This is a genomic window from Phycisphaerales bacterium (assembly GCA_035627955.1).
Classification (GTDB): Bacteria; Planctomycetota; Phycisphaerae; order Phycisphaerales; family UBA1924; genus JAEYTB01.
In genome coordinates, this window is sequence record DASPKU010000007.1 from 168,522 (window position 1) to 226,192 (window position 57,671).

The window sequence follows — 57,671 nt, forward strand, 5'->3', positions numbered from 1 at the left end:
TTCAGCGTCGGGTGCGTGCGTAACGAGAAGGGCGGCATCCACCGCGACAGCCGCCAGCGCACGCAGGTCAGGGACGTCTACCTCGCCGGCGACGCGTCGCGCGATGTGCAGTTCGTGATCGTCGCCGCCGCCGAGGGCGCCAAGGCCGGCGTGGCGATCAACGCGGACTTTCAGAAGGAAGAGCGCGACGTTCGTTCGTAACAGACGTTCGGAACGAGCCCCGAACGAAGTGAGCGGGCCGGGTATTCAGCGTCGCCGTGCGCGCAAGCACCCCTCACTTCGTTCGGGGCTCGTTACGAACGCAACCGTCCTCTCTCACCGCACCATCTTCTCGAAACTCGCCGTCGCCGCCTCCGCGCACCGCGCGGTCGCCGTCGCGTTCCCCGTCACCACGCCGGGCTGGAAGGCATCCAGCCGCACCGTCGCCTCCTTGCTCTCTCCTGGCAGCAGCGAGCCGAAGTCCCACGTCAGGCGCTCCATGTCCAGCGCCCGCGCGTTGGGTGACAGCGTCGCGTTCACCGTCGTGTTCAGCGCCTCCACGTTCCCGGTGTTCGACACCCGCAGGTTCACGATCACCATGTTCGAATCAGCCGACGGCTCCGTCGCTTCCAGCACCAGGTTCAGCACCGGCTGCCCCACCACCATCGCCGTCTCCACGGCCGTGGTCCGCACATCGGGGTCCGTGCTCACGCTCGTCAGAGACAGAAAGCTCCCCGGCCGCTCCGCCCGCACCGGCACCGTGATCTCGCGCGTCCCGCCCGCGGGCACCAGCCCCACGTTCATCGACACCCGCGTGTCGCCGTTGGCCACCCGCAGCCCCGGGGGCAGCGTCGCCTGCACGTACGCGTCGGGGGCATCCATCCCCGAGGTGTTCGTCACCAGGAACCGCACCGGGATGTCCTCGCAGATCAGCCCCGACGCAGGCGTGATCACCTCCACCCGCAGCGGGCTGGCCGCGCCGCGGTCGACGACCACCACGCTCGGCTCCCGCCGCACCACGCTGGTCTCCTCCGTCACCACGGTGGTGTCGCGCACCGGCGCCACGGTCGTCGTCCTCACCCTCGCCGCCTCATCCGCGGCGCTGGTGCGGTACACCGCCATCGTGTCCCCCACCCCAGTCGGCGTGATCACCCGCTCATCGTCGTAGCGCTCCTCGTAGTACCCCCGGTTGGGCTGGCAGCCTCCCACCAGCGCCACGAGAATCCCCGCCCCAACCCCCATCGCCACCGGAACGACGATCCTGCTGGCCTTCATCGGTGCACTCCTTGCGTTTCAGGGCATCCCAAAGGGACACCCGTGCCCACCCCAGGTCGGGAGGGCCAACCGCACCGTGCCCCGTCAAAAGTTCGGCCCGGTGAATCCATCCTGAACCGGGCCTCGCAGCAGGGACCGTCGTGACCATCCTCCACGTCTGAGAACCTCTTCAGCCCGCAAACCCTTGCGGTCCCGCGGGAAGCCCCCGAATCCACGCGGAATCGAAAAGCCGAACCGATACATGGCAGCGTCGGGTATGCTGCCCGTTGCCCGGACTTGCCCCGATGGACGAGCACGACCACCAACACCTCGATTCCCACTGCCAGCACCAGTTCCTGGCCCAGCTCCTCCGGGGCATCGCACCGGACCTCAGCCTCTCCGCCGCCCGCCGCTTCTGCCAGATCGACCCCACCATCAAGGACCGCTACGACGAGGTCACCTGCCACCAGTGGCGTGACCTCTTTTCGTTGTGGGTCAACGACCTCGCCGCGGCCCTGGCGGTGTGCCGCCCCGCGATCCTGCACCGCCAGGTGGCGTGGAGCAAGTCGCTGTTCGGCGCCCGCAACGTCGCTCACGCCGACGTCGTCAACGCCCTCACCGCCCTCCGCGACGCCGTGCACCGCGAGATCCCCGATGACGACCGGCCCCTGGTGGCCGACTACATCTCCAGCACCATCGCCCACCTCAGCCAATGCCCCGGCTGCCCGCCGTGCGAGCTGGACCCCGACTGCCCCAAGGGCACCCTCGCCCTGCAGTACGTCGTCACCGTCCTGGAGGGCGACCGCCGGAAGGCGAGCGACCTCATCCTGGGCGCCCTTCACCGCGGCCTGCCCATCCGCGACATCTACCTCACCGTCCTGCTCCCCGCGATGCAGGAACTGGGCCGCATGTGGGAGCGCAACGAGATCGACGTGGCCGAGGAGCACTTCTGCACAGCGACCACCGAGATGGTGCTCAGCCAGCTCTACACCCACCTGCCCCGCGCCCCGCACAATGGCCGCACCGTGGTGCTGGCCGCCACCGAAGGCAACCATCACCAGATCGGCGTGCGCATGGTGGCCGACTTCTTTGAGATGGCAGGCTGGCGCTCGGTCTTCCTGGGCGCCAATGTTCCGGGCCACGACCTCGCGCTCGCCGTCGCCGACTTCAACGCCGACGTGCTCGCCATCGCCGCGTGCCTGCACGCCCACCTGCAGAGCGTGCAGGACGCCATCGCCATGGTCCGCAGCTGCCCGGAGGCACGCAACGCCCGCATCATCGTGGGCGGCCGCGGCTTCGAGGGCACGGACGGCCTCTGGGCCGACATGGGCGCCGATGCACTGGCCATGAGCCCCGACGACGCGGTCGCCCGCGCCGGCGAGCTCGTCACGGCCCGCGCCTGATCAGTTCAGCCGCAAATGCCGAATGTCGGATGTCGAACGTCGGTGCGTCAGAAACGCCAAACCGACATCGCACATCCGACATCCGACATCGATCCGAAGGGCGGTCCTCCGTGACCTGCCCATCGATTGGCTGCCGCCAGGCGCTCCCAACTCGGGAGCAACGATCACACGCCCGGCGGACGCGTCCCGCGACCCACGGCCAGGCCCCACACCAGGCTGACCAGGAAGATCACCAGGAACACGAAGAACAGGATGCGGGCGATATCCGTCGCCGCGCCCGCGATCCCGCCGAAGCCGAAGATCGCGGCAATGACCGCAACGATAAAGAACACAATGGCCCAGCGGAGCATCAGACACCTCCGAAAAATGTTCTCCCCACGGCCTCGAACATACACCCCGCCCGGCGCAAGTGCCGCCGTGTGGACCACTTCTCACCGTTTGCTTCATGCAGCACGGGCTGAACCACGCTCGCGTCGTTTTCATCCACCCACCTGAGCCGGGTGATCCCTCAGCGCACCTCAGCGGAGTTGCGTTCGTACGAGCCCCGACGCGTCTTCGCGCGGCGTCCGCCCACGAAGTGAGAGGGCACTCCGAGTTGCCCTGCGCGTAAAGGTGCCCCGATGGACCCGCCACTTCGTTCCGGGCTCGTTGCGAACGTTGGCCGTGGCATTCGGATGCCTTTCCCGCAATCGCGCCTCACTCACCAGACATCTGCTCCCGTACCGCCGCGCTCCCGCGTTTGAAGCGTCCCACACGATGGGAAGGGGTCCGCAGGGCCGCGTGGCGGATGGAGCCTCACATGATGCGTTCCCTCCACAGCGTCGCGGCGGCCGGTATCGGCCTGGCCGCGGTCCCCTTCTCCACGCACGCCGAGCTGGACTGGACGCCCACGCCCGGCCCCGCCGGCGGCAGCGTCCGCGCCCTGGACCTCGCGGGCAGTGCCGGCGTCGCCTCCACCATCGCCGGGCTGCACACCTCGGCCGATGGCGGGCGCACCTGGCGCGGGGCGTTCCGCTCGCCAGGGGCGCCGCAGGCGACCTTCGGTTTCGTGGCCGCTGTGCCCGGCGCGCTGTTCGCGCAGAACACCGCCCTGGAGTTCTTCGCGTCGACCGACGGCCTGCACTGGTCGCACGCCAACCCGCCCGTGCCCGGGGTCGCGCTGCACGCCATTGAGCACGCCAACGGCCGCACCTACGCGCAGCTGGACCCCGCCGCCGGGCAGCCGCTGTACTTCTCTGACGACCTGGGCGAAACGTGGTCACCCCTGATGAACTCGCCCACGCCCGCCGACGGCCTTTCCGCCAGCGGCAACGACGTGTTTACCTCGACCCTTGAGCTGCGCGACGGCGGCTTCACCCGCATCGTGACCGCCTACCGCTCCGGCGACCGCGGCCAGACCTTCGCCGTCATCGGCGGCTCCGACGCGTCGGTGAATGGCATCGCCCCCTCGCAGGCCGCAACGCCGCGCCGGGTGGGCACGCGCCTCCTGTGCGGGCAGTTCGTCTCGGAGAACGACGGGCAGAGCTGGCGGTTCTTCGACGCCTTCGAGACCCTGCGGCAGCAGTTCTGCGGGGCCGACTTCTGCGAGTTCCGCGTCGCCAGCTCCGCGGTCGTCAACGGCGCGATGTACGTGCACACGTACCTGGACTTCATGGACCAGGACGAGCCCGCGGACAACTTCAAGCTGTGGAAGACCACCGACTTCGCGACCTTCACCGAGGTCCCAGCCTCGCCCGCGCTGCCCGACCTGCTGGTCTCGCAGAGTTTCTGGCGCGAGGGGGCCAGCGGGGCGCTCGTGATCGCGGGCGCGCTGGGAATCTTCCGCTCCGACGATGGCGGCGTGAACTGGACCGCGTCCAACGCGGGCATCAACGCCTCGGTGGTGTGGCGGATGGAGGCGACCGCCAGCGTACTCATCGCCAACCTCGTTGACACCAACTACGTCGCCCGTCTCACCTCGCCCCTTGGCCCATGGTCGCAGAACACCATCTTCGACAACGGCGCCTTCTTCGGCACCGTCATGAGCCTCTACTCCCCCGACGGCCAGACCCTGCTCGCGGGGCACCTGATCGACGGCCTCACGCGCTCGGACGACGGCGGCCACACCTGGGACTGGTCCCGCGCCGGCGTTCCGCAGTACAACGGCACCGCCGGCGAGCAGTACTGCGAGATCGAGGCGTTCACGAAGACCCCCACGGCCCTCTTCGCCGGCACCGGCGAGGGCCTGGAGTTCCGCAGCGACGGCGGCCAGGGCTTCGTGCACGTGGGCCGCGGCGTGCTCCGCTCGGCCGACAACGGCCGCACCTGGGCCCGCGTGAACAATGGCCTCCGCATCATCGGCCGCAACTCCTTCTTTGAGCCCCAGTACGACCCCATCCTCTCCATGACCACGGCGCCCACGGCCACCAGCCCCGCCGTGCTCGCCGGCGGCATGTTCCTGGGCGTCGCCCGCAGCACCAACAACGGCGCCTCGTGGAGCTACACCAACAGCGGCCTGCCCATGTTCAACGCCGACGTGGCCGCGTCGGAGGTGACCGCCCTCACCACCGTGGGCGGGGCCGTGTACCTTGGCTTCAACGGCATCGACCAGGACGTCTTCCCCGGCGTGGGCTCGGTGTACAAGTCCACCGACGGCGGCCTCACGTGGACGCCCGCCAACAGCGGCCTGCCCACCGGCTTCCCCGTCGCCGCCATCACCGCCCACAACGGCACGCTCTACGCCGGTCTCGCCTCACGTCACTTCCCCGCCACGCCCTTCATGTTCGGCGGCCTGGGCGTGTACCAGAGCACCGACGGCGGGGCATCGTGGCAGCCCGCGGGCACGTCGCTCAGTGGCGTCGGCGTCCGCTGCCTCAAGGTGTTCAACGGGACGCTCTACGCCGGCACCGACCACCTGGGCGTCTGGGCCCTCACTTCGCCCATCACCGGCTGCGGCTCCGCCGACTTCAACGGCGACGGCGACACCGGCACCGACCAGGACATCGAGGCCTTCTTCGCCTGCATCGGAGGCCACTGCTGCCCCACCTGCGACCCCCGCGGCAGCGACTTCAACAACGACGGCGACGCCGCCACCGACCAGGACATCGAGGCCTTCTTCCGCGTCCTGGGCGGCAACCCCTGCTGAGGGACCTCGCCCTCCCATCCTGCCGGGTTATCACCCCCCAGATTCCCTTCCCCTCCCCCCCTTCTTCCATTAGACTCCCAGCTGCCCTTGTGGAGGTCCCCCATGCGCCTGCTCGCCTTCCTCGCCGCCATCCTCATCCCCGCCCTCGCGGCCAACGCCCAGCTCTCCATCACCTGGTCCACCATCGACTGCGGCGGCGGCATGAGCAGCGGCGGCGGCTTCACCCTCCACGCCACCATCGGCCAGCACGACGCCTCCGCGCCCATGAGCGGCGGCAGCTTCACCCTGACCGGCGGCTTCTGGGCCGCGTCCCCCGGCGGCGGCTGCCCCGGCAACGAGTGCGGCCCGCAGGACTACAACGGCGACGGCGACTCGGGCACCGACGCCGACATCGAGGCCTTCTTCGCCTGCCTGGGCGGCACCTGCTGCGAAACCTGCTTCTGCCAGGGCTCCGACTTCAACGGCGACGGCGACTTCGGCACCGACGCCGACATCGAGTCCTTCTTCAGGGTCCTGGGCGGCAACCCCTGCTGAGGTCAGGCCCTCACCGGCACCCCATACCGCAGCACCACCATCGACCCCAGCGGCGGGTACTTCATCTCCACGCGGATGCCCCGCAGCTGCCGCGGGTCCACCTTCAGGCACTCGTGCATCGTGCGGAAGAACTCCGAGTACCGCGGGACCCGCGCCGTCGCCACCGCGGGCGGCGAGCCCACAAGCGGCAGCGGCGTCTGGGTGATGGGCAGCAGCGAGATGTCGTCGGACCTGCGGTCCGCCTCGCCGTGCCCGTAGATCGTCGAGAACACCATCACCTTCGCCTCCAGCGCGAAGGCCAGGTCCTGGTGCACGATGAGGTCCAGCACCAGGTGCTCCGCCGGCACGGTGATCGACGCCCCGAAGTCGCCCGTCTCCCCCGCGTGCTGCTGGTACCTGGGCACCGCCGCCCTGAACACCTCGCCCTTGAAGCAGTCGAACGCGGCCGTGTCCCCCACCGCCCCCGGCATCAGCACGTAATCGTGGTCCCCCTTGCTCTGCACCACCTCCACCCGCGGCGGCTGCCCCTTGGCATAAAACCGCGGGCGCGCCCCGCTGCCCACCTCCACCGGCGTGCCGGGGTCAAAGAGGTCCACGATGCTCTCCGGGCGCGACTGCAGCCGCACCTTGAAGATCGGCCAGCGCACATCCGCCCGCAGCCGCCGGAAGCCCACGAACCCGCTCAAGAACGCCACGTCCAGGCGCGACGCGTCCTCGGCGTTGGGCACCACCATCGTGCTCACGAACCGCGTGCGGGCCTGAACGCCATAGAGACCGCTGTTGCCGCGGAACGCCAGCTTGCGGCTGTGCTCGATCGCCTCGCTGGTCGGGGCCATGCTGTCCACCACGATGTCCAGCGACGAGCGGTCCCCCACGTGCAGCGCCGTCATCTCGCGGAAGCTCCGCGCCGCCGTGCGCACCGCCTGCACCGATTCCTCGCCCGCCCCTTGCGCCCCCGCGGCCTCCAGCAGCTTGCCCAGCGCCTGCTCGCCGGGAATGTGCGCCAGCGCTCCAAACTCGTCGGTCGCGCGGATCACCCGCGACACGTTCCAGGTCAGCGTCTTGTTGATGCCCAGGCGGCGGGCGACCTCCTGCGGGGCCGCGGGGTCGACGCCGATCGCGTCAAACAGCTGGATGAGCGCGCCGCGCAGCTCCCCCACCGCCCGCTTGTACTCCTGCTCGAACTGGACTGTTTCCTGGATCATGCTTCCTCACGGCTTCCTGCCCGCCCGCTCACCGCGGCGTGTTCACCCATCCGAACTCCGTCGCGTCCGACAGCGACAGGATGTGCGACCTCCCGCGCGAGTCCCACAGCTTCAGGTGCGTTGACTTGAGGTCCTCGGGCTCCTCGAGACGGTCGTTGCCCCCCACAGGCGGCTTGAACAGCCCCACGCTGCCGTCAAGGTAGGCGAGGTTGCTCCCGCCGCCGGGCCCTCCGTTGGACGACCCGCTGCCGCGCCGCGCGTGGCGCGTCGAGAACTGATCAATGGTCGCGAACGAGCCGTCGTCGCTGGTGCGGTTGTAGAAGATGTCGTGCTCCTCGATCAGCAGGGGCATCGCCTGGAAGTACACCCGCGGGCTCGTGAGCACCGCCGGCAGCTCCGGGTACGTCACCTTCCACGGCAGGTCCACCCGCGCCCCCGCCATCCGGATCACGCCGGTGTAGTCGAACCACTTGTTCGACTCCCGCTTGGCCGAGGGGCATTCAAAGATCTTGTCGGTGTTCGAGAGGTACTCGCGGAGCACCGAGGTCTCGAACGGGTGCTTGTACGCGCTGGGGTTGGCCAGGTACTTGGCGTTGCGCCGCCCCGACCACTCCTGATTGATCGGCCCCTGCCAGTACATGCCGGGGATGACCTTGTAGTCGCCCGCGTACGTCGTGAACGCCAGCGCTACCTGCCGCATGTTGGACGCGCACGCAACGCTCCGCCCTGTCTCCCGTGCCCCCGCCAGCCCCGGCAGCAGCAGCCCGATGAGCAGGGCGATGATGGCGATCACGACGAGCAGCTCGATCAGCGTAAAGCCGGTGCGCACCTGCGTCTGCGTCATGGCGTCCCTCGCAGCGTTCGCAATACGTTCGGAAACAACCGCATCCAGCATACAGGCCGGAGCCTTGGTCTGGAAGTATTTTCCCGATTTCCAAATGGAAAATCTTGCGGCGCACCCGTCCCTCCATTTAGACTCGCGCCCAGAACTCCGACACTCACCGAGAGAGAGGACCACCATGCTTGCACGCCCCGCGTTCTGGATCATCGCCTCCGCCGGTCTGGCCGTCCCCGCCCTCGCCCAGACCAACCACGTCGAGGTCGAGCCCAACGACACCAAGGCCGACGCGCTCTTCAACGGTGCCATCGTCCTCAACCCCGGCGACACCATCACCGGCCTCACCGCCTCCGCCAGCGGCGCCGGCCTGGACTACTTCCTTGTCAAGACCGCGCCCGCCGCCCCCGGCGTTTACAAGCACAAGCTCGTCCTCTCTACTGGCACCGTCGGCCACACCTTCACCATCCGCGGCCTCAACCAGACCGCCGCCACCGCCGCGGCGTGGCCCGGGCCCATCGGCACAGCCGGCGCCACCGATTCGCAGACGCAGGTGGCCCTCACCGTGGGCAACACGCGCGTCATCCAGTGGTACGGCTTCGGCAAGGAGGAGCAGCTCTATGTCCGCGTGGCCGGCACCACCGCCACGCAGGGCGAGTACGTCCTCACGCTCGAGACCCAGGACATGACCCCGTCCATCGTCGACGCCGGCAAGTGGGTCTCGGGCACCATCAACATCACCAACGCCCCCTCGGGCACCGGCAACGACCTGGACCTCTGGGTCTACGACAGCAACTTCAACCCCATCCGCGGCTTCGGCAACGACGGGGCCACCACCCTCGGCGGCCACACCACCGCCACGAACCTCGTCGCCTACCTCCGCCGCCACTACGAGCCGGGCACCTACTACGTCGCCACCGCCAGCGCCGATGCCATCAACAACATGCCCTCACCCAGCGACGACAACCGCCGCACCGGCCTGCTGCTGGACTTCCCCAACGCCATCGTCTCCAACTCAACGCTGGCCACCCACCACCTGCACTTCACCATCCAGGACGCCTTCGGCGCCACCAACTTCACCAATACCAAGACCAACGCCCCCGACGTGCACTGGCACAAGTTCGTCGTGGGCGGCAGCGACTACGGCGCCTGCTGCCTCCCCAGCGGCATGTGCGTGCAGATGGACCAGACCCGCTGCGAGTCTGCCGCGATCGGCGGCACCTTCAGCGGGGCCGGCTCTGATTGCTCGACCTGCCTGCCCGCCACCGGCGTCTGGGCCGCACGCATGCCCGCGCCCTACCCCAGCGTCGGCTCCGCCGGCGCGGTCATCGGCGACACCTTCTATCTGCTCGGCGGCAGCCCCTCCAACGGCCTGCGGGACCCAGGCTGCTGGAAGCTCGACCTCGTGAACAACCTCTGGTCGTCCATCGCCCCGCTGCCGCACGCCGGCAGCGTCGCGCCCCAGCTCGGCGGCGCTTCCAACATCGACGCCGCGGTGATCGGCACCGACATCTACCTCGTCGGCGGCTACATCGGCACGGGCGCGACGGTGATCAACCGCGTGCTCCGCTACGACACGCTCGCCAACACCTGGACCGAGATCACCAGTGATCCATATCCCACCGCCATCTACGGCTCCGCCCTCGTCGCCCACAACGGCAAGCTCTACGTCATGAGCGGCGCGACCGCCGTGGGCTCGCCCACGACCGCCTGCTACCGCTACGACCCCGCCGCCCCCGAGGGCAGCCGCTGGGCTGCGATCGCCTCCATCGGCGCCGGCCGCCCGGGCATGGCCGCGACCGTGATCGGCGACCTCATCTACTGCGTCGGCGGCGAGGCCACCGACCAGAGCCGCACCGACGTCTACAACATCACCCTGGACAGCTGGACGCAGCTGCCCGACACCACGGTCGCACGCGGCGGCACCAGCCTCTTCAACCTCGATGGCAAGCCCTACGCCGCGGCCGGCGGCTGGACGACCTTCACCAACACCGCCGAGGTCTTCGACGCCGGCGCCTGGACCGCCGGACCCCCGGTGATCACCGGCCTGCGCTCCCCGGCCTACGACGGCAGCGACGCCTGGCTGGTCCGCTCCACCGGCTTCAACGGCGCCTACCGCGCCAACACCGAGGTCTTCCTCCGCGCCCCCGCGTGCGCCGGCAACCAGTGCGGCCCGCAGGACTTCAACGGCGACGGCGACGCCGGCACCGACCAGGACATCGAGGCGTTCTTCGCCTGCCTGGGCGGCACCTGCTGTGAGACCTGCTTCTGCCAGGGCGCGGACTTCAACGGCGACGGCGACATCGGCACCGACCAGGACATCGAAGCCTTCTTCCGTGTCCTGGGCGGCAGCTCCTGCTGATCGAGCCCTGACCCAGCCCCCCGAGCCGAGGCTGAACCGAAGGCCCCCCGCGTGAGCCCCTCTGCTCACGCCGGTCGGGCTCAGAGGATCAGCCTCGGTTCTTTTCCATTCGCCCGATAACGGCCGGGCACGTCCATTCGATCTATGGCGGCCCGCTCTCATCCGATGCCGCGGCCATGCTCGCCACCAACGCGGGTGGCCTTGTTTCGGCCCGTCTCTTGGTTATAAACGTGGGATGCGACTCCTCATCGCTCTTGCTCTGCTCCTCCTGACCCTGCCAGCCCACGCCCAGCCCTGCGTGCCCTCCGTTTCAGGGTTCCCCACGGGGCCCATGGACCCCAGCGTCTCCGCCCGCGCCTTCATCTCCCACATGCTCACATGGGACGACGGCGGCGGCGAGTCGCTCTACATCGCCGGGCAGTTTGTCGTCCCGCCCTTCAACCCCGCGCAGCCGGCGCAGAGCTACGTAGCTCAGTTCCGCGGCGGCCGCTGGACCGCGCTGCGGGCCGGGCTCGCGCCCGCGAGCAATGTCAACATGCGTGCCCTCTGCGTGCAGGACTTCTCCACCATCGGCGGGCATGGCCCCTCGCTCTACGCCGCGGGCGACGGCGGCTCGCTCTACCGCTGGGACGGCGCGAGCTGGGTGCTCGCGGCCACGGCCCCCTTCGGCACCTGCAACACGCTGCTCGCCACCTCCGATGCCCAGGGCCCCGTCATCCTCGGCGCCGGCACCTTCGGCCAGGGCGTCCTCGCATGGCGTGGCCAAGGGGCGTGGTCGCCGTACGCCCCGCTCACCGTGAGCAGCGGCAGCGTCAGCCGCCTGCGCCTTGTGGACGACGGCTCCGGCCCCGCCCTCTACATGGTCGGCTCTATCCGCGACACCACCCGGGGCATCAGCGGCATCGCCAAACTCGTCAATGGCCAGTGGACGCCCGTGCCCCATGCGCTGCCGTCACCCAGCGCCATCACCGACATCACCACCTTCGACCTTGGGCAAGGCCCCGAGCTGTACCTCTGCGGCATCGTGTCCCAGGGCGGCACCACGGCCCTCATCCACCGCCTCCGCGCCGGCCAGTGGGGCCCCGTCGGCGCGGGTCTCACCCTCCGCCAAACCACGCTGGGTCCCACGTTCTTCAAGATCACCGAAGGCGGCACCCCGCGCCTCTACCTCGGCGGCCTCATCGAGCAGCCCTCGGCGTACGCAGGCATCATCCGCCTGAGCACCGCGGGCGACGCGTGGGAGCCTCCCGTCTTCGTCTCGTACCAACCGGGCGCCGCCCCGACGTCGTACGGGGCCGTGCACGCCATGGCCCGCTTTGAGGGCAGCACCTTCCTGGGCGGCTCGTTCAGCGCGTTCACCCCTACCACGATGTCGGTTGGACCCACCCTCGCTTACGGGCTGCTCCGCTCCGACGCTTCGGACCCGGTCGGCTTCCGCTCCACCGCCACCGGCCTGGGCGAGTTCCTCAACTCCCAGTCAAACATCGCACGCTACATGCTCACGCCGCTGCAGATCGAAGGCGAGAACCGCCTGTTCATCGCGGCCTCCTTCGCCCGCGCGGGCGGCGAGTTCACCGGCGCCGCGACGCTCTTTGACGGCAGCGACTGGACGCCGATGCCCGTGGCCTCGCAGTACGTTTTCAACAGCACGCTGCAGCAGGCGGTCGTCACCACCGCGCTCAGCGACGAGCCCCGCATCGTCGCCGCGGCCCAAGGCCCCCTCGGCCCCGTGGCCGTGCACGACGGCTCGCAGTGGACCCGCCTGATCCCGCAGCCCCCGGGCGGCCAGGGGCTCAATGTGTTCGTGCTGGAAGGCAAGCTCTACGTCTTTACCGAGCTGGGCCTCTCCCGTTACGACAGCGCCACGAACTTCTGGCAGATGGTGACCTCCTCCTCGGGCAACACCTGCGCCATCCTGGCCGATCTGGGCCAGGGCCCGCGCATCCTGATGGCGATGAACTCCAGCGGCGGCCCCGGCGTGTACGCCTACGACGGCGTGGCGCCGCCCGCCCGCGTAGGGCCCAACTTCGGGCCGCCCATCCAGTGCCTCGCCGTGCACGACGAGGGCAACGGTCCCACCATCTTTGTCGGCAGCAGTTCGATCCCCGGCCAGATCCAGCGGCTCGTCAACGGCCAGTGGCAGACGCCCGGCACCGGCCTCAACTTCACCGGCAACGGCCTGCTCTCCATGTGCTCCTTCGACGACGGGCACGGGCGCGCCCTCTATGTCGCCGGCCCCTTCAGCACCGCCGGCGGCCTCACGCAGTGCAACGGCCTGGCCCGCTGGCGCAACGGCGCATGGTCCCGCGTGATCGAGCCCCTCCCCGGCGCCGTGGGCAGCAACCCGCAGGGCCTCTTCCGTGCGTGCCTCGCGGTGTTCAACAACCAGCTCTACCTCGCCGGCGACTTCCTGAACCTCGCCCACCTCAACGCCGACCGCCTGGCCGTGATCGCCCGCTGCCCCTTCACCTGCACCAGCGACTACAACCAGGACGGCGACAGCGGTACCGACCAGGACATCGAGGCCTTCTTCGCCTGCATCGGCGGCACCTGCTGCCCCACCTGCACCAGCGACTTCAACAACGACGGCGACGCCGCCACCGACCAGGACATCGAGAGCTTCTTCCGCGTCCTGGGCGGCGGCCCCTGCTGATTTATCCCAGCCTGCCGGGCCCACGCTTACGATTGACCATGAACCAGGTGCGTACCCCCCTGCGTGTCACCCAGTGGTCGCTCAATCGTGCCACCGAGATGTCCTCATCTCGGTGCGTTTTCGTGTCCATTGCGGGGTCACTCCTGCTCACCGCCGCAGCCCCCGCTCAGTCCCCCAACTGCGAGCTCCTCTACGTCTCCTTCCACCAGCAGACCAGCCCCACCGCTGCGCCCACGGCCACTCAGCACGAAGGCCGCGCCTTCATCACCGCGACCGACGGGGCCATCTTCATGCCAACCCTTCAGCTCCCCAGCGGCCAGTCCCGCGCTTTCACCAGCCTCGGCGACGGCCGCTACGAGAACCTCGTCACCGTCAGTTCCACCCGCGCTTCGCTCATGAGCAGCATGCCCAGCGGCAACTACACGTTCACGTGGCAGGGCGGCTCCGGCACCTCCTCGCGCGTGCTCACCCAGCCCCACGCCGCGGGCCTGTGGCCCGCGCAGGTCCCCACCTTCACACCCGCCACCTACACCGGCCTGCAGGGCATGGACCCGGCGGAGCCCTTCACCCTCACCGTCAACCAGTTCACCCCCGACGGCCAGGCCAACCAGCGGATCGGCGGCTACTACATCACCGAGAACAACAACGGCAGCGAGGGCACGCTCGTCCGCAACAACCTCCTGCTCGGCCCCAGCTCACAGGTGACCACGCTCGAGCTCCCGCCCAACGCCCTCGCCCCGGGACGCAGCTATCTCATCACCTGGATCTTCGCCCACGACGTCAACTCGCCCGGCAGCCCCGGCGTCACCCGCACGCAGTTCCGCAACGCCACGCGCCTCGCCTTCACCACCGCCAGCAACTGCCCCGGCAACCAGTGCGGCACCAGCGACTACAACGGCGACGGCGACGCCGGCACCGACCAGGACATCGAAGCATTCTTCGCCTGCATCGGCGGCAACTGCTGCGCGGCGTGCTTCTGCCAGGGGAGTGACTTCAACGGGGACGGCGACGCGGGCACCGATCAGGACATCGAGGCGTTCTTCCGCGTCCTGGGCGGCAGCGGCTGCTGAGCCCTCGATCGATCACTCCTGTGCCACCAAGATGCCTTCATCCCGGTGCTTCTCTGAACCGCAACTCACCCCCCGTGTTCCCGTATGATTCCACGGCCACAGGCCACCGGGGGTGCCACCATGTTCGACGGCGAGAACCGCTGGGCAAGCAAGACCATCACCTTCCTCGCCGTGGGCGGGCTCACCGTCTACGTCATCATGTTCATCTACTCCTGCCAGTCCACCTCCTCCACCGGCACTGGCACCGGCGGTGGGTTCTACGGCGGCTACTACGGCGGGCGCGGCTTCTATGGCGGCAGCGGCGGGGCCGCGCCGGGCGGCACCAGCGCCTTCGGCCCGTCCTCCGGCACCAGCCGCGGCGGCTTCGGCACCTCCGGCTTCGGCTCCGGCGCGTAACCCACCCCTCAATCAAACATGCACCGCCGCCCCATCACCCCGCGCCCTGATTGGCGCACCACGATCGAGCAGCAGGGCTTCATCTTCCACGACACCGAAGACGGCACCGGCCGCAGCACGTGGGATGAGTCCGCCTACTACTCGATCACGCTCCGGGAGGCCGAGGTCCTCGAGTCCGCCACGCAGGCCCTGCACGAGATGTGCCTGGAGGCCGTGGACCACCTCGTCACCACCGACCAGCTCGCGCGCGTGGGCATCGCCGAACAGCACCACGCCTTCGTGCAGGACAGCTGGACCAGCGGCCACCCCTCGCTCTACGGCCGCTTCGACCTTGCCTACGACGGCCGCACCGCCCCCAAGCTGCTGGAGTACAACGCCGACACGCCCACCTCGCTGCTAGAGTCCGCCGTGGTCCAGTGGTACTGGTTCCAGGACCGATTCCCGAAAGAGGACCAGTTCAACAGCCTGCACGAGAAGCTAATCGCGCAGTGGCGCGTCGCCTGCGTCTCCGACGCCGCGGCCCCGCGCGTGCACCTCGCCTGCATCGAGGACAACGCCGAGGACTTCATGACCGTCTCCTACCTCCAGGAGACCGCGCTGCAGGCCAGCCTGCTCACCACCTTCCTGCCCATCACGCGCGTGGGCTGGAACGCCGCGCAGGGCAAGTTCCTCGACGAGCAGGAGCGGCCGATCAACACCCTCTTCAAGCTCTACCCCTGGGAGTGGCTCTTCCGCGAGGACTTCTCCAAACACATCGCCCGCGCTCCCACACGCTGGATCGAGCCCGCGTGGAAAGCGGTCCTGAGCAACAAGGCCATCCTCGCCGTCCTGTGGGAGCTCTTCCCCCGCAGCGAGCACCTGCTGCCCGCGAGCTTTGAGCCGCTGCCCGGTGGCGGCGCGTCCGTCCGCAAGCCCATCCACTCGCGCGAGGGCGCCAACATCCAGACCCTGCAGGACGGGCGCGTGCTCTCCGAGACGCCCGGCCCCTATACCGGCCCCTACGTGTACCAGGCCCTGGCCAACCTGCCGCGGGCCGACGGCAAGTCGGCCGTGATCGGCAGCTGGGTCATCGGCGACGAGCCCTGCGGCATCGGCATCCGCGAGGACGCCTCGGGAATCGTCACCAACACCAGCGCCTTCGTCCCCCACATCATCGAGCGCGCCTGATCAATCGCCCGCGTTGCCTGCTTCGTCACTACGTCACTTTGCCACTTTGCCACTTTGCCACCCGGTATGCTGCCGCCCACACCGCAGGAGCCTCCCGCATGGACATGAACGCCTTCATCCGCGCCGTGGTCTACTCCATCACCTTCGGCCTCGTGGGCCTGGTGCTCATCCTCGCCGGCTTCAAGCTCTTCGATCTCATCACGCCGAAGATCGACGTCGAGAAGGAGCTCGCCGAGCGCAACAACCTCGCCGTCGCCATCGTCTGCGCCGCCATGGTCCTGGGCATCAGCTACGTCGTCGCCCACGCCATCGCGTAGCCCACGAAGCCGAGACTGGGCCGCTTTCCCCACCACGCCGGGACTGAGCCGCTCTGGGCGAAGTCCCGGATTGGCCGCGAGCCGGGTTCACGATTTTTCCCGCTCCCAGCAATCCCACCCGCCCCGCGCGACATTCCTTCCACGGAGAGAGCCCCCGCCGCGGCCGCACGCCGCGTCGGTCGTCCGCCGACTCACCGCTCCAAGTAAGGGAGACGCCGATGACTACGACCTTCCCCAAGGCCGCCGCTGCCACTCTGTCCTCACTCGCCGCGCTCGCCCTCGTGGCCGGCACCGCCCGCGCCCAGCACGCCGCGCCTGTCGTCCAGGGCGACATCGGCATCGAGCTGCAGCCCATCGCCACCGGCCTCCGCGCCCCCATCCTCGTGACCCACGCCGGCGACGGCTCGGGCCGCCTCTTCATCGTGGACCAGGCGGGCACCATCCGCATCCACAACGGCACGCAGCTGCTCGCCACTCCCTTCCTCGACCTCACATCAACGATCGTCGCCGTCAACCCCGGCTTCGACGAGCGCGGCCTGCTGGGCCTCGCCTTCCACCCCAACTACGAGAACAACGGCCGCTTCTTCGTCCGCTACTCCGTCCCGCGCACAGGCCAGCAGGGCGTGGACCCCTGCTTCGGCACCGGCCGCGGCTGCCACTCCGAGGTCCTCGCCGAGTTCACGGTTTCTTCCAACCCCAACATCGCCAACCCCACGCCCACTGTGCTGCTCACCATCCCCAAGCCGCAGTTCAACCACAACTCCGGCGACATCGCCTTCGGACCCGACGGCTTCCTCTACATGGGCATGGGCGACGGCGGCGGTGCCAACGACGGCCTGGCCGACAACCCGCCCAGCCACGGCCCCGGCGGCAACGGCCAGAACCTCGCCGTCAAGCTCGGCAAGGTCCTCCGCTTCGACGTCTCCACCCCCGGCACCCTCGCGATTCCCCCCTCCAACCCCTTCGTGAACACGCCCGGCGCCGACCCCGCCATCTTCGCCTACGGCCTGCGCAACCCCTACCGCTTCTCCTTCGACAGCGAGCCCGGCGGCGACAACACCCTCTACCTCGCCGACGTCGGCCAGAACCTGCTCGAAGAGATCAACATCATCCGCCCCGGCCGCAACTACGGCTGGGTGACCACCGAGGGCACGGTCTGCTTCAACCCCTTCGCGCCCAACACGCCCCTTCCCAGCTGCAACACCGCCGGCATCACCTTCCCCATCGCCACCTTCGGGCGCAACGTCGGCATCGCCGTGATCGGCGGCTTCCTCTACCGCGGCAACGCCGTCCCCCAGCTCCGCGGCCAGTACGTCTTCGGCGACTTCTCCACCGCGTTCAACCTCGCCGACGGCCACCTCTTCTACATGCGCCCCATCCCCGGCATCGCCACCTCGCAGATCAAGCGGCTCAAGCTCGGCGTGCACAACCGCACCTTCGGCCAGTTCCTGAAGGGCATGGGGCGCGACGAGCAGGGCGAGCTCTACTTCACCGCCGGCCCAATCCTCGGCCCCACCGGCAACTCGGCATCCGTCTACCGCATGGTCGCCATCCCCTGCGGCACCGCCGACTTCAACGCCGACGGCGACACCGGCACCACCGCCGACATCGAGGCCTTCTTCGACTGCCTCGGAGGCCACTGCTGCCCCACCTGCCTGCCCAACGCCGACTTCAACAACGATGGCGACATCGGCACCGACCAGGACATCGAGAGCTTCTTCCGCGTCCTGGGCGGCGGCACCTGCTGAGCTCAGCCGCTCCAAAGTGCCGCTCAGCAAACGCGGCCGCTAGCGCTTGCGCTCCTTTCGCCGATCCCCCGCGTCGGTCCCCTGCTCCAACGCCTTTTCCAACTCGCATTCCGCCACCGCGGCCCCGGCGATCACCGCCGCGCCACCGACCACGCCGCCAATGGTGGCAAGCTCCTTCTTCGCGGCCCGCACGCCGCGGGGGCTGGCGCGTCCCCCGCCCTGGTACCGCGCCAGCTCGGGGTCCGACGCGCAGCCTGCCAGCAGCACACACAGCACCACCGCACCCGCCCCGCGCAGCTGTCTCATCGCCCCACGCTACCCCGCACGCCATCCCCCGGTCAATATGAACCGCACGCCTTACCGGTCCCGCCTCCCCGCGGAAGCACGCCCATTTTGCTTGGCGCGCCTCGGGTGCTTGGTAAGGTAACCGACCCTCGTGCGGAGTCGCCTCATGCGTACCACCCTGCCCCTGGCACTGGCGATCGCCCTCGCCGTGCCCGCCCTCGCCCAGCCCCTCACCACCGCCTTCACCTACCAGGGCGAGCTCTCGCAATCTGGGACGCCCGCCAACGGCACCTTCGACCTCCGCTTCGCCCTCTACGAGGGCCTTACCGGGGGCGTGCAGGTCGGCTCCACGCTCTGCGTCGATGACATTGTCGTGACCAACGGCCGCTTCGCCGTGCAGCTTGACTTTGGCGCCCAGTTCACCGGCCAGCAGCGCTACCTCGAGGTCCTCGTCCGCCCCGACGCCGGCGCGGGCTGCGGCGACGCCTCCAACTACACCACCCTCCTCCCCCGCACGGAGCTCTCCGCCGCCCCCCACGCCGCCTTCGCCCTCTCTGCCGCCAGCGCCCTCTCCGCCGACACCGCCAACAGCGCCACCAGCGCCCAGAGCGCGCAGACCGCCGCCCAGGCCACCAACGCCGCCCAGCTCAACGGCCAGCCGCCCTCCTTCTACACCAACGCGGGCAACCTCACCGGCACTCTCCCCTCCACCCTCCTCAGCGGCCTCTACTCCAACCCGCTCACCCTCAGCAGCGCCACCAACCAGTTCACCGGCACCTTCACCGGCAGCGGCGCGGCCATCACCGCCCTCAACGCCTCCAACATCACCACCGGCACCCTGGCCAACGCCCGCACGACCGGCACCCCGTCGCCCGTCGCCCACACCCTCGTCCTCCGCGACGGCTCCAACGGCTTCAGCGCCGGCGCCATCAACGCCACCTCCTTCACCGGCAACGGCTCCACCCTCATCGCCCTCAACGCCAGCAACATCTCCACCGGCACCATCGCCAACGCCCGCACCACCGGCACCCCGCTCAACACCGCCAGCACGCTCGTGCTCCGCGACGCCTCGGGCAACTTCACCGCCGGCGCCATCACCGCCACCACGCTCAGCGCCGGCACCGTCTCCGCGAGCACTCTGAGCGGCGGCCACATCGGCGACGGCTCCGCCCTCACGAACCTCAGCGCCGCCAGCCTCACCGGCACGGTCAGCGACGCCCGCCTCTCCACCAACGTCGCCACCCTCTCCGCCCCGCAGACCTTCACCGGCCTCAAGACCTTCTCCGCCGCCCCCAGCTTCTCCGCCGCTAGCGGCGCGCCCTTCACCGTCGCCAGCACCGCGCCGGTCACCAACCTCAACGCCGACCTGCTCGACGGCCTGAGCTCCGCGGCCTTCGCCCGCCTCACCGGCAGCCAGACCTTCACCGGCGACATCACCATCGAGGGCGCCATCACCATCGCCGGGGCCACCGCCAACCTCTTCAGCGCCTTCGGCACCGTCACCCCCGGCACCAACTACGGCTTCGGCAACCTCGCCGCCGGCGGACGTACCTACGCCCTGGTCGCCACCGCCAACTCGCACACCGAGGGCGCCGGCAAGCTCCTCCTCCGCGACGGCGTCACCAGCCGCCTGTCGATCGATTCCACCGGCAACGTCGGCATCAACACCCCCGCCCCCGCCGCACGCCTGGACGTCAACGGCGCCATCCGGGCCCAGGGCGGCGTCACCTTCCCCGACGGCTCCACGCAGCACCGCGCCGCCCCCGGCTCCACCACCCCCTTTGTCACCAGCGGCCTGCCCGCCAACGCCACCTTCACCGTCACCCTGGGCGGCACCAGCGCCACCCTCAGCGGGACCTACACCGTCAACCGCACCATGCAGGTGGGCGGCGGCGGCGTGCAGACCCCCACCGGCGGCTACTCCATCCCCCAGGGCGCCTTTACCGTCCGCCGCGCCCGCACCGCCGACCAGACGTGGGCCAACTGGATCACCGGCAACACCTCGCCCGCCCTCACCATGGTGCTCACCGTGGGCGGCAGCACCGTCACCTGGAGCGGCACCATGACCGTCCGCCAGCTGCGCCTCGTCACTATCGGCGGCACGCTCTACGAAGAAGCCGAGCTCTACCCCCAGGGCAACGTCAACCTCACCCGCACCGTCAGCGGCGCCCCCGCCGTCTCCGCCCCCTCCACCGACTCCCCCGGCATGACCTTCAACGTCAACAACAACCCCGTCCCCAACACCGTCGCCTTCGCCCCCAGCGCCGGCCTCTCGGTCCCCATCGACCCCACCACCGGCATGGCCGCAGGCAACCGCAGCGTCGCCACCTGTACCGTCCGCGCCAATCCCTTCTCCTCCGGCATCTTCCGCACCAACTTCATCAGCAACGTCGCCAACCAGGCCGGCGCCATCGTCACCTCCGGCACCAACTGGCGCACCACCAGCAGCTGCTACCCCACCTCCTACACCCTGCGCCTGGCCGACGACGGCCTCCCCATCGAGGAGTACACGATGCTCATGAACAACTGAGCACGTGCCACCGAGATGTCCTCATCTCGGTGGTCCCTCAACCGACCACGTGCCACCGAGATGTCTTCATCTCGGTGGTCCCTCGACCGACCACGTGCCACCGAGATGTCTTCATCTCGGTGGACCCGCGGGCCGCCGCATCAACCCGGGTGCTCGATGCATCCGGTATCGCACGTGCCAAGGGCTCGCCGCCCTTGGCCGAACCCGCCCGGACGCAAGCGAGGCCACGTGCAACGGGCGATGCCGGCGCTGCTCGTGTCGGTGCGCCGCCAACCGCCGCCCCACTGAGAACGGCCCGGAGAGCCCGAGAGGGGCGGCCTTGAGCCCCTCTCGGATGCGCGGCTCCGGCCGCGCCGTTGCATCATTCCCGGCGAGCGGCGCGTGCCCGCCCGGGCGCGGGGCGCACCCACCAGGCGGCGGGCCGTTCTCCCACGGGAGTGCGCCGTTCTCCCGCGGGAGTAGACGCTCCTCCCCCGGGAGTAGACGCTCCTCCCCCGGGAGTGGACGGTCCCCCCCGTGGAGCGGGCCGCGGCACCCGGGAGCGGGCCTTCCACGGGCGGCCCCGCCATCGTCCATTCCCGGGCACGGCGGCCCGCTCCAGGGTGGCGACGGCCCGCTCCCAGGCGGGCACGGCCCCCGCCCGCGCGAGGATGGCCCGCTCCCCGGCGGCGGCGGGGGACGCCCGGGAGTGGACGGTCCATTCCCGGGCGGAAACCGCGTCGGGGGGCCAAAAACGCGGTTCCCGGCCCCCGCCGCCCCGGGTGCCGCGGCCGGGGTGCTTGACCGGCGCGGTAGCCTGCCCGCCTCACTCTGGAGCCCCCGCATGCGCCCCGCCCTGATCCTCACCGCCGCGATCACCGCCCTCACCGCCGCGCCCGCCTTTTCTCAACCGCTGACCACCGCCTTTACCTACCAGGGCGAGCTGGCCGACAGCGGCAGCCCCGTCACCGGCACCTACGACCTGCAGTTCGCCCTCTTCACCGACGCGAGCGGCACCACGCAGGTGGGCCCCACGCTGTGCGCCGACAACGTCAGTGTCACGGGCGGCCGCTTCGCCGTGGAGCTCGACTTCGGCGCCCTCTTCCAGGGGCAGCAGCGCCACCTCGAGGTCCGCGTCCGCCCCGACACCGGCCTGGACTGCTCCAGCAGCGCCGGCCTCACCACCCTGTCGCCGCGCGCGAGCCTGACCGCCGCCCCCAACGCCGCCTTCGCCCTCACCGCGGCGACCGCCAGTAGCGCCGCCACCGCGACGAACGCCACGCAGCTCAACGGCCAGCCCGCCGCCTTCTACACCAACGCGTCGAACTTCACCAGCGGCGTCCTCCCCAACGCCCGCACCACCGGCACGTCCTTCAACACCCCCGGCACCCTCGTGCTCCGCGACGCCTCCGGCAACATCTCCGCCCAGACCGTCACCGGCAGCAGCTTCGTCGGCTTCGGCGGCAACCTCACCGGCCTCAACGCCGGCAACATCACCGCGGGCACCATCGACAACTCCCGCACCAGCGGCACGCCCATCAACGCGCCCAACACCCTCGTGCTCCGCAACAGCTCCGGCGGCTTCGACGCGGGAGCCATCTCCGCCACCACCATCGCCGGCAGCGGCGCCGCCATCACCAACCTCAACGCCTCCAACATCGCCTCCGGCACCCTCGCCCCCGCCCGCGGCGGCACCGGCCTCTCCAACCAGCTGCCCGCCTCCAGCGGCCAGTACCTCCGCTCCACCGCCGCGGGCGTGTGGGGCATCGGCACCATCGCCGCCACCGACCTCCCCGCCCTCGCCGGCGACGTCACCGGCGCCGTGGGCGCAACCTCCGTCACCCGCCTCCGCGGCACCACCATCTCCTCCACGCCCCCCAGCACCAACCAGGTCCTCACCTTCAACGGCTCGCAGTGGGCCCCGCAGACCCCCGCCGCCCCGCCCGCCTACACCGCCGGCCAGGGCCTCGCCCTCTCGGGCACCACCTTCTCCGTCCCCAACAACGCCATCACCAGCGGCCTGCTCGCCAGCGACCCACTCTCCCTCAGCCGCGTCTCGGGCAGCCTGCTCTCCGTCTCCTCGGGCAATATCGGCTTCAACGAGACCACCCCCGAGGCCCAGCTCCACATCACCAACGCGAGCGGCGCCGCCGGCATCATCCTCGAGGCCGACGCGGGCTCCGCCACCACCGCGGCCCTCACCCTCCGCGAGGACCTCGCCACCCCCGGCGGCGGCCGCCTCGCCTACGACACCATCTCCAACACCCTCCGCCTTGGCACCTTCCTCGGCACGACCGAGACCCCCGCCATCTCCATCCCCCGCGGCAGCACCGACGTGACCTTCGCGGGCGATCTCTACGTCCCCACCACCACCCGCTCGCTCAACATCTCGGCCTCGTCACTGAGCCTCAACCCCGGCGCAGTCCTCACGCTCGCGAACACACCCAACGGGCTGCTCCCGCAGATCATCCCCAACGCACCCGGCGGAACCGGCCTGGCCATCGGCCAGATCACGCTCCCCCACAACGCCGTGATCACGCAGTTCGAGGTGTTCATCCAGGGCGGTGCCGGCCCCAACGTCACCGCCCAGCTGCACCGCGACTCCCTCTCCGGCCCCAGCTCCACCACCATGGCGACGCTCATCTCCGACGGTTCGGGGCCCTACGTCACCACCTCGATCGCGACACCCGTCGTCGACAACAACAACTACGCCTACCTCGTCTGGTTCCAGTTTCCACTCAACGGCACGAGCTACATGAGCATCCTGGGCGCCAAGGTCACCTACACCATCAACACCGTCAGCCCCTGACCGACTCTGAACCCCGGGCGACGTGCCGATTGACGATCGGGCCCGCGCCTAGCTTTGGCCCCGTCTTCTTCCTTCCCGAAGCGGCGGCCCCTTCACCAGGGCCCCGTTCCTTCGCGCGGCCCGCCTCCGCGCGAACATGGGCAACCTGAAGTCCACCTCAGAATCGATTCATCCACAACCCACTGGACGGCTCGCTCCTGCCCGGTACATTCCCTCCGTCTCGTACCAGGATCGATCAGGCCGCGCGCAGAGTGGTGTGTGACCAGCCCTGCGCCCTTCCGGCCGAAAGCGCACCGTCAACACGGGCAGGCAGCACACCCATGCAGGACGAACTCCCCGATCTGGCGCAAGGACACGCGCCGCGCACCTCCGAGCCCGCCCCCCCTGCTGACGACACCGCGCTGGGCGACGATCTCTTCACGACGCTCACCCCCGGGTTCATCATCTCCACCCTCCGCCCCGCCCGCGCCCGCGAGGTCGCTGACCAGTTCCGGGAAGCGCTGCACCAGCTGAGCGACGAGCCGCGCACCCTCGCCCGCTCCTCCAACGACAGCACCGCCGCGACCCGCGCCCTGCTCCGCCTCCTCACCGACGAGGAGCTCCGCCGCATCGCCCTCAAGGTCGGCCTCCCCACCGACGGCCACTACCTCAGCCTCTACCACCGCCTCGCCCTGCTCTGCTGACCAGCCGCGGCGCACGCAATTTCACTCCACATCCCACCCCCCGCGCGGTAGCGTGTCCGCTCCTTTCCGGAGACGCTCCCATGCGCACCATCCTCGCCGCGCTCGTCCTCGCGCCCTTTGCACTGACCGTCGCCGCTGCCCCCGCCCTGGCCCAGACCGCCTTCACCTACCAGGGCCGCCTCGACAACGCCGGCGAGCCCGCCAGCGGCCCGCACGACCTCCGCTTCCGCCTCTTCCATAACAGCACCCCCATCGGCCCCACCCTCTGCGCCGACAACCTCGACGTGCAGAACGGCCTCTTCACCGTCACGCTCGACTTTTCCGAGATCCTCACCCCCGGCTTCAGCTACTTCCTGGAGGTCGAGGTACGGGCCGACACCGGGCTCGCGTGCGCCGACACCACCGGCTACACCGTCCTCTCGCCCCGGCAGCCGATCACCTCCGCACCACGCGCCGTCTCCGCGCTCAGCGCCACCTCCCTGTCAGCCCACGACGGCTCCCCCAACCCCGCTGTATTTGTCGATGCGGGCGGACGCGTGGGCATCGGCACGACCTTCCCCTCCGGCCCGCTCGACGTCCGCTCCGGCAGCGGCTCCGCCCTCGCCGTCGAGCCTGTCAACGGCGATCTCACCTTCAACGGCGGCGCCGACGGCTTCTTCGGCTTCTTCCACACCGGGCCCAGCGCCGGCCGCACCGAGTTCCTCTCCAGCACCGGCGTCCACCTCAGCGTGGGCAACAACGGGAACGTGGGCGTGGGCACCACCACCCCCGCCGCCAAGTTCCATGTGGCCAACGGCGACATCCTCGCCGGCGCCGCCAGCGAGGAATGGCTCTTCCACACCCGCTCCTCCACCGGCGGGGACTTCCTCCAGATCACCGACCGCCAGGGCGGCACGCCGCAGTTCCAGCGCGGCCTGGTCATCCACTCCAACGGCGGCATCGGCATCGGCACCACGGCCCCCGCCTCGGCGCTCCACGTCCTGGGCGAGGTCCGCCTCCACTCCTCCGGCAACTTCTTCGCCGTGAAGTCCCCCCAGCCCGACCGCACCCTCCGCGGCCAGGTCAACGCCAACGCCACCATTGACGCCGCCCGCAGCTCCCCCGGCTTCACCGTCACCAGCTCCGTCACCGGCACCTTCGTGATCAACTTCACCACACCATTCACAAACCCGCCCGTGATCGTCGCCACCCCCATGGGCGCCTGCTGCAAGGCCCACATCACCCAGACCCAGACCACCTTCGCCACCGTCATCGTGCAGAACGTCTCCACCGGCGCCGGCACCGCCTCCCCCTTCCAGTTCATCGTGATGGGCAACTAGCCGTTCCACGGAGATGTGCTCGCGTTCCACCACAGTTGCGTTCGGTACGAGCCGCGAACGAAGTGAGCGGGCCCTCCGAGCCTCTCTATGCGCAGCGCGCCCCATGAACCCGTCACTTCGTTCCAGGCTCGTTGCGGACGTCCTCCGTTGACGGAGATCGTGCGCTATTCGTGCTCAACCCTGACTGCGGAACTCTCTCTTGGCGCACCGCACAGGCGCGGTAGCCTGTCGCCTTTGGAGGAGTTCCCATGAAGTCCATCGCCGCCGCGCTCTGCCTGGTGGTCGCCGCCCCCGCCCTTGCCCAGCCTCTCACCAACGCATTCACCTACCAGGGTGAGCTCGCCAGCGCCGGCGGCCCCGCTGCCGGCCTGCACGACTTCGAGTTCGCCCTTTACAGCGCCCCCACCGGCGGCCTCCAGGTCGGCCCCACGCTCTGCATGGACAACCTCGACGTCGTGAACGGCCGCTTCGCCGTGCAGCTCGACTTCGGCGCTCAGTTCAACGGCCAGACCCGCTACCTCGAGGTCCGTGTGCGTCAGGATTCCGGCCTCGCCTGTGGCAACGCGACCGGCCTGGAGACCCTCGCCCCGCGCACGCAGCTCACGGCCGCGCCCAACGCCGCCTTCGCCCTCACCGCGTCCAACGCCTTCAACGCGTCCACCGCCAGCAACGCCACGCAGCTCAACGGCCAGCCGCCAACCTTCTACACCAACGCCGCCAACCTTGCCTCAGGCACGCTGCCCAACGCCCGCCTGTCCGGCACCTACTCCAATCCCGTCAACCTTCAGAGCAGCAGCAACACCTTCGCCGGCAACGGCACCGGCCTGACCGGCCTCAACGCCTCCAACATCAACGTGGGCATCCTCAGCCCCGGGCACGGCGGCACGGGATCCAGCATCACCTCCGCCAGCAACGGCCAGGTGCTCAAGTGGAACGGCGCCGCCTTCGCACCCGCCGCGGACACCGACACGACATACGTCGCCGGCAACGGCCTCTCACTCAGCGGCACCACTTTATCACTCTCCACCGCGGGCGCCACTGCCGGCGAGGTGCTCAAGTTCAACGGTGTTTCCTGGAGTGCCGAGCCCGATGCGGACACCAACACCACCTACGCTGCGGGCAACGGCCTCGCCCTCACCGGGACCACCTTCGCGCTCTCCACCGCGGGCGCCACCGCCGGCGAGGTCCTCAAGTTCAACGGCGTCTCCTGGAACGCCGAGCCCGACGCCGACACCAACACCACCTACACCGCCGGCGCGGGGCTCTCGCTCACCGGCACCACCTTCGCCCTTGCCAACAACGGCGTGAGCGGCGGCGCCGGCGGGGTTCTCACGGATAACTCCATCACCTCCGCCGACCTCGCCAGCGACCCCAACTCCCTCATCCGCGTCACCGGCGGCAACATGGCCGTGTCCAGCGGCAACATACAGGTGGCCAACGTCATCACCGCCAACGACTTCTCCTACGGCGGCAACGTCACCTCCTTCTACATGCTCGCCCCTTCCGACTTCGTCTCACGCGACGGCACGCCCCTCTCAATCAACAACGGCAGCATCGCGGCCGTGTACCCACAGAGCACCACCACCGAAGGCCTTGTCGCCCCTGTGCACCTTCCCAACGGCGCCACCATCACCGCCGTGCGCTTCTACGTCGTGGACTTCTCCTCCGCCATCAATCTCACCTGCTCTCTCATCGAGCAGGCGCCCACCTCGACCACCGGCAACCTCATCGCCCAGACCACCAGCTCGGGCAACTCGACCACCGTCCTCACGCTCACCGTCTCCGGCCTCTCCGAACTCGTTGAAAACTCCACCAACACCTACTTCGTGACCGCCGTCCCCACCGGCTCCTGGACCAGCACCGCCCTCAGCGTCCGCGGCGTCCGCATCGACTACACCATGCCCCGCCCCGCACGCTGAACAAGCCCATTACCGAGATGCACCACATGCTCCGATCCCTCACGCTCTTCGCCGCTCTGCTCGCCGCCCCCGTCCTCGCGCAGCCCACCAACACTTCTATCACCTTCCAGGGCCGGCTCACCAACGGCGGTGCATCCGCCAACGGCCTGCACGACATCCGCGTCACCCCCTATGACGCCCAAGCCGGCGGCGCGGCCCTTGCCGCCACCACCTGCATCGACAACGTCGAGGTCACCGACGGCCTCTTCACCGTCACCCTTCCCAATGCGCCCTTCGGCAAGACCGCCGGCGCCTACCTCGAGGTGCAGGTCCGCGCCGACCCCACCGGGCTGGTGGGCTGCGCCACCACCTCGGGCTACACGACCCTCACGCCGCGTCAGCCGGTGACCACCGCCCCCACCGCCGCGTACGCCCTCGCCTTCCCCTCGCGCACGCAGAACCTCCCCGGCGCCGTCCGCTACAACGCCGAGAACGGCCGCTTTGAGGGCTACAACGGGGCCTATTGGGCGCCCTTCCAAATGGGCGAGGGGCTGCCCCCACCCAACCAGCAGGACTTCACCACCCCAGGCACGAGCACGTTCGTCGTGCCCGAGGGCGTCTCTTCCATTGGTGCGGACATTTGGGGCGGCGGCGGTGGCGGCGGTGGTGTCCGCACCGACGGTAACCTCGCGACCTCCTGCCAGTTTCCCAACTACCCCTACCGCGGCGGCGGGGGCGGCGGCGGCGGCGGGATGTACGCGCGCATCACCTTCCCCGTCACGCCCGGTGAGACCCTCACGCTTGTTGTCGGGGCCGGCGGTCAGGCCAGCACCACCGCTCCCGGCCAGCACGGGGGCCCATCCACCATCAGCCGAACCGGAAACATCATCTTCATGGCCCCGGGGGGCACCGGCGGCTTCGTCGGGCAGCTCCACAACCAGTCCTACTTCGTGTCACCTCCCGGTCCGGCCTCTGGCGCCGGTGGGCAGGGCGGCAACGGGCCCCTGATGCACCCATCCGTGAGTCTTCTGAGCATTGAAAACGGCGCGACCGGCGGGAACGGCATCGCGCTCCTGTGCAACCAGGTTGGTACCACCATGATGCCCGCCGGCGGCAACTTTGGTGAAGGACGCACCGCCGGAACTCCGCTTGGGACCATGTCCGCGGGCCGTGGCGGCCTCGGCACCACCCCCAGCAACCTTCTCAACAGCGCCGGCACCGCGGGCGCGATCCGCTTGTTCTGGAACTGACGGGGCGCCGCTGCTGCAGGGGCCGAGAACCTTGGTCATCGCACCAGCACGACCCCGCGTACACCCTTGCCAACCGCCCCCATCGTGCTAACTTGGCCCTCCTTTAGAGGTGCCCACGATGCGTACCCGTCTTCACCTGTGGCCGCTCGCCCTCGCCCTGATCCTGCCCGCGGCCCCCGCGCTCGGTCAGCCCCTCACCACCGCCTTCACCTACCAGGGCGAGCTCGGCGCGTCCGGCGGCCCCGCGAGCGGCACGTACGACCTCCGTTTCGCCCTCTTCTCCGCGCCGGCGGGCGGCACTCAGTCGGGCGTCACGCTCTGCGCCGATGATGTCGCGGTTGTGGACGGCCGCTTCACGGTGGAGCTCGACTTCGGCCCTCAGTTCACCGGCGTGCAGCAGCACCTCGAAATCCTGGTCCGGCCCGACACCGGCAGCGGGTGCGGCGACGCCTCCGGCTTCACCACACTGACGCCGCGGACGCCGCTCACCGCCACGCCCAACGCCTCCTTCGCTCTGACCGCCGCGGTCGCGCAGACCGCCCACGCCAGCGCTCCCGCCGGCTTCCGCTTCCCCGACGGCTCCATCCAGCACCGCGCGGCGGCGGGCGCGACAAGCCCATTAGTCACCAGCGGCCTGCCCGCGGGCTCCACCTTCACCGTCACCCTCGGCGGCACCCCCGCCACGCTCGTCGGCGCGTACACCGTCAACCGCGTGATGTCCGCCAGCGGAAACACTCCGACCGGCGGCTACACGTTCCAGCAGGGCACGTTCAAGGTCCGCCGCCCCCTGACCAGCGACACCACCTGGGCCGACTGGATCCTGACCGGGACACGGCCGCCGCTCAACATGACCCTTGCCTGCAACGGCGCCAGCGTGGTCTGGTCAACCAGCAACATCGCCATCCGTCAGCTCCGCCTCACCAGCGTCGACGGCGTCACCTACGAAGAAGCCGAGCTGCACCCTTCCGGCACGCAGCTCAATCTCCTCCGCACCGTCAGCGGCTCTGCGGTCACCGACCCACCCTCAACCGACCTGCCGGGCACGATCTTCGCCATCAACAACGCCGCCGACCCCAGCATCGTGGTCTACGGCCCCACCTCCGGACTCCTCCTGCCAATGGACCCCACGACCGGCCAAAGCACCGGCGGCCGCAGCTTCTTCACCTGTACGGTCCGCACCAACCCCTTCGCGTCCCCCGTCATCCGCGACCACTTCCTCAACACCGCTAACAACGTGCCCGCGGCCGTGGTCGTCAACGGCAACCAGTGGCGGACCGGCCCACGCTATTACCCCACCTCCTGCACGCTCCGCCTCGCCGATGACGGCCTGCCCATCGAGGAGTACGGCATCGTTCTGCACCCGCCGGGCACGTGACGCCCGTCACCGTCGCCCTCGTCCGCCCCGCCCGCACGCTACTTCTTCTCTCTCTTCTTCTTCGGCTTGGGCAGCTCCGGCCCGCAGTCATCATCCGCGATCAACCCATCCGCGGCCACGACCCCGCCAGCGCCGCCGCGATCGCGCCCGCCCGCCGCCCTCGTACCGCGCCAGCTCCGGGTCGGCCGCGCAGCCGCTCGCGCCGGCAACGATCGCCGCGCACACCCCGGGCGCGATGACGCCGCGCCAGTAGCCCATCCCAATCACCTAAGACCCGCCCGGCCCGCGGTCAATAGCAAACGCCACGTCTTGCCAAACACCGACCCCGTGCTACCTTTGCCGCCCTCCGGAGGTCCATCCCATGCGTACCCGTCCCGCCCGGTGGCCGCTCGCGCTGCTCGCAACGCCCTTGCTCGCGCTCCCCGCCCTTGCCCAGCCCCTCACCAGCACCTTCACCTACCAGGGCGAGCTCGCCAACGGCGGCCAGCCCGCCAGCGGCGTCTTCGACCTTGAGTTCCGGCTGTTCGATTCCGCCGCCGGAGCCACGCAAGTCGGCCCAACCCTCTGCTCCGACAACCTTACGATCACCGGCGGCCGCTTCACCGTCCAGCTCGACTTCGGACCCGTGTTCGGCGGCCCGTCCCGGTACCTCCAGGTCCGCGCGCGTCAGGACACCGGCCTCTCCTGCGCCGACCCCGCCGGGCTCGTCACCCTCGAGCCACGCACGAACCTCACCGCGTCGCCCGCGGCCTCCTACGCCCTCTCCGCCCCCGCCGCCGGCCTCACCGGCCTCCTCCCCGACGACCGTCTCACCAGCAACATCCCACGCCTCGACGCGACCAACCAGTTCTGGGGCATCAACCAGTTCAACGGCTTCACCGGCGTCAACCGCGGCTTCCCCCTCACCAGCGCCGAAGTCTTCGGCCTCCAGAACTCCCCCGCCCAGACCGGCTACGTGGGCATGTACATCAGCTCCACCGCCGGCGAGTCGGGCCTGCCCTTCTACGGCTACGCCGTCAACGGCCAGTACGCCTGGAGCATGCTCGACTCGGGCGGCACGTGGCACCTGGTCAACAACGGCCTTCCCCTGAGCGTCACCAGCAACCAGAACGTCGGCATCGGCAACCCATCCCCCGAGCGCCGCCTCGACGTCGCCGGCACCGCCCGCGCGGACGAGTTCGAGTACTCCGCCCCCGTGACCTCGTACATCTCCATCAGCCCCACCGCCTTCGTCGGGACCGACTACATCGCCGTGCACAGCCTCAACGGCCACGTGAGCGCGCCCACCGCGTCGAACATCCACATGTTCGCGCCGCTCAACCTCCCCCACGGCGCCACCATCACGGGTGCCGAGCTCAGGGTGCTGAACCAGTCTGGGAACTTCGTCCGCTTCCGCGTGCTCTACACGCCCTGGTTCGGGTCCGAGGCCACCGCCACCAACATCTACGACGTCTCCACCACCGACGCAGGCGTGCTGACCCTGACCGCCTCGAACCTCAACCACCAAGTCAACAACGAGGGCGGCACCCTCAGCATCTACGTCCGCGGCGGCCTGCAGGTGGCCCGGATCTACGGCGCCCGCATCGAGTACACCATGCCCCGCCCCGCCCGCTGACCACGGCCCCTGCCTCTACCCCTACACTCCCCGCCTATGGCCACCCCCGCCCCCGCTCCTGGCAAAGACCCCAGCATCAACCCCAACCTCTCTGGGCCCATCCTCACCCAGCGCATCCCCTGCTGGCCCTACGCCGACCCGAAGCTCCGCCACATCGTCCACATCGACGAGTACCTCAAAACAGGCGGCTACGAGGGCCTCCGCAAGGCCCTCGCCATGAAGCCCGACGACGTCACCGACGCCGTCAAAAAATCCACCCTCCGCGGCCGCGGCGGCGCCGGCTTCCCCACCGGCCTCAAGTGGACCTTCCTCCCCAAGGTCACCCCCAACCCCGACGGCACCGAACCCGACGCGGGCCAGCGCTACCTCGCCGTCAACGCCGACGAGTCCGAGCCCGGCACCTTCAAGGACCGGCTGCTCATGGACTTCGACCCCCACCTGCTGCTCGAAGGCATCGCCATTGCCTGCTACGCCTGCCGCATCCCCACCGCCTACATCTTCATCCGCGGCGAGTACCACCACCAGGCCCACGTCCTCGAGGAGGCCATTAAGGAGGCCTACGCCGCGGGGGTATTTGGTGGCACCGGTCTCCCGACCGGTGTGCCTTCGTCTTCATCCTCCGCCCGCGACATCCTCGGCAACCTCCGCACCTCCGCCGCCAACGGCCGCCCCTTCCAGGTCGACTGCTACGTCCACCGCGGCGCCGGCGCCTACATCTGCGGCGAAGAGACCGGCCTGCTCGAGGCCCTCGAGGGCAAGCGCGGCTGGCCGCGCATCAAGCCCCCCTTCCCCGCCATCAAGGGCCTCTTCGGCAAGCCGACCATCATCAACAACGTCGAGACCCTCGCCCACCTCCCCAGCATCATCGTCAACGGCCCCGAGTGGTTCACGAAGCAGGGCGTCGCCAGCAGCCTCGGCGGCAACAACCCGCCCTCCTACGGCACCAAGCTCATGGGCGTCTCCGGCCACGTCAACCGCCCCGGCATCTTCGAGCTCGAGCTGGGCATCAAACTCCGCACCCTCGTCGAGCACCCCCAGCTCTGCGGCGGCATGAAGCACGGCAAGAAGTTCAAAGCCGCCATCCCCGGCGGCATCTCCATGGGCATCCTCGGCACCGACCAGTTCGACGCCGAGCTCGACTTCGACATCGGCCGCAAGTACAACGTCCTGGGCCTGGGCACGGCCTGCCCCACCATCTTCGACGAGGACACCGACATGGTGGCCGTCGCCCGCAACATCGCCCGCTTCTTCAAGCACGAAAGCTGCGGCCAGTGCACCCCCTGCCGCGAAGGCTCCGGCTGGCTCTACCAGCTCATGGGCCGCATCGAAGAGGGCAACGCCAAAACCAAGGACCTCGACCTCGCCCTCGAGATCGCAACCAGTATGGGCTCCATGCCCGGCACCACCATCTGCGGCCTCGCCGACGGCAACAACTGGGCCGTCCGCACCATCATGAACAAGTTCTGGGGCGAGTTCGAGAAGAGAGTCAAGCCCACGTTCGTGCCGGTGAAGGTGTCGATCGGCGCCAACGCCAAAACCGCCGTCAGCGCCGGCACCCGCTGATCTCGACATTGCCGAGGACCAACGAGCCCGACGCGCAAGCGAGGGTCTTCACCCCGTAGGGGTGACCGCATGTAGCCGTGGGTTAGCGAGTCCGCGAGCGTAACCCCCGGTCACGCACGCGTCCGTGTCCGCAGCCCGAAGGGGTGCTCGCACCTCACCCTCCACGATGCGGTACGCTCCCACCGCATGCAGCCCCAAAGGATCTTCTTCGGCCAGCCGAGCCAACGCCCCACAAAGCTGCTGAACTCCATCGCCCAGGCGCTCGCCACCGACCCGCATGCCACCGCGGCGTATCTCGGCCAGATGTACACCGTCGGGACCGACCCGGCACCCGTCGTCACCATCGGCCTCGCCGCCGGACCTCACTTCCATGAGGCACGCGCTCGGCTGGAACCAACCCTGCTCGCCTGGACCACCGAAGCTGACGCCCCCGTCGACCTCGTAGACGTCAACGAGCGCGGCACGATGTCCGATTACCTCCGCAGCACGATCCCGTTCTGGGAACGCAACCCGCCCGGACTCTTCCGACGGCTCGTGCGCGCGTTGACAAAGAAACGTTGACCGCGCGATCGCACCGACTGCTATCGTGCCGCGGCATGCCCACTCCGGGACCCACCCCCGACCCCACCCTGAAACCCTTCGTCTACTCCTGGGGCCTGCGCTCGCGCGCCCCGATCTCGCACTACCGCCGCGCGCTCGTTTTCGCGCCCCTCGCCGCCGCCGCCCTCACCTACGCCGCCGTCCGCGCCACCAACGACCCCAATCGCTGGATTTACGCCGCCATCGCCGCCGTGGTGTGGGTCCTCGCCATCACCCTCTTTGTCCACCCCATCATCGCCCGCCGCACCCCCGCCTCCCGCAATATCAAGGTCCACGAGTTCCGCCGCGTGATCGAGTTCCACAACGCGCCGATCACCACCGGCCTCTTCCGCACCCGCACCCTGCCCCACTACGAGTGCCCCATCGCGGACGTCCGCTCCGTCAGGCTCCGCCGTGGCGCCACCGGCCCCCACCTCTTCATTGAAACCCCCGAAGGCCGCGTCCACATCACCACCCGCCACGACACTATTAGAGTCGAAGAGCTCTACCTCATACTCCGCGACCTCACCAACGCGCCTAGGCCTCGTTAGACTTGCTCACGTCCCATGCTCTCGCATGCTTCCCATGGCTCCCATGGGAGTCATGGGAGTGCATGTGAACGCATGCAATCAAGGCGAGTCTTCCGATGCCCGACTCCCCCGAGCACTTCCTGCCCGTCCACCGCGACTACCACCTCCTCCTGTCATTCCAGAAGGCCGAGGTGATCTTCGACATCACCTTCCACTTCTGCGAGCGGTTCTTGTCGAGGGGTGATCGCACCGTCGATCAGATGACCCAGGCCGCACGTTCGGGCAAGCAGAACATCATCGAGGGCAGCAAGGCCGGGCTCACCTCCCGCGAGATGGAGATCAAGCTCACCAACGTCGCCCGCGCCAGCCTCGAGGAACTGCTCAACGACTACCTCGACTACCTGCGCCCCCGAGAGCTACCGATCTGGGACCGCAACTCTAAGGAGGCGCTCTTCGTTCGACAGCTCTCCCGCGAACTCCACCCGAGCTCCACCGGGTCACATGCCTCTCCTGCCTCCCATTGCTCACACCCCTCCCGCACCCCCGCCGAAGCCCGCGCCCTCCTCATCGACTTTGCAAAAACCAAGCCCCCCGAGGTCGTCGCCAACATCGCTCTCTGCCTGATCCACCAGACCAACTACCTTCTCGACCAGCAGGTGCGGCGCCTCGAGCACGACTTCCTCAAGCACGGCGGCATGCGCGAAGCCATGACCAGGGCCCGCCTCCAGCACCGTTCACAGAAGAAACCGCCATCACAGAGCTGACGAGTGTCCCGCATGCGTTCTCATGCACTCGCATGGCTCCCATCGGGAGTGGACCTTCTGGAGGCCGTTGAGCCGCGTCCCTCGTCCCTGAAAACTCCGCTGGTGCAAAAGGGGCTCAGCCGCCCCTCTTGCGACTCCCTGCTGAAGGCACCGCGAGGTGCGGGACCCGTCCGCACCAGCGTGCGAGGCGCCGATTGCTACGCTGCGCGGCATGCAGCCGGAATCCCCCGCCCAGCTCCTCGCCCGCCTGGCCGCGCACTGCCTCCGCCATGATCTCCCCCCGCCCCAGCCCGCCAACCGGCACGAGATCGCGCTCCTCCGCCTCGCGGTTCCCTTCGAACTCCCCCAGGACCTCCTGCACTGGCTCTCCCTCTTCCGCGGCGGGGTTGTCTCCCTCCGCGACATCGACCGCTTCTACGGCACCGACGCGCAGCTCAGCATCGCGGGCGAACTCGAGCTTGACCCGTCGCTTGCGGAGCGCCGCTGGGTCCCCATCGCCAACGACGGCTGCGGCGACCTCTACTGCCTGGTCTGCCCGGCGACCGGCCCGCGCCCGGTCGTCTTCGTTGACCACGAGCTCGGATCGGATTCTGCGTACATGGTGGCCTCGGGCCTTTTCCCGTTCCTTCAAGTGATCCTCTCCGAGCCGGAGAACGACGACGATCCGAACTACGAGCCGGTCTACACCAACCCGGACCGGTTCTTCGAGGCCGATCCCGCGGCCGCCGCCATCCGCGGCTTCCGCTACGCGTGGCAGGAGTGAGCGCGGGTGCATTGGCGCACCCCATGGCGGCGTTGTCCGCCCGTGCGGGTTCACGGCCACCGTCCAATCCACTGAGAACGGCCCGAGAGCTCGAGAGGGGCGGCCCTGACTGAAACCCCTCTCGGTTGCGCGGCGTCCCTCGTCGCTTAAAACTCCGCTGGTGCAAAAGGGGTTTTAGTCGGGCCCCTCTTGCGACTCCCTGCCCGGACCCTCAGCCACCGGCCTCACCCGCCCCACCGTCACGCCTCAGACGCCGCAACTCGGTCACCGCCTCATCCAGCGCCGCCCTCAGCACCCCCACCTCAAACCGCCACGCGCGCTGCCCCACAAGCGGCGCAAATAACTCCACGCGGTAATCCCCGCCCGCACCACTGGGCTCCGACACAATCGCCACGACGCCCTCCGCGCACGTCACTTCCGCCACAAGCCCTTCGTAGTCGGGGTGGGACCAGACCTGTACCTCCAGCGGCATGCATCAACGGTACCAGTCAACCGCAGCACCGCGCACAAAATCTCCGCCCCAATCCCCACAACCACTTGCGCGCGTCACAACCACGTTTGTGCGCAAACTCGTGGACATGCGCGCAGCCCCTCTTCCCGCCGCGTCCCCCGCGCCCTAGATTCCTCTACACGCCCCAGCCCCGCACCCGCCCCAGCCTTCCGCCCACGCCTCCACACCCAGGAGCCCGCCATGCAAGCGAACCCACCCGCCCAGGACGCCGCGTGCGCCGACCGCGCCTCATCCGAAAGCCCCTCCCTGAGGGAGGGGTTGGGGTGGGTTCGTTCGACTTGCAGCGAACTGCCGCCCGGCTCGCGCGCCTTGCCCTCCTCCAACGCAACTCCCCCACATCCGACATCCGACATCGCACATCCCACATTGCCCCCCCTCTCCCTCCACGACCAGTCCACCCTCCTCGCCCTCATCCTCAGCGACTTCGACCTCCTCGAGGCCGCGTCCAGCGCACAGTCCACGCCGCTCGAACTGCTCACCTTCTCCGCCCGTGAAGACATCGCGCCCTACCTCGCCCAGCACCGCACCCTCACCCACGCCCGCATGGAGCACCAGGCCCTCGAAACCCTCTCGCGCCTGCTCACCCAACCCCGCGAAATCAGCAAGCAGGCCCAGCTCGCCAACATCGAGTCCCGCCGCGCGGCCACCACCATCCTCCGCGCCCTCGCCGTCGCCCGCACGCCAACGAGCCCGACGCGCCAGCGAGGGTCTTCCCCTCCCCGTCCCGAACCACGCCAAGGGAAGAGCGCCCCCCACTTCACCACGTCGGCTACCCCGCAAGTCACACACACTGCGTCCACTCAGTTCGCGGTCCCCTCATATGACTCCTATGAGTCCTCTGGCTCCTATCCCCAACCTGCTCCCGCCCACTCACCTCTCCACCCGCCACGCCCCCCCGCACTCCGGGCACACGCGGCAACCGTCGGGTTCGGGCACGAGGTCCCACAGGTTGTAGCCGCAGCTGGCGCAGCACCCGCGCCGGACCAGCTCCGCGCTGAGCGGCTCGGCGCTGGTGCGGCGCCATATCCATTGCCCGGCGGTGGCGAACCACGCCAGCATGACAACCAGCGTGACCGCGAACGCCCAATCAACGCCGATGATCGGCCGCAGCCAGGACGCCGCGAGCGTCGCTACCAGCGGTGCCCCGCCCCCCACGACGATCGCGGCGAGCCAGTTCTTCAGTTTCCGCCGCGACCACGGCTGTCCTATGAGCGAATCCTGAGCGGCCTGCACCACCTCGCGGTTCTTCCTGCCGTACCACGACACACGCATCATCTCGACACGCCGGCCACGGTGATCCCTGATCATCACACGCCCGATCACACCGCCAGCCTACCGCGCCCACCCCCGCTCGAGCGCCGCGACTATGCCGCGGAGTTACACCTCCACCCGCCACGCCCCCCCGCACTCCGGGCACACGCGACAGCCGTCGGGCTCGGCCTCCACGCCTGCGAGGGCGTACCCGCAGCTGGGGCAGCGGCCGATCTTCAGCAGCGCCACCCGCACCCGCGCGGCCTTGCCGCGCCGGTCGATGCCGCGCAGGCAGTACACGGCGGCGAAGAAGGGCACCAGGAAGGCCAGCGCCTCCACCACGCGGCTGGTGATCACGGGCCTGATCCACTGCTGGTACACGATGAACACGCCGATGAACAGCGCGATTGGGAGGAGTGCCCCCGCGACCTCCGAGCGGTTGAGGTGGGCGTTGCTGGGCAGCCGCTGCGCCGCCACGGCCGCGACCACCGCCTCGCGGTCCTCGCGCGTCCGCACGTCCCGCTCGTCAAAGAGCGGGACCGACGCCCCGCGGTCATCCAGGATTGTCACGCGCCCGAACACGCCGCGAGCGTACCGCGCGGCTCAGGCGCCGCCACCAACCCCACCAACCCTCAGCACCACCCTCCACCCAGCACCCGGAAGAACGCCTCGATGTCCTGGTCGGTGCCGATATCGCCGTCGCCGTTGAAGTCCGAGTCCTCGCCCGCGGGACAGGTGCCGCCCAGGCAGGCGAAGAAGGCCTCGATGTCCTGGTCGGTGCCGACGTCGCCGTCGTGGTTGAAGTCAGAGGTGCCGCACCCGCACTGGCTGGCGACGTCGGTACTCACGAGGCGGTACACCCCGCCGTTGCTGCCGCAGATGTACAGCTCGCCGCTGGCGTCCTGGCCGAAGCTGTAGATGGCCGGGCGTGGCTGCCCCGACCACACCTGCGCGGTGATGTCGGTGATCTCGGTCAGCAGCGTCCCGTCGTAGACGCTGGTCCACACCTTGCCCGAGCAGTAGTCGCCGAAGAGGTACTTCCCGTGCAGCCACGGCATCGCGCAGCCCCGGTACACGTACCCGCCCGACACGGCGCACTCGCTGGTGCCGCCGCTGAGGTACGCGTACGCCGGCGGCACCAGCGACGGGTTGTTGCAGGCGCAGCTGGTGCTGGTGGTGCTGCCGTTGCAGAAGAACCCCTCCATGCAGTTCCAGCCATAGTTGCGGCCAGCGGCCGCGGGCGGGGCAGGGGCGACATTGATCTCCTCCCACACGCCCGCGCCCACGTCCCCGATGTACAGCTCACCGGTGAGGCGGTCGAAGGAGCACCGCCACGGGTTGCGCAGGCCGTAGGCCCAGATCTCGTCGTCGCCTTCGACGTTCACGAAGGGGTTGTCGGAGGGGATCGCGTAGTGCTTGTTGGCGTCGGCGGGGAACTGGTCGTCGTCGGCATTGCCAGGGATGTTGTCCAGGCCGTCGACGTCGAGACGGTGGATCTTGCCCAGGGCGTTGTCGGTGATGTCGGGGGCGTTGGTGGAGACGCCGCGCTCGCCCCATGCGATGAACAGGTTGCCGTCGGGGTCGTTGGGGGCGAAGGCGATCCAGCCGCCGTTGTGGTTCCCGGTGCTGGCGGTGTAGGCCCAGATGGTGGCGGCGGAGTCGGGGTCCGCGATGTTGGGGTTGGCGGCGCTCACGCGGTAGCGGACGATCACGCGCTGGTCGGTGGGGCTGGCGACGCGGTTGTAGTAGAGGTAGAAGTAGCCGTTGCTGGCGTACTGGGGGTGGAAGGCCATGCCCAGCAGCCCGCCCTCGCCGCCGTAGCGGACGCTCGGGACGGTGAGGAACGGCGTGGGCTCGACCGCACCGGTCGCGGCGTTCATCACGCGGATCGTGCCGGGCTGCTCCACCACCCACAGCCGATCGTGCACGCCCTCGGGCTGCGTGACGAGGATGGGGCGGTTGAAGCTGGCGCTGCTGACCCGCTGGGCGCGAACCGTCTGCGCCTCAACGGTTCCGGACAGCGCCGCGACGCACACCACACCTGCCACCACGCCCGCCGCGAGCATCCCACGAGCCATCCGCCCCTCCTTGTTGTCACCAGTGGATCAGCAGGTGCCGCCGCCCAGCACTCGGAAGAAGGCCTCGATGTCCTGGTCGGTGCCGGTGTCGCCGTCGCCGTTGAAGTCGGCGCCGTTGTGCCAGCAGGTGTCGCAGCACGTGCCGCCGAGGCAGGCGAAGAACGCCTCGATGTCCTGGTCGGTACCGGAGTCGCCGTCGCCGTTGAAGTCCTGCGGGCCGCAGCTGCTGGCCTCCTGGCCGAAGAGCTTGAAGGGGAAGTCGCGGGGGACGGAGACCCAGTTGCCCTGGAAGAGCTGCGCGGAATCCTGTCCGGCGCGCTGGGCGAGGGGGATCGAGCCCGGGGCGGAGGTCACGCCCGGCTCCCCTTCGACAGAGACGCCGACCCAGTACGTGCCGGGCTGGAGGACAGGGGCCCAAGTCATGTCGATCTCGACCTGAAAGATGGGGCGGGTGTTGCTGGCGGCGCCGCTGGAAGAGAGTCGCCAGCACCGCGTCCACATGCCGCCGCGGAGGCGGTTGGTGGTGAGGTCGCCGGCGATGACCACGCCGCCCAGGCGCGGGTCGGCGTCGAAGATCTGCACGAACGCCGCGGGGAAACGGAAGTCGGTGTGAAGGTTGGACGCGACCTGCGACTGCACCTCGTAGAAGTAGAGCTCGCTGAGCTGCCACGCCGCGGTGGCGGTGAAGCTCTCGGCGATCATGAGGGCGCCGTTGGCTGTGGTCGGGTCGTTGCCCAGGGAGATGGCCGTGCCGGTCTCGGTGACCGAGTTATCGGTTCCGTCGGGGCCTGCCCCCGGGTGGGTGACGAACGTGCCGTTGTCGAACAGCAGGTTCTGGGCCAGGACAGGGGAGGCGGACAGTGCGAGCGCGGCGACAACGAGGTGGGTACGCATGGTTTCTCTCTAGGTAGATACGGACCGGCAGAACCCCCGCCACCCCTCGGGGACCTCCCTGTACGTGCCCGCGGCGGGCAGGTTGCCATTATCGCGGGGGGCGCGGCTGCCTCCAAGCCGATTTCGCCCTCGATTGGTAGAGTGGGGAACCGGACATGCCCCTGCTCAAACGACGATTCGAACCCGAACGACTGCCGCCGATGCTCATCGCCCTCGCGGGGGCGATGGTGCCCGTGCTGGCGCGGGCGCACTCGAAGGAGGTTGGGGCCTGGGTGGGGCGGCACTGGTACCTGTGGGTGCCGGTGTTCCTGGTGCCGTGGGTGTGGGCCGTCAGGCGGTACCTGCGGGCGAAGTCCAGATCGGAGCAGGGGGCAAGGTACACCTGCCACGCGTGCGGGTACGACCTCGTGGCGCACGTCAGGGGCGAGCGGTGCCCGGAGTGCGGGGCGCCGTTCAGGCTTCCTTAGCTCTTGGGGTGACGCGCTCGGCCCAGGCCTGCTGCAGCAGGTCGCGGAACCGGCGGGCGAAGCCGGGGCCGTCGCAGATGGGGCTGGCGAGGACCTCATTACGGAGCTGCTGCCGCAGGGCGGCGCGGCGGGACGCGTCATTCGCGAGCTCTACAGCGACGCGGACGTAGTCGTCCTCGGTCGCCGCGCAGAGCTCGGGGTGGCCCACGGCGGTGAGGATCGACAAGGCCGCGCGGCTGGCGGACGTCCGGCCCGCGAGCGAGACATAGGGCACACCCATGAGCAGGGCCTCGACCACGGTGACCGCGCCGTTGTAGGGGAAGGTGTCGAGGGCGATGTCGAGCTCGCTGTAGGCGGGGAGCACGCCCTCGCGCGTCGGTGCGGGAGGTCGCGGGTCGATGCGGGCGGGGTCGATGCCGAGCGCGGCGAAACGCTGGCGAAGGTCGTCGCGGACTTCTGGTTCTCTGAGGCCGGTGTGCATGAGCACCAGGCGCGAGCTGGGGACCGCGTGGAGCACGCGCGCCCACAAAGCGAGCAGCGGGCCGTTCATCTTGAGGAGGCTGGAGAACGAACCGAACGTAATGACGGTCTGCGGGTCGCTGGGCGCAGGCCGGAGGGGCGGGAGCTCGCGCGGCGCGCGGTAGGACATGTAGCAGGGGTCCAGCCGCAGCAGGCGCTCGGTGTGGAAGGGTTCGACGCCGTGCGGGTCGGTGAGCGAATCGACGATGCGGAAGTCGCAGGCGCGCAGGCCTGTGGTGTTGGGGTAGCCGGTGTAGGTCATCTGCACCGGCGCGGGGCGGAGTGCGAAGAGCGGCAGCGCGTGCCCGGCGGTATGCCCCGCAAGGTCGATGAGCACGTCGACGCCATCGGCGCGCACGGCCTTCGCGGCGTCGCCGAAAGTGCGCCCGCGGAGCGAGGTCCATTGGTCCGCGCGCCGGCGGAGACGCTTCGATGTGTCGTCCTCGGGGCCCAGCGGGTAGCAGGCCACGTGCAGCGTGGAGCGGTCGGCGTACTCGAGGAAGTTCTCGATGAGGTGCGCCACCGCGTGCTCGCGCAGGTCGGGGGACACCAGGCCAACCCGCAGCCGCCCGTCGGGGCGGGGCGGCGCTGGCGGCGGTGCGTCGGGCACGCCCAGCTGCTGCTCGAGCAGCAGGCCGAACGCGCGGTGGGCTTTGAAGATCTCAGCAGGCTCAGCGTCGGGCGCGTAGTTGAGCGTGCAGCAGAGGGCGTCGGCGAGGTTGAGGTCGTGAGGGTTCTGGGCCGCGAGGGCGCGGAGCATCGGCAGGCCTTCGTCGAGGCGGCCGCGGGGCTGGAAGGTGTGGGTCCAGTTGGCGCGGAGGACCGGGTGCGAGGGGTTGCTCGCCAGGGCCCGCGCGAGCACACGCTCGGCCTGCACGTGCCGGTTGGACCGCGAGTAGAGCTCACCCAGGCCGATGCTGATCTGCGGCTCATCGGGGGCCCGTTCGAGGGCGCGGAGGAACAGCGGCTCGGCTTCCTCGGTGCGACCCAGCCGCAGCAGGATGTTGGCGAGGTTGTGCAGGGCCTGCGGGTGGTCGGGCATGCCTGCGAGCAGCCTGCGGGCGAAGTGCTCGGCGCGGGCGTTGTCGTTCACCTTGGCGAGCACGTACGACATCATGGAGACAAGCTCGAGGTCGCGGGGGCTGCGCGCGAGGGCGCGTTCGAGCAGCGGGATGGCCGCGGCGTGCTGACCCTGGTCGATCAGCGTGTTGATCCGCTCGTGCGGGGAGCTCGACATGCGCCCACGTTATACGCCCGCCGGGACTGGGACCCCCGGACGGCCGCGGCACGTGCGTCAGGCGGTAGGTCCCCAGACCCGGGAGGGCTGGCATGGGCGGCACAACCGGAAACTTGGACATCCCCGGGGCGGTTCCCGGACGCGTGGGCGGGTCCACGCGTGAATCTGGGCAGGGTGGGGGTCGATGAAGCCCTGTAGCACGCGGGCGAACTGGGCAGAGTTGCACAGGTGCGCGGCGTGCAGCGTGGTCAGGACCCGAGATATGTCAATGGAACCCGAGAACGAGGACCTGTCGACCAAGCGCGTGTTCACCACGGGCGAGGCGGCGCAGATCTGCAAGGTGAGCCAGCAGACGATCATCCGCTGCTTTGATTCAGGGCGGCTGACGGGCTTCCGCGTGCCGGGGAGCAAGTTCCGGCGGATCCCGCGGGATGAGCTCGTGCGGTTCATGCGGGCGAACAACATCCCGCTGTCGGCGCTGGGGAGCGGGCGCAAGCGCGTGCTGGCGGTGGACGACGACCCGCGGATCGTGGAGCTGTACGTCGATCTGCTGGGGCGGGACGGGCGGTTCGACGTCAAGACGGCGGGGAACGGGTACGACGCGGGGCTGCTGACCGAGGCGTTCCGGCCGCAGCTGATCATCCTGGACTACATGCTGCCGGACATCAACGGCAACATCGTGTGCCAGCGGGTGCGCGAGAACGCGAACCTGGCGGACACCAAGGTGCTGTGCGTGAGCGGCGTGGTGAACCAGGCGGAAATCGACGGGCTGATTTCCGCTGGGGCGAACGCGTTCCTCAAGAAGCCGTTCGATGTGCCGGTGCTGATGGGCAAGATCGAGGAGCTGCTGGAGCTGGAGGCGGAGGCGGGGGAGGAAGGCCAGAGCTCAAAGCTCAAAGCGCAGAGCTCAAATGGGAACGGAGTGCACTAGAACTGGAGGCTCAGGCGAAGGGCTCGCGGACGTGGTTCTGATTTGAGCCTTGAGCTTTTGAGCTTCGAGCTTTCCATATGACGGTCCCGGCGACACCAACCCCAGACCTCGCCCGTGCCCGCCAGGTGGAGATGATCCTGGAGCGGGTGCGGACGCTGCCCACGCTGTCACCGGTGGCCGCGCGGCTGCTGGCGATCGGCACCATTGACGAGGTGCTGATCTCGGATGTGGTCAAGATCATCGAGAGCGACCCGGCGCTGTCGGCGCGGATCCTGGGCTTGTGCCGGCGGGCGGACAAGGGATTAGGCGACCGCATCACGACGGTGAAGCGGGCGGTGCTGATGCTGGGGATTGAGGCCGTGCGGTCGGCGGCGCTGTCGGTGAGCGTGTACGACCTGATGACGCGGGAGGATGAGCAGGCGAGCGAGGCGCTGGACGCGTCGATGGTGTCGGAGCATGCGGAAGCGGAGAGCCGGAATCGGAGAACCGAGAGCGGTGGCGGGGAGCGGGCGTTTGACCGCAAGGGGTTCTGGAAGCACTCAATCGCGGTGGCGTGCGCGGCGGAGTTGATCGCGCAGAACAATCCGAAGCTGCGGGTGATGCCGGAGGAGGCGTTCCTGGCGGGGCTGCTGCACGATGTGGGCAAGCTCGTGCTGGAGCTGGTGCTGCCGCGGAGCTACGAGCGGGTCTTGGCCCTCGCGCACCGGCGGGCGTGCGACAGCGGCGCGGTGGAGCGGACGGTGCTGGGGCTGGACCATCACACGGCCGGGCGGCGCGTGGCGGAGCACTGGGGGCTGCCGGAGCCGATCCAGAACGTGATCTGGCTGCATGGGCAGGCGTGGGCGGCGCTTCCGGAGGGGCCGGACCGGGCGCTGACGGGGATCGTGACGGTCGCGAAGGCGGTGTGCAGGCGGCTGCACCTGGGGTGGTCGGGGGACTTTGGGCCTGTGCCGGATGCGGACCGGCTGTGGTCGGACATGGGGCTCAAGCAGGGCGGGCCCGCGCTGATCGCGGGGCCGCTGCACGTGGCCATCGCTGACCGGTTGAAGATCCTGGGGCTGGACGACACGACGCCGCCGGGGCTGCTGCTGGAGAGCCTCGCGAACGCGAACCGGCAGCTGAGCGACCTCAACAACGCGCTGCAGGAGCGGGCGACGCTGAGCGTCTCGCAGACGAAGGTGCTGGAGGCGATCGAGCAGTTCCATGCGCTGGGGGGCCCAAGGCGCACAGTGGCGGAGACGATGGGCGTGGTGGCGCAGTCGGCGCTGCGGGCGTTCGGGCCGGGCTACTTCGGGGTGCTGGTGCAGGATGAGTTCGCGTGGCGGCTGGTGCGGCTGGATGCGTCGGGCGTGCCCGTGGGGGCGGTGATGCTGGAGGCGCTGCCGGAGCGGCTGGCGTCGGCGCTCACGGCATTGTCGCACGGGGCGGCGCTGAACGCGGGGGTGCTGGGGCTGCTGCCGTGGCTGGGCAAGCATGTGGAGGCGGCGGGCGACAAGCGGAAGCTGCGGGTGATGCCGATCGGCGTGGGCGGTGGCGGGCGCGAGGAGGGGCCGTTCGCGCTGCTGCTGACGGACCGGGACATCGGCGAAGGGCTCGCGCCGGGCATCCTGCGGGCGGTGACGGCGACGTGGAGCGCGGCCCTGGCGAGCGCGGCGGAGCGGGAGCGCTCGCGGCGGCTGCACGATCAGCTGGTGGAGTCCAACCGCGCGGTGGCGGACATGCAGGCGCGGCTGGCCGAGCACGAGGCGATGGCGAAGCTGGGGCAGACGACCGCGGGGGCGGCGCACGAGATGAATAACCCGCTGTGCGTGATGTCGGGGCATGCGCAGCTGCTGATGCGGCGACTGGAGGATGAGAGGGACAAGGCCGCGGCGAAGGCGATCGCGGACGCGGCGAAGGAGCTGTCGAGCCTGATCTCGAGCCTGCACCTGCTGTCGCAGACGCCCGAGTGCCGCCCGAGGCCGGTGGCGGTGCGGGCGGTGGTGGACGCGGCGGTGGCTCATGCTCGCCAGCGTGCGGGGGTGGAGACGGCCGTGAGCGTTGACATCGGTGTGCCCACGCCGACGCTGGACCCGGAGCTCACCGAGGGCGTGCTGACGGAACTTATGGCCAATGCGCTGGAGGCGTGCCCGGCGGGGCCGGTGTCGGTGGAGGTCGTTGAGCGCGATGGGTGCGTGGAGTTTGTGGTGGAGGACGCGGGGCCGGGGCTGAGCGAGGCGGCGCGCCAGCACGCGTTTGACCCGTTCTTCTCCGACAAGCGGGCGGGGCGGGGGAAGGGGCTTGGGTTGACGCGGGCGCAGCGGATGGCGGGGGCGATGGGCGGGGAGGTGCGGCTGGTTGGGTTGGAGCGGGGGACGCGGGCGGTGCTGCGGGTGCCGCAGTAGGGCGACGCCGGGACTGAGGAGTCCTCGACGAAGTCCCGGATTGGCGGGGGCTTGGGATTCGTAAGTGGTTGCGGGGTGGGCGCTTCGCGGTCGCAGGAACGGCGTCGCGCTCAATCCGGGACTTCGCCCAGGGCGGCTCAGTCCCGGCGTCGTGGTGGCGCGGTTTGTGTTCGAAGCTGATTCCGAGAACTGGGCTCAACCGCCTCTTCGTTACAGCCGATGCCATCCGTACGCCCGCATGTGTGCTTTCGCGGGCGGCCTTTACAGGGAAGACTCGCGATGGCACGGCGCAAGACCAACCGCAAGACCGCACAGGGGCTCCTCGGGCGCGTTCGCGTGCTGGTGGTGTCGACGTCGCGCGAGCGGCGCGATGCGCTGGCGTCGCGCCTGGACAGCCTCGGGTCTCACAGCCCCAGCGCGTGCGACGTGGACACGGCGCGGGCGATGCTCAACGAGTCGTTCTATGACGTGGTGATGATCGGGGACCACGCGGGCGATGCGCTGAGCGCGGTGCCGGAGCTGAACGCGGCGGACCGGTGCGTGAGCTGCATCGTGGTGGCGGAGCCGTCGATGGAGATGGCCGTGAAGGTGATGCGGGCGGGGGGGGTGGACCTTGTGGATCTTGGGTGCACCGACGCGGAGCTGTGCGCGGCCATCAAAAGCGCCGGGCAGCGGGCGCGCCGTCTGCGGGCGCGGGCGCGGCTGGAGGAGCGGCGGGCGCGGAAGCTGCGGTCGGCCTGCCGCGAGCTGAACCGGTCGCGGCACAGCCTGATGGACCAGCTGGGGAGTGTGTGCAACGACATGGCCGCGAGCTATCGTGACTTGTCGGAGCAGATGAAGCAGGTGGCGCTGGCGAGCGAGCTGAACACGATCTTCCGGCAGGAGCTCGACCTCGAGTGCCTGCTGCGGACGGTGCTGGAGTACACGCTGAAGAAGATCGGCCCCACGAACGCGGCGATCTTTCTGCCGGCGCAGTCGGGGGACTTCACGCTGGGGGCGTACGTGAACTACGACTGCCCGCGGGACACGGCGGAGACGCTGCTGGACCACCTGGCGGACATCATGGCGCCGGCGTTCGAGGGGCGTGACGACGTGGCGGTGATGCGTGGGTTGAAGGACGTGCGGCCCGAGCCCGGGCCGGCGGGCGCGTGGCTGGAGGACTCGGCCGTCGCGGCGTTCTCCTGCCGCGTGGATGGCGAGTGCCTTGCGGTGGTGGTGCTGTTCCGCGACCGGCGGACGCCGTTCACGGGGAGCGCGCCGGCGACGCTGCGGATCATCAAGGACCTGTTCGCGCAGCAGCTGTCGCGGATCGTGAAGATGAACTACCGGCACCTGCCCAAGCACCAGTGGGGCGGGTTCTTCAAGGATGAGGATGAGCGGGGGATGGCGGCGTGAGCGTGCCACGATCATGGCTCTGCATGATCGTGCCGAGTTGACGTTGCTACGTTGAGCGCGCGGAGGACACGATCATGAGGACATGATCGTGGCACATTATTCGTGCCGCAGGGCGTCGATGGGGTCGAGGCGCGCGGCCTTGATGGCGGGGAACATGCCGAAGACGACGCCGGTGACGGCGGCGACGCCGACGGCGACGAGCATGGCCCAGAGGGGGACGGCGGCGTGGCCCATGAACTTGGGGGCCGCGGTTTTGGCGATGAGGACGAGTGATTGGCTGAAGAGCAGGCCCAGGCCGCTGCCGACCACGCAGAGGGTGACGGCCTCGACGAGGAACTGGGCGAGGATGATCTCGGGGCGGGCGCCGACCGCTTTGCGCAAGCCGATCTCGCGGGTGCGCTCGCTGACGCTCACGAGCATGATGTTCATGATGCCCACGCCGCCGACCAGGAGGGAGATGGCGGCGATGCCGCCGACCAGGGCGGTCATGAAGCCGGCGACCTTGTTGAACTGCTGGCGGGCCTGCTCGATGGCCTCGATGCCGAAGGTGTTGGGGTCCTCGGGCTGGAGCTTGCGGACGCGGCGCATGTAGCTGGTGATCTCGGCCTTGGCGTCCTCGAACTGCTCGGGCTTGTAGGTCTGCGCGATCATCCAGATGCGGGGCTCGGGGCGCATCATCACGGCGGTGGAGAAGGGAATCAGCAGCTCGGTCTGGGCCTCGTTGCCGCCCATCTGGATGATGGGGTCCTTGGTCTCGACGACGCCGACGATGAGGAAGCGGCGGCCGGCGACCAGGATGGTGGTGCCGGAGGGGTCGCTGTCGAGGCCGAGCTCTTCGACGCCCTTGTCGTTGATGAGGCAGACCTGGCGGCGTTCCTCCTCGTCGATGGCCATGAAGGGGCGGCCCTGCTTGACGCTGCGGCCCTCGATATCGTGCCACTCGGGGCGGATGCCCTGGACGTTGACGCCCTTCTTGACGATGTCCTTGTACTGAACCGTCGGGTTCATGCTGGTGACGGGCGTGAGGCGCTCGAGGCTGGGGGCCGCGGTGGCGAGGCCCTCGGCCTGCTGCTGGGTGATGCGGACCTGGCGCCAGGAGAAGCGGTCGCGGACCTGCGGGGGGAAGCGGGGGAAGATCCAGATCTTGTTCGCGCCCACCTTGCTGAACTCGTCGAGGATGGTCTGGCGGGCGCCCACCATGGCTGCGACGGTCAGCACCACCGCGACCACGGCGATGATGATGCCAAGCGTCGTGAGCAGCGAGCGGACCTTGTTGGCCCAGATCTGGCCCAGGGCCAGGACGATGGTCTGGAGGATGACGCGAGGGAGGAGGAGCATTTGGAAACCGGAAACCGGAAAGCGGAAAGCGGAAGCGGGGACGTGCTAGGCGGTGGGGACGAGGGTTGGTTCGGCGGCGCGCTTGGCGGCATCGAGGGCGCGGGCGAGGTAGTCCTGGTGGATGGGGTCGTGGGTGGTGGGGTGGTCGGAGACGATCCGGCCGTCCTTGAGGCGGACGATGCGCTCGGCGTGGCCGGCGATGTCCTCCTCGTGGGTGACGATGACGATGGTCTGGCCGCTGCGGTGGAGCTCTTTGAAGAGGCCGATGATCTCCTCGCTGGTGGTGGAGTCCAGGTTGCCGGTGGGCTCGTCGGCGAGCAGGATGGAGGGCTCGTTCACCAGGGCGCGGGCCACGGCCACGCGCTGGCGCTGGCCGCCGGAGAGCTGGTTGGGCTTGTGCTTGATGCGGTGCTCGAGGCCGACCTTCTCGAGCGCTGCCTTGGCCCGCTTGCGGGCGCTGAGCCAGTGGCGGCGCGAGTAGATGAGCGGGAGCATGACGTTCTTGAGGGCGGTGGCGCGGTTGAGGAGTTCGAAGGACTGGAAGACGAAGCCGATCTCCTCGTTGCGGACGCGGGCGAGGGCGCCGGGGCCCATGGTGTGGGTGAGCTTGCCGTTGAGCTCGTAGCTGCCGCTGGTGGGCTGGTCGAGGCAGCCGAGGATGTTCATGAGCGTGGACTTGCCCGAACCGGAGGAGCCCATGATGGCGACGAACTCGTTGCGGCGGACGGTGAGGTCGACGCCGCGGAGGGCGTGGACCTGCTCGCTGCCGATCTTGTAGACCTTGGTGAGGGCGCGGATCTGGAGGGTGACGGGCTGCTGCCCCGTACCGGATGGAGTCGCTGCGGGCGGGCGGGTTTCAGCCACCATGCGCGCCGTCCTTGGCGGTGGCGGTCTTGGTGTCGCCGCTTTTGGCTGGGTCCGGCTGCGTGCCCTCCTCCATGACGAGGTGGTCGTCCCGGAGGTTCACGAGCTCTTTGAAAGGACCGACGATGATGCGGTCGCCCTCTTTGAGGCCGCGGAGGATCATGGTGTCGGTGAGGTCGCTGGCGCCGGTGGTGACGGGGACGGAGCGGGCCTTGCCCTCGTTCATGACGTAGACGACGCGGACGAACTTCTTGTTCTTGTCGATGAGCGGGTTGTCGGCGGTGATGGCGGCGGGCAGCTCCTCGCGCACGCGATCAAGCACGGCCTGGCTGGGGACCTTGATGACTTCGCGGTAGGTCTCGACCTCGATGTCGGCGTTGGCGGTCATGCCCGAGCGGAGGACCATGTCGGCGGGCGCTTCGAGGACGATGTCGGTGAGGAAGTAGGCGGTCATGTCCTTGTCGACCTCCTTCTTGAGGCCGACGTGCTCGACGGTGCCGATGATGGGCGTGTCGGGGAAGGAGTTGACGTAGACGCGGGCCTTCTGCCCTTCCTTGACGAACGCGATGTTGGCCTCGTCGATCTTGGCCTTGAGGAGCATCACCCCGAGGTCGGCGACCTCCATGATGATGCTGCCGGGGTTGTTGAGGGTGCCGACGACGACGGTCTCGCCCACCTCGGCGTTGAGCTTGGTGACGACGCCGTCGAAAGGGGCGGTGATGGTGGTGTTGTCCAGGTCCTTCTCGGCGCGGAGGATGTTGGCCTTGGCGATTTCGATGGAGTGCTCGGCCACGCGCATGGCGCTCTCGGCACGCCGGTACTCGGTCTCGAACTGGTCGAGCTCGGCCTTGGAGATGTCGCCGGTCTCGGCGAGCTTCTGGCGGCGGGTGCGCTCGGAGAGTGCGTTCTCGAGGGCCGCGCGGGCGCCCTCGTAGCGGGCCTGCTCGGACTTGAGGGAGGCTTTCGCGGATTCGAGGAGGGCCTGGAGGTCGCGGGCGTCGAGGCGGATCAGGACGTCGCCGGCCTTGACGCGGTCGTTCTCGCGGAAGGGCAGGGCGATGATGCGGGCGGAGACCTGGGCGGAGATCTCGACCTTGGTCTTGGGCTCGATCTCGCCGGGGGTGGAGATGGTGCGGACGAGGTCGTCCTTGATGGCCGCGCCGACACGGACGGTTTTGGGCTTGCTCTCGGGGTTCATCCACTGGCGGAGGTCATCCGCGAGGCCGGACTGCTTGAAGAAGTAGGTGCCGGCGCCGGCGAGCGCGGCGACGATAACCACGAAGGCGAGGACCCACTTCCACACGCGCACGCTCCCGAAAAGCCGGCGACCACCCCTGACCGACGGCGACGTGAGTTTATACCGAGGCGGGTAATCCCAGTCTGTGGGAATTGCGGTTCTCGCGTTTTGAGTTTGAGGGGGAAGGGGACCACCGCGGAGTTGGCGGAGGGGGCGGAGTTTCGCGGAGGAGGAGAGGGTGGCGAAGACCAGCCCCTGATTGAGTGTGGTGAGTGGAGGGCGTGGGCGCTGGTCAGGCCTTGAAGGGCTTGCGGTCCTTCACCTTCACCGCCGGGTTGCCGGCGTAGACGGACCAGGGCTCGAGGTCCTTCATGGCGCAGGCGCGGGCGCCGAGCACGGCCCCGGTGCGGACGGTGACGTTGGGGCCGACGAACGCGTCCGCGGCGATCCAGGCGTAGTCCTCGATGACGATCGGGGGCCTGAGCAGGGGCATGTCGGGGCGGCGGAAGTCGTGGGTGCCGGCGCAGAGGTGGGCGCCCTGCGAGACCGAGACGTGGCGGCCGATGGTGACCTTGCCCAGGCAGTAGACGATGCCGCGGTCGCCGACGGAGGAGTTGTCGCCGATGGTGAGGTTCCAGGGCTGCTCGATGAGCACGCTGGGGCGGAGCCGGACGGGGCGGCCGATCTTGGCGCCGAAGAGGCGGAGGAGGGCGTTGCGCGGGCCGTACCAGTTGTGGAAGGTGAAGCGGAAGAGGACCTGGCCAAGGTAGTTCCACAGGACGCGGAGGAGGCGCTCCTTCAGCGTGTAGGGGCTCTGGCTGCGGGCAAGGAGGGCGTCGAGCTCGGCGTCGCTATCGGCCGCGCCGGTTCCGTCAACGGGCGTCGCGGGGCGGCTGGAGTGCTCGAGGCCGGGGGTGGTCACAGGTGGCGGCCTCCGGTCATTGAAGCTTCGCGCCGGGCGCGGTCGGAGTGGAGGGCCTTGCGCTCGCGGTACTTGGCGATGGAGACGAATTCGTACCAGGCGAGGAGGCGACACATGACGAAGCCGGCGTAGCCGTCGCGCCAACCCTTCTGGAAGGCGTAGGCGTAGATGAAGCGGAGGGTGGGGCGGAAGGGCAGGCCGCGAGCCATGCGCTTGAGCCAGCGGCGGCGCTCGATGGGCTCGCCGAAGAGGCGGGCTCGGACCGCGCCCTCGTCGCGGGCCTCCATGGCGTGAGCTTCCCAGCTGGTGTAGCGGTTGTGCTTCTCGATCCAGGCGGTGAGGTCGGGGTAGGCGTAGTGGAGGAACTCGTGCTCCAAGTACCCGGCCTTGCCGGTGGAGAGGACGATGTGCTCGTGCACCTCGTTGTCGCCGCTGCCGGTGTCGCCCAGAGTGCCGATGCGCTCGTAGCGGCCGACCTTGTGCTTGAGGAGGCGGACGTTCCAGGAGGGGTAGTAGCCGCAGCCGCGGAGCCACTGGCCGAAGAACATGAAGCGGCGGTTGACCCAGTAGCCGTCGCCGCAGCCGGCGAGGGCGGGGTCTTTGGGCGTGTACTGGCCGGTGACGACGCGCCGGATCTCGTCGGCGAGCTCGGGGGTCATGTACTCGTCGGCGTCGAGGATCATGACCCACTCGTTCTTCCAAGGGATCTTGTCCAGAGCCCAGTTCTTCTTCTTGGGCCATCCGCTGGCGCGGTCGTAGTGGAACTGGTAGACGTCGGCGCCCATCGCCTGCGAGAGCTCGATGGTGGGGTCGGTGGACTGGCTGTCCACGACGACGAGCTCGGTGGCCCACTGGCAGCGGCGGAGGCACTCGACGATGTTGCGCTGCTCGTTCTTGACGGGCACGAGGATGGAGACGGGGACGCTCTTGACGGCGGGCCAGGCGCCCGGGGGCATGGCGGTGGGGTTGAGCTCGCGCTCGAGGGCGTCGGCGCGATGGCGGCGGGGCTCGGCGAGCGGAGGAGCATCGGGCGTCGCGGGCGCGCCGAGGGGCGCGATCGCGGGTGCGGCGATGGTTGTGGGCGCAGGCGGTGGCGCCGCGGGCGCGTGCGTGGCGACCGTGGGCGTGCTCACCGCGCGCTCGGTGGCCAGAGCGCCCTCCGGGATTGCAAGGCCGCGGGCGGGCAGCACGGCGGCGTTGCTGGCGGCGGCACTGCGGATTTCCGCGAGCTTGAGGCTGATGAAGACGTCGTAGGTGGAGAGCAGCAGGCAGAAGCGGAAGCCGTTGACGCCGTCAAGGAAGCCGGCTCGCACGATGTACATGTAGAGGAAGCGCCACAGGCCAGAAACGGGCAGGCGCGGCAGGACCTTGCGCTTGAGCCAGCGACGCACGGCGATGCCGCGCTCCTTGGCGGCGGGGTCGTCGGGCAGGGGGTTCTGACGTTCGCGGACGAGCTGGCCGGCCTCGAGGGTGGAGTAGCGGTTGTGCTTGGCGATGAAGTGCTCAAGGCCGCGCCGGTCCTCGTGCAGCATGATGTGCTTGAGGGATGCGGTGGGCCCGTCGACGATCATGTGCTCGTGGACGTCGCGGTCCTCGTAGCGGGCGCGTCCGCGCTTGAAGAGGCGGAGGTTGTAGCTGGGGAAGTAGCCGCAGTGGCGGATGGGCTTGCCCAGGAAGTAGGTGAGGCGGTTGACGTAGAAGCCCGACTCGGTGATGTTCGCGGGATCGCGCTGGGCGATGGCGAGCATCTCGTCGCGCAGCTCGGGCGTGACGCTCTCGTCGCTGTCGAGGATGAAGACCCAGTCGGTCTGGATGGGCAGGTTGTCCAGGGCCCAGTTCTTCTGCGCGGCGTAGCCCAGCCAGGAGCGCTCGGTGACGGTGGCGCCGGCCTCGCGGGCGATGTCGCGGGTGCGGTCGGTGGAGCCGGAGTCCACGACGTGCACGGCCTCGGCCCACTGAAGCACGCTGGCGAGGGCGTGGGGGAGGTTGAGCTCCTCGTTGAAGGTGGGGATGACGACGGTGATGTTGCTGCGGAGGGCGGGCGCGGGGCGCGGGCGAGATGTGGGCTGAGCGGCAACGGTCATGGGTGGGCCGCTCCGGTAAGAGCTCGCGCACTGCTGTTTGGCTGCGTGCGGAGGCCGCGCTCGAGGACGTCGCAGAAGCGGCCCTGGAGACTCTTTTTGCTGAGGGTGGTGGCGACAACCTGCCCCGCGCGCTGGCCCATGTCGGCGAGGCGGTCGCCGGTGGTGGTCGCCATCTCGCGGAGCACGCGCTCGGCCCCGTCGACGTCGCCGTGGTTGATGTGCCAGCCGATGCGGTGGTTGACGATGAGGTCGGAGACGTGGCTGGGGTTGGGCCCAAGGAGCAGGATGGGGCGGCTCACGGCCATCGCCCCGTAGACCTTGCACGGGTGCACGATGCCCACAACCTCGTCGCCGATGGAGACCACGTGCACGTCCGCGGCTGAGAGCGAGTACTTGATCTCGCTGAGGGGCTGGTAGGGCAGGCTGCGGATGTTCGTCACGCCCCTGGCGATGCGGTCGTCCACTTCCTTCTTGCCGCCGCCGCCGCCGATGAACATGAAGACAACGTTGGGCAGATCCTGCACGCGCTCCGCGGCGTCGAGGAGCGTCGCGAGCGGGTTGGCGGGGCTGTGGTTGCCCGAGTACATGACCACGAACTTGCCGGCGAGGTTGTGCTTCGCGCGGAAGGGGTTCTGCTCGTGGGGGATGTCGTGGACCTCTTCCTCGTGGGACCAGGGCGGCATGACGGCGGTCTTGTCCTCGACGGGCACGCCCTTCTTCTTCACGCGCTCGAGCATGAAGCGGTCCATCATGACGATGTCGCTGGAGCGGCGCAGGATCATGCGGTTGAAGAAGTCGAACACGCGCACCTGGAGCGAGCCGGGGCGGGCCTTGCCCAGCGCGATCATCTGGTCTGGGTTCAGGTCCATGAGCCAGTACTTCACGGGCACGCCCTTGAGGCGGCTGAGCACCGCGCCGGCGAAGCCGCAGAAGGGCGGGCTGGTGGAGACCATGATGCCGGCGACGTTGCGCAGGAACAGCGACCGCAGCATCGCCTGGAGCACGAACAGCCACTGGGCGAGCAGGCGGATGGCGATGGACTTCTTGCCGAAGCTGGAGAGGGGCAGGCGGCGGACATCGACGCCGTTGAGCATCTCGCGCGAGGGGTATCGCTTGGTGGGGTCGTCGTAGCCGCGGGCGGAGGCGTAGACCACGGCGTGGTAGCCGCGGCGCGACATCTCCGCGGCGGCATCGGCGATGTGCTGGCCGACGGAGGCCGGGTCGGGCACGTACACCTGACTGATGATCAGGAAGACCGGTTTGGGGGGGTTGCTGGGCACGTGGGAACAGTGATAGCCGCGGCGACGGGCCGCGGTTCGGGGGGAGGTGATGGTAGTGGGTTATCGGTTATTCCGGGGTGGGGCTTGGGCGAGGGTCGGGGGATGTGGGCGCGTGAAAAACCCCCGGGGTGCGGGGGTTGGGGGGGTCCCGTGGTGGCGTGACACCGCTATCGGGTAGCACGGTCGGGATCAAAGAGAGTCACATCGTCGCTCGTGTCCCAGGCGCCATCCGGTCCACGCGATTGGGCCCGGTAGCCATCAGCGGTTCTCCATACACGCACTGGTCGATTCCAACCGTCCTTGACACGATTGATTTTATGACCGATGTCAGGCAAGGCCGTTACATCAAGCTCGAGCGGGCCTGAGTTCTCAACCAGCTTCGCACGTTCGAGCACGACCCTCAGAACGGTGATCGTCATGTCGGGAGCACTGATTGTCGGTCTGAGCCCGACCACTAGCGCGGCAATCGCAGCGGCAATGATCACAGCCGCCGCGGCGATGACGCCAGTGCTCTTCACTTCACTCGCCCTTTCCTTGACCCAGTGCAGGACATGCTCACCCAGAGCGGTGAGCATGCCACATGGTCAGCCACTCAGACCTCGATCACCATCGCCACCGAGTTGCCGCCGCCGAGGCAGAGGGCGGCGACGCCGCGCTTGCCGCCGGTGCGGTGGAGCTGGTGGATGAGGGTGGTGAGGACACGGGCGCCCGAGGCGCCGATGGGGTGGCCCAGGGCCACGCCGCCGCCGCAGATGTTGATGCGCTTCTCGTCGAGGGAGAGGGCCTTGACGTTGCAGAGGACCTGCGCGGCGAAGGCCTCGTTGATCTCGAAGAGATCGATGTCCTTGGCGGAGAGGCCGGCCTTCTGGAGCACGCCCTCGATGCCCGCGATGGGGGCCGCGAAGATGTCCTTGGGGGCGACGCCGCTGGTGTGGTAGGCGACCACCCTGGCGATGGGCTTGACGCCCAGCTGCTCGGCCGTGGCCATGGAGGCGACGACCACGGCCGCGCCGCCGTCACTGATCTGGCTGGCGTTGCCGGCGGTGATGAACTCGTGGCCGGGGACGGGGCGGAGCTTGGCGAGCACCTCGGCGGTGGACTCGGCGCGGACGCCCTCGTCGATGCTGACGCCGTTGCCGGCGTTGTACTTCTTGTCGCCGATCTGCTCGGCGGAAAGGGCAACCGTCTCGCTCTTGAAGTGGCCGGCCTTCGCGGCCTCGGCGGCGCGCTGGTGGCTCTGGGCGGAGAAGCGGTCCTGGTCGGCGCGGCTGACCTCGTACTTCTTGGCGATGTGGTCGGCGGCGTTGGTCATGCCCCAGCACTCAAAGGCGCAGCGGAGGCCGTCGTACTGCATGTGGTCTTCGAAGTTCGTGGGGCCGAACTTGACGCCGTCGCGGACGCGGGCGAAGTGCGGGGCCGCGGTCATGTTCTCGAAGCCGCCGGCGATGACGAGCTGGTTGTCGCCGGCGCGGATGGACTGCGCGGCGGTCATCACCGCCTGAAGGCCCGAGCCGCAGACCTTGTTGACGGTCTGGGCGGAGGTGGTGTCGGGGAGGCCGGCCTTGAGGGCGGCCTGGCGGGCGGGGTTCTGGCCCAGGCCGGCCTGGAGCACGCAGCCCATGATGACCTCATCGACCTGGCCGGACTTGAAGGCGTTGGCGAGGGCGGGGCTGTCGGCCGCGATCCCCTGGATGGCGTAGGCGCCGAGGTGGGGACTGTGGACCTTGGAGAGGCCGCCGAAGAACTTGCCGATGGGGGTGCGCTTGGCCGCGAGGATGACGGGGGTGGTGTTGGCTGCCATGGGGTCTCCTTCGGGGGGAGTTTAGCGCGCGGGCGTGCGATAGGACTCATGGGAGTCATAGGACTCGTAGGAAGGTGCGGCGGGTTTCACCTATCCTGCTGCCATGAACGAGCCTGCTCACCGCTTCGGCACCCGCGCTATTCACGCCGGGCAGTCGCCCGACCCCACGACCGGCGCGATCATGACGCCGGTGTACATGACCTCGACCTACGTCCAGGACTCCCCCGGGGTGTTCAAGGACGGGTACGACTACTCGCGCTCCAAGAACCCCACGCGCACGGCCCTGGAGGCCAACCTCGCGTCGCTCGAGGGGGCCAGGCACGGCCTGTGCTTCTCGTCGGGGCTGGGGGCGATGGACTGCGTGCTGCACCTGCTCAAGGCGGGCGACCACATCGTGCTGAGCGATGACGTGTACGGCGGGTCGTTCCGGCTCATCGACAAGGTGTTCAAGCACCACGGCGTGGAATGCACCCGCGTGGACATGACGAA

The 57,671-nt window shown here is 69.2% G+C and carries 48 protein-coding genes (2 of these 48 cut by a window edge); 29 read left to right on the forward strand and 19 right to left on the reverse strand.

The genetic code is table 11. The features are described from left to right. Positions 1–201, forward strand: partial view of an NAD(P)/FAD-dependent oxidoreductase gene (locus VD997_06900; protein HYE61707.1) — the 3' end only. 804 nt of this gene lie to the left of the window's left edge; only the last 201 of its 1,005 coding nucleotides appear in the window; its start codon lies beyond the left edge, outside the window; the stop codon is at positions 199–201. 114 nt (positions 202–315) lie between these two features. On the opposite strand, the gene VD997_06905 is transcribed toward VD997_06900, so the two are convergent. Continuing rightward, positions 316–1,254: a hypothetical protein gene (locus VD997_06905; protein ID HYE61708.1), complete on the reverse strand. Its 939-nt coding sequence runs from the start codon at positions 1,252–1,254 to the stop codon at positions 316–318. A 266-nt stretch (positions 1,255–1,520) separates the two neighbouring features. On the opposite strand from VD997_06905, the gene VD997_06910 reads away from it, so the two are divergent. Beyond that, positions 1,521–2,636: a cobalamin-dependent protein gene (locus tag VD997_06910; GenBank protein HYE61709.1), complete on the forward strand. Its 1,116-nt coding sequence runs from the start codon at positions 1,521–1,523 to the stop codon at positions 2,634–2,636. Between the two features lie 164 nt (positions 2,637–2,800). On the opposite strand, the gene VD997_06915 is transcribed toward VD997_06910, so the two are convergent. After that, a complete protein-coding gene (locus tag VD997_06915) occupies positions 2,801–2,986 on the reverse strand; it encodes a DUF1328 domain-containing protein (GenBank protein HYE61710.1) in 186 nt (61 codons plus the stop codon). A gap of 449 nt (positions 2,987–3,435) precedes the next feature. Between VD997_06915 and VD997_06920 the strand changes: the two genes are divergently transcribed. Further along, positions 3,436–5,760, forward strand: a complete 2,325-nt coding sequence (locus VD997_06920) for a sialidase family protein (protein HYE61711.1) — start codon at positions 3,436–3,438, stop codon at positions 5,758–5,760. A 102-nt stretch (positions 5,761–5,862) separates the two neighbouring features. Next, the gene (locus VD997_06925) at positions 5,863–6,294 is read left to right on the forward strand and encodes a hypothetical protein (GenBank protein ID HYE61712.1); all 432 of its coding nucleotides are present in this window, start codon (positions 5,863–5,865) and stop codon (positions 6,292–6,294) included. A gap of 2 nt (positions 6,295–6,296) precedes the next feature. On the opposite strand, the gene VD997_06930 is transcribed toward VD997_06925, so the two are convergent. Both VD997_06930 and VD997_06935 read right to left on the reverse strand, forming a co-directional pair. Continuing rightward, positions 6,297–7,499, reverse strand: coding sequence for a hypothetical protein (locus VD997_06930; protein HYE61713.1), 1,203 nt, complete (start codon positions 7,497–7,499; stop codon positions 6,297–6,299). A gap of 28 nt (positions 7,500–7,527) precedes the next feature. Further along, on the reverse strand, positions 7,528–8,343 hold the full coding sequence (locus tag VD997_06935) for a DUF1559 domain-containing protein (protein ID HYE61714.1): 816 nt from the start codon (positions 8,341–8,343) through the stop codon (positions 7,528–7,530). Between the two features lie 175 nt (positions 8,344–8,518). On the opposite strand from VD997_06935, the gene VD997_06940 reads away from it, so the two are divergent. The 7 genes from VD997_06940 to VD997_06970 all read left to right on the forward strand — a co-directional run bounded on the left by VD997_06940 (position 8,519) and on the right by VD997_06970 (position 18,047). Next, positions 8,519–10,696, forward strand: coding sequence for a kelch repeat-containing protein (locus VD997_06940; protein HYE61715.1), 2,178 nt, complete (start codon positions 8,519–8,521; stop codon positions 10,694–10,696). Positions 10,697–10,931: 235 nt separating this feature from the next. After that, positions 10,932–13,349: a hypothetical protein gene (locus VD997_06945; protein HYE61716.1), complete on the forward strand. Its 2,418-nt coding sequence runs from the start codon at positions 10,932–10,934 to the stop codon at positions 13,347–13,349. Positions 13,350–13,387: 38 nt separating this feature from the next. After that, positions 13,388–14,419: a hypothetical protein gene (locus VD997_06950; protein HYE61717.1), complete on the forward strand. Its 1,032-nt coding sequence runs from the start codon at positions 13,388–13,390 to the stop codon at positions 14,417–14,419. 120 nt (positions 14,420–14,539) lie between these two features. Next, positions 14,540–14,815 carry a hypothetical protein gene (locus tag VD997_06955; GenBank protein HYE61718.1) on the forward strand — a complete coding sequence of 92 codons (276 nt, stop codon included), beginning with the start codon at positions 14,540–14,542 and terminating at the stop codon, positions 14,813–14,815. Between the two features lie 18 nt (positions 14,816–14,833). Then, positions 14,834–15,982 carry a glutathionylspermidine synthase family protein gene (locus VD997_06960; protein ID HYE61719.1) on the forward strand — a complete coding sequence of 383 codons (1,149 nt, stop codon included), beginning with the start codon at positions 14,834–14,836 and terminating at the stop codon, positions 15,980–15,982. Positions 15,983–16,080: 98 nt separating this feature from the next. Next, positions 16,081–16,299, forward strand: coding sequence for a DUF350 domain-containing protein (locus VD997_06965; GenBank protein ID HYE61720.1), 219 nt, complete (start codon positions 16,081–16,083; stop codon positions 16,297–16,299). A 218-nt stretch (positions 16,300–16,517) separates the two neighbouring features. Then, positions 16,518–18,047, forward strand: a complete 1,530-nt coding sequence (locus VD997_06970) for a PQQ-dependent sugar dehydrogenase (protein HYE61721.1) — start codon at positions 16,518–16,520, stop codon at positions 18,045–18,047. Between the two features lie 39 nt (positions 18,048–18,086). Here the strand turns inward: VD997_06970 and VD997_06975 are convergent, their stop codons facing one another. After that, complete coding sequence (locus VD997_06975) at positions 18,087–18,353, reverse strand: hypothetical protein (GenBank protein ID HYE61722.1); 267 nt, start codon at positions 18,351–18,353, stop codon at positions 18,087–18,089. A gap of 145 nt (positions 18,354–18,498) precedes the next feature. Between VD997_06975 and VD997_06980 the strand changes: the two genes are divergently transcribed. The 13 genes from VD997_06980 to VD997_07040 all read left to right on the forward strand — a co-directional run bounded on the left by VD997_06980 (position 18,499) and on the right by VD997_07040 (position 35,989). Further along, positions 18,499–20,862, forward strand: a complete 2,364-nt coding sequence (locus VD997_06980; GenBank protein ID HYE61723.1) for a hypothetical protein — start codon at positions 18,499–18,501, stop codon at positions 20,860–20,862. Positions 20,863–21,685: 823 nt separating this feature from the next. Beyond that, positions 21,686–23,650, forward strand: coding sequence for a hypothetical protein (locus VD997_06985; GenBank protein HYE61724.1), 1,965 nt, complete (start codon positions 21,686–21,688; stop codon positions 23,648–23,650). 320 nt (positions 23,651–23,970) lie between these two features. Beyond that, positions 23,971–24,333 (forward strand): hypothetical protein, encoded by a 363-nt coding sequence (locus VD997_06990; GenBank protein ID HYE61725.1) that lies wholly within the window; start codon positions 23,971–23,973, stop codon positions 24,331–24,333. 80 nt (positions 24,334–24,413) lie between these two features. Further along, positions 24,414–25,652, forward strand: coding sequence for a hypothetical protein (locus VD997_06995; GenBank protein HYE61726.1), 1,239 nt, complete (start codon positions 24,414–24,416; stop codon positions 25,650–25,652). Between the two features lie 248 nt (positions 25,653–25,900). Next, on the forward strand, positions 25,901–27,571 hold the full coding sequence (locus tag VD997_07000; GenBank protein ID HYE61727.1) for a hypothetical protein: 1,671 nt from the start codon (positions 25,901–25,903) through the stop codon (positions 27,569–27,571). A 26-nt stretch (positions 27,572–27,597) separates the two neighbouring features. Next, positions 27,598–28,800, forward strand: coding sequence for a hypothetical protein (locus VD997_07005; GenBank protein ID HYE61728.1), 1,203 nt, complete (start codon positions 27,598–27,600; stop codon positions 28,798–28,800). 118 nt (positions 28,801–28,918) lie between these two features. Continuing rightward, a complete protein-coding gene (locus VD997_07010) occupies positions 28,919–30,175 on the forward strand; it encodes a hypothetical protein (protein HYE61729.1) in 1,257 nt (418 codons plus the stop codon). Between the two features lie 361 nt (positions 30,176–30,536). Next, positions 30,537–31,790: a hypothetical protein gene (locus tag VD997_07015; protein HYE61730.1), complete on the forward strand. Its 1,254-nt coding sequence runs from the start codon at positions 30,537–30,539 to the stop codon at positions 31,788–31,790. A 36-nt stretch (positions 31,791–31,826) separates the two neighbouring features. Continuing rightward, positions 31,827–33,353, forward strand: a complete 1,527-nt coding sequence (locus VD997_07020; protein ID HYE61731.1) for an NADH-ubiquinone oxidoreductase-F iron-sulfur binding region domain-containing protein — start codon at positions 31,827–31,829, stop codon at positions 33,351–33,353. A gap of 186 nt (positions 33,354–33,539) precedes the next feature. Further along, entirely contained in the window at positions 33,540–33,914 is a 375-nt protein-coding gene (locus VD997_07025; GenBank protein HYE61732.1) for an enhanced serine sensitivity protein SseB C-terminal domain-containing protein, read from the forward strand. Positions 33,915–33,949: 35 nt separating this feature from the next. Beyond that, complete coding sequence (locus tag VD997_07030; protein ID HYE61733.1) at positions 33,950–34,483, forward strand: hypothetical protein; 534 nt, start codon at positions 33,950–33,952, stop codon at positions 34,481–34,483. Positions 34,484–34,578: 95 nt separating this feature from the next. Then, the gene (locus VD997_07035; protein ID HYE61734.1) at positions 34,579–35,226 is read left to right on the forward strand and encodes a four helix bundle suffix domain-containing protein; all 648 of its coding nucleotides are present in this window, start codon (positions 34,579–34,581) and stop codon (positions 35,224–35,226) included. A 211-nt stretch (positions 35,227–35,437) separates the two neighbouring features. Beyond that, positions 35,438–35,989: an SMI1/KNR4 family protein gene (locus tag VD997_07040; protein ID HYE61735.1), complete on the forward strand. Its 552-nt coding sequence runs from the start codon at positions 35,438–35,440 to the stop codon at positions 35,987–35,989. Positions 35,990–36,200: 211 nt separating this feature from the next. On the opposite strand, the gene VD997_07045 is transcribed toward VD997_07040, so the two are convergent. From VD997_07045 to VD997_07065, 5 genes are all read right to left on the reverse strand, one after another. Beyond that, positions 36,201–36,461, reverse strand: a complete 261-nt coding sequence (locus tag VD997_07045) for a hypothetical protein (protein ID HYE61736.1) — start codon at positions 36,459–36,461, stop codon at positions 36,201–36,203. A gap of 909 nt (positions 36,462–37,370) precedes the next feature. Beyond that, complete coding sequence (locus VD997_07050) at positions 37,371–37,823, reverse strand: hypothetical protein (GenBank protein ID HYE61737.1); 453 nt, start codon at positions 37,821–37,823, stop codon at positions 37,371–37,373. A gap of 54 nt (positions 37,824–37,877) precedes the next feature. Then, positions 37,878–38,333, reverse strand: a complete 456-nt coding sequence (locus tag VD997_07055) for a zinc ribbon domain-containing protein (GenBank protein ID HYE61738.1) — start codon at positions 38,331–38,333, stop codon at positions 37,878–37,880. Positions 38,334–38,383: 50 nt separating this feature from the next. Next, complete coding sequence (locus VD997_07060; protein ID HYE61739.1) at positions 38,384–39,829, reverse strand: PQQ-dependent sugar dehydrogenase; 1,446 nt, start codon at positions 39,827–39,829, stop codon at positions 38,384–38,386. Between the two features lie 27 nt (positions 39,830–39,856). After that, entirely contained in the window at positions 39,857–40,723 is an 867-nt protein-coding gene (locus VD997_07065; GenBank protein HYE61740.1) for a hypothetical protein, read from the reverse strand. Positions 40,724–40,878: 155 nt separating this feature from the next. Between VD997_07065 and VD997_07070 the strand changes: the two genes are divergently transcribed. Beyond that, entirely contained in the window at positions 40,879–41,190 is a 312-nt protein-coding gene (locus tag VD997_07070; GenBank protein ID HYE61741.1) for a hypothetical protein, read from the forward strand. On the opposite strand, the gene VD997_07075 is transcribed toward VD997_07070, so the two are convergent. Then, positions 41,177–42,946: a tetratricopeptide repeat protein gene (locus VD997_07075; GenBank protein HYE61742.1), complete on the reverse strand. Its 1,770-nt coding sequence runs from the start codon at positions 42,944–42,946 to the stop codon at positions 41,177–41,179. The genes VD997_07070 and VD997_07075 overlap by 14 nt on opposite strands. A gap of 262 nt (positions 42,947–43,208) precedes the next feature. On the opposite strand from VD997_07075, the gene VD997_07080 reads away from it, so the two are divergent. The 3 genes from VD997_07080 to VD997_07090 all read left to right on the forward strand — a co-directional run bounded on the left by VD997_07080 (position 43,209) and on the right by VD997_07090 (position 47,656). Beyond that, entirely contained in the window at positions 43,209–43,877 is a 669-nt protein-coding gene (locus VD997_07080) for a response regulator (GenBank protein ID HYE61743.1), read from the forward strand. A 77-nt stretch (positions 43,878–43,954) separates the two neighbouring features. Further along, positions 43,955–46,261, forward strand: coding sequence for an HDOD domain-containing protein (locus VD997_07085; protein ID HYE61744.1), 2,307 nt, complete (start codon positions 43,955–43,957; stop codon positions 46,259–46,261). Positions 46,262–46,540: 279 nt separating this feature from the next. After that, positions 46,541–47,656, forward strand: coding sequence for a hypothetical protein (locus tag VD997_07090; protein HYE61745.1), 1,116 nt, complete (start codon positions 46,541–46,543; stop codon positions 47,654–47,656). A gap of 96 nt (positions 47,657–47,752) precedes the next feature. Here VD997_07090 and VD997_07095 read toward each other — a convergent pair whose 3' ends face one another. The 8 genes from VD997_07095 to VD997_07130 form a co-directional block, all read right to left on the reverse strand. Next, positions 47,753–48,994, reverse strand: a complete 1,242-nt coding sequence (locus tag VD997_07095; protein HYE61746.1) for an ABC transporter permease — start codon at positions 48,992–48,994, stop codon at positions 47,753–47,755. A 45-nt stretch (positions 48,995–49,039) separates the two neighbouring features. Then, on the reverse strand, positions 49,040–49,861 hold the full coding sequence (locus VD997_07100) for an ABC transporter ATP-binding protein (GenBank protein ID HYE61747.1): 822 nt from the start codon (positions 49,859–49,861) through the stop codon (positions 49,040–49,042). After that, a complete protein-coding gene (locus VD997_07105) occupies positions 49,851–51,161 on the reverse strand; it encodes an efflux RND transporter periplasmic adaptor subunit (GenBank protein HYE61748.1) in 1,311 nt (436 codons plus the stop codon). The genes VD997_07100 and VD997_07105 overlap by 11 nt, the downstream gene beginning before the upstream one ends. Before the next feature lie 226 nt (positions 51,162–51,387). Then, positions 51,388–52,017 carry a hypothetical protein gene (locus VD997_07110; protein HYE61749.1) on the reverse strand — a complete coding sequence of 210 codons (630 nt, stop codon included), beginning with the start codon at positions 52,015–52,017 and terminating at the stop codon, positions 51,388–51,390. Then, the gene (locus VD997_07115) at positions 52,014–54,101 is read right to left on the reverse strand and encodes a glycosyltransferase family 2 protein (protein ID HYE61750.1); all 2,088 of its coding nucleotides are present in this window, start codon (positions 54,099–54,101) and stop codon (positions 52,014–52,016) included. The genes VD997_07110 and VD997_07115 overlap by 4 nt, the downstream gene beginning before the upstream one ends. Then, positions 54,098–55,381 carry a glycosyltransferase family 4 protein gene (locus VD997_07120; GenBank protein HYE61751.1) on the reverse strand — a complete coding sequence of 428 codons (1,284 nt, stop codon included), beginning with the start codon at positions 55,379–55,381 and terminating at the stop codon, positions 54,098–54,100. Before VD997_07120 ends, VD997_07115 begins: the two co-directional genes overlap by 4 nt. 167 nt (positions 55,382–55,548) lie before the next feature. Further along, the gene (locus VD997_07125) at positions 55,549–55,956 is read right to left on the reverse strand and encodes a hypothetical protein (GenBank protein ID HYE61752.1); all 408 of its coding nucleotides are present in this window, start codon (positions 55,954–55,956) and stop codon (positions 55,549–55,551) included. Positions 55,957–55,973: 17 nt separating this feature from the next. Further along, positions 55,974–57,182: a thiolase family protein gene (locus VD997_07130; protein ID HYE61753.1), complete on the reverse strand. Its 1,209-nt coding sequence runs from the start codon at positions 57,180–57,182 to the stop codon at positions 55,974–55,976. Positions 57,183–57,285: 103 nt separating this feature from the next. Here VD997_07130 and VD997_07135 point away from each other — a divergent pair, with 103 nt between their 5' ends. After that, positions 57,286–57,671, forward strand: the 5' end (the start) of a protein-coding gene (locus tag VD997_07135) for a cystathionine gamma-synthase (protein HYE61754.1). The gene runs 769 nt beyond the window's last position; the window shows 386 of its 1,155 coding nt (coding positions 1–386); it begins with the start codon at positions 57,286–57,288; its stop codon lies beyond the right edge, outside the window.

Bases quoted from the DNA above. Each gene is read 5' to 3' on its own strand.
- VD997_07045 (HYE61736.1), bottom strand. From the start codon at position 36,461: ATGCCGCTGGAGGTACAGGTCTGGTCCCACCCCGACTACGAAGGGCTT.
- VD997_06955 (HYE61718.1), top strand. From the start codon at position 14,540: ATGTTCGACGGCGAGAACCGCTGGGCAAGCAAGACCATCACCTTCCTC.
- VD997_06995 (HYE61726.1), top strand. From the start codon at position 24,414: ATGCGCACCATCCTCGCCGCGCTCGTCCTCGCGCCCTTTGCACTGACC.
- VD997_07000 (HYE61727.1), top strand. From the start codon at position 25,901: ATGAAGTCCATCGCCGCCGCGCTCTGCCTGGTGGTCGCCGCCCCCGCC.
- VD997_07100 (HYE61747.1), bottom strand. From the start codon at position 49,861: ATGGTGGCTGAAACCCGCCCGCCCGCAGCGACTCCATCCGGTACGGGG.
- VD997_06950 (HYE61717.1), top strand. From the start codon at position 13,388: ATGAACCAGGTGCGTACCCCCCTGCGTGTCACCCAGTGGTCGCTCAAT.
- VD997_07025 (HYE61732.1), top strand. From the start codon at position 33,540: ATGCAGCCCCAAAGGATCTTCTTCGGCCAGCCGAGCCAACGCCCCACA.
- VD997_06905 (HYE61708.1), bottom strand. From the start codon at position 1,254: ATGAAGGCCAGCAGGATCGTCGTTCCGGTGGCGATGGGGGTTGGGGCG.
- VD997_07020 (HYE61731.1), top strand. From the start codon at position 31,827: ATGGCCACCCCCGCCCCCGCTCCTGGCAAAGACCCCAGCATCAACCCC.
- VD997_07065 (HYE61740.1), bottom strand. From the start codon at position 40,723: ATGCGTACCCACCTCGTTGTCGCCGCGCTCGCACTGTCCGCCTCCCCT.
- VD997_07125 (HYE61752.1), bottom strand. From the start codon at position 55,956: ATGCTCACCGCTCTGGGTGAGCATGTCCTGCACTGGGTCAAGGAAAGG.
- VD997_07080 (HYE61743.1), top strand. From the start codon at position 43,209: ATGTCAATGGAACCCGAGAACGAGGACCTGTCGACCAAGCGCGTGTTC.
- VD997_07040 (HYE61735.1), top strand. From the start codon at position 35,438: ATGCAGCCGGAATCCCCCGCCCAGCTCCTCGCCCGCCTGGCCGCGCAC.
- VD997_06970 (HYE61721.1), top strand. From the start codon at position 16,518: ATGACTACGACCTTCCCCAAGGCCGCCGCTGCCACTCTGTCCTCACTC.
- VD997_07035 (HYE61734.1), top strand. From the start codon at position 34,579: ATGCCCGACTCCCCCGAGCACTTCCTGCCCGTCCACCGCGACTACCAC.
- VD997_06990 (HYE61725.1), top strand. From the start codon at position 23,971: ATGCAGGACGAACTCCCCGATCTGGCGCAAGGACACGCGCCGCGCACC.
- VD997_07005 (HYE61728.1), top strand. From the start codon at position 27,598: ATGCTCCGATCCCTCACGCTCTTCGCCGCTCTGCTCGCCGCCCCCGTC.
- VD997_07060 (HYE61739.1), bottom strand. From the start codon at position 39,829: ATGGCTCGTGGGATGCTCGCGGCGGGCGTGGTGGCAGGTGTGGTGTGC.
- VD997_07085 (HYE61744.1), top strand. From the start codon at position 43,955: ATGACGGTCCCGGCGACACCAACCCCAGACCTCGCCCGTGCCCGCCAG.
- VD997_06915 (HYE61710.1), bottom strand. From the start codon at position 2,986: ATGCTCCGCTGGGCCATTGTGTTCTTTATCGTTGCGGTCATTGCCGCG.
- VD997_06975 (HYE61722.1), bottom strand. From the start codon at position 18,353: ATGAGACAGCTGCGCGGGGCGGGTGCGGTGGTGCTGTGTGTGCTGCTG.
- VD997_06940 (HYE61715.1), top strand. From the start codon at position 8,519: ATGCTTGCACGCCCCGCGTTCTGGATCATCGCCTCCGCCGGTCTGGCC.
- VD997_06985 (HYE61724.1), top strand. From the start codon at position 21,686: ATGCGCCCCGCCCTGATCCTCACCGCCGCGATCACCGCCCTCACCGCC.
- VD997_07130 (HYE61753.1), bottom strand. From the start codon at position 57,182: ATGGCAGCCAACACCACCCCCGTCATCCTCGCGGCCAAGCGCACCCCC.
- VD997_07095 (HYE61746.1), bottom strand. From the start codon at position 48,994: ATGCTCCTCCTCCCTCGCGTCATCCTCCAGACCATCGTCCTGGCCCTG.
- VD997_06945 (HYE61716.1), top strand. From the start codon at position 10,932: ATGCGACTCCTCATCGCTCTTGCTCTGCTCCTCCTGACCCTGCCAGCC.
- VD997_06925 (HYE61712.1), top strand. From the start codon at position 5,863: ATGCGCCTGCTCGCCTTCCTCGCCGCCATCCTCATCCCCGCCCTCGCG.
- VD997_07030 (HYE61733.1), top strand. From the start codon at position 33,950: ATGCCCACTCCGGGACCCACCCCCGACCCCACCCTGAAACCCTTCGTC.
- VD997_06930 (HYE61713.1), bottom strand. From the start codon at position 7,499: ATGATCCAGGAAACAGTCCAGTTCGAGCAGGAGTACAAGCGGGCGGTG.
- VD997_06960 (HYE61719.1), top strand. From the start codon at position 14,834: ATGCACCGCCGCCCCATCACCCCGCGCCCTGATTGGCGCACCACGATC.
- VD997_06980 (HYE61723.1), top strand. From the start codon at position 18,499: ATGCGTACCACCCTGCCCCTGGCACTGGCGATCGCCCTCGCCGTGCCC.
- VD997_07010 (HYE61729.1), top strand. From the start codon at position 28,919: ATGCGTACCCGTCTTCACCTGTGGCCGCTCGCCCTCGCCCTGATCCTG.
- VD997_07115 (HYE61750.1), bottom strand. From the start codon at position 54,101: ATGACCGTTGCCGCTCAGCCCACATCTCGCCCGCGCCCCGCGCCCGCC.
- VD997_07075 (HYE61742.1), bottom strand. From the start codon at position 42,946: ATGTCGAGCTCCCCGCACGAGCGGATCAACACGCTGATCGACCAGGGT.
- VD997_07015 (HYE61730.1), top strand. From the start codon at position 30,537: ATGCGTACCCGTCCCGCCCGGTGGCCGCTCGCGCTGCTCGCAACGCCC.
- VD997_07090 (HYE61745.1), top strand. From the start codon at position 46,541: ATGGCACGGCGCAAGACCAACCGCAAGACCGCACAGGGGCTCCTCGGG.
- VD997_06935 (HYE61714.1), bottom strand. From the start codon at position 8,343: ATGACGCAGACGCAGGTGCGCACCGGCTTTACGCTGATCGAGCTGCTC.
- VD997_06965 (HYE61720.1), top strand. From the start codon at position 16,081: ATGGACATGAACGCCTTCATCCGCGCCGTGGTCTACTCCATCACCTTC.
- VD997_06920 (HYE61711.1), top strand. From the start codon at position 3,436: ATGATGCGTTCCCTCCACAGCGTCGCGGCGGCCGGTATCGGCCTGGCC.
- VD997_07070 (HYE61741.1), top strand. From the start codon at position 40,879: ATGCCCCTGCTCAAACGACGATTCGAACCCGAACGACTGCCGCCGATG.